The organism is Oscillibacter acetigenes, from assembly GCF_025567605.1.
GTDB lineage: Bacteria > Bacillota > Clostridia > Oscillospirales > Oscillospiraceae > Oscillibacter > Oscillibacter welbionis.
Genome location: NZ_JAOQKG010000001.1, coordinates 215,240 through 271,415, shown reverse-complemented (window position 1 = coordinate 271,415; position 56,176 = coordinate 215,240). Strand labels below are relative to the sequence as shown.

The 56,176-nt window shown below is 54.3% G+C and carries 58 protein-coding genes (1 of these 58 only partly in view); 22 read left to right on the top strand and 36 right to left on the bottom strand.

Going from position 1 to position 56,176, the window contains the following annotated elements:
- The 9 genes from OCV80_RS01395 to OCV80_RS01355 all read left to right on the top strand — a co-directional run.
- Positions 1-230: the 3' portion of a single-stranded DNA-binding protein gene (locus tag OCV80_RS01395; protein ID WP_009259433.1), read on the top strand. It extends 193 nt beyond the left edge of the window; the window shows 230 of its 423 coding nt (coding positions 194-423); the start codon falls outside the window, past its left edge; the stop codon is at positions 228-230.
- A 98-nt stretch (positions 231-328) separates the two neighbouring features.
- Complete coding sequence (locus OCV80_RS01390) at positions 329-1,384, top strand: TRM11 family methyltransferase (protein WP_009259434.1); 1,056 nt, start codon at positions 329-331, stop codon at positions 1,382-1,384.
- A 26-nt stretch (positions 1,385-1,410) separates the two neighbouring features.
- A complete protein-coding gene (locus OCV80_RS01385) occupies positions 1,411-1,683 on the top strand; it encodes a hypothetical protein (RefSeq protein ID WP_009259435.1) in 273 nt (90 codons plus the stop codon).
- Positions 1,684-1,687: 4 nt separating this feature from the next.
- A complete protein-coding gene (locus OCV80_RS01380; protein ID WP_009259436.1) occupies positions 1,688-1,954 on the top strand; it encodes a hypothetical protein in 267 nt (88 codons plus the stop codon).
- Between the two features lie 70 nt (positions 1,955-2,024).
- Positions 2,025-2,717 (top strand): site-specific DNA-methyltransferase, encoded by a 693-nt coding sequence (locus OCV80_RS01375; RefSeq protein WP_195327955.1) that lies wholly within the window; start codon positions 2,025-2,027, stop codon positions 2,715-2,717.
- A gap of 65 nt (positions 2,718-2,782) precedes the next feature.
- The gene (locus OCV80_RS01370) at positions 2,783-4,381 is read left to right on the top strand and encodes a vWA domain-containing protein (RefSeq protein WP_009259438.1); all 1,599 of its coding nucleotides are present in this window, start codon (positions 2,783-2,785) and stop codon (positions 4,379-4,381) included.
- Positions 4,382-4,584: 203 nt separating this feature from the next.
- Positions 4,585-5,901 (top strand): AAA family ATPase, encoded by a 1,317-nt coding sequence (locus tag OCV80_RS01365; protein ID WP_009259439.1) that lies wholly within the window; start codon positions 4,585-4,587, stop codon positions 5,899-5,901.
- A gap of 2 nt (positions 5,902-5,903) precedes the next feature.
- Positions 5,904-6,332, top strand: coding sequence for a hypothetical protein (locus OCV80_RS01360; protein ID WP_009259440.1), 429 nt, complete (start codon positions 5,904-5,906; stop codon positions 6,330-6,332).
- Positions 6,333-6,632: 300 nt separating this feature from the next.
- Entirely contained in the window at positions 6,633-7,727 is a 1,095-nt protein-coding gene (locus OCV80_RS01355; protein ID WP_226923279.1) for a HipA domain-containing protein, read from the top strand.
- 79 nt (positions 7,728-7,806) lie between these two features.
- Here the strand turns inward: OCV80_RS01355 and OCV80_RS01350 are convergent, their stop codons facing one another.
- From OCV80_RS01350 to OCV80_RS01260, 19 genes are all read right to left on the bottom strand, one after another.
- A complete protein-coding gene (locus tag OCV80_RS01350; protein WP_009259442.1) occupies positions 7,807-8,229 on the bottom strand; it encodes a DUF6075 family protein in 423 nt (140 codons plus the stop codon).
- Positions 8,226-8,735, bottom strand: a complete 510-nt coding sequence (locus OCV80_RS01345; RefSeq protein WP_009259443.1) for a hypothetical protein — start codon at positions 8,733-8,735, stop codon at positions 8,226-8,228. The genes OCV80_RS01350 and OCV80_RS01345 overlap by 4 nt, the downstream gene beginning before the upstream one ends.
- Before the next feature lie 320 nt (positions 8,736-9,055).
- The gene (locus tag OCV80_RS01340) at positions 9,056-9,625 is read right to left on the bottom strand and encodes a response regulator transcription factor (RefSeq protein WP_009259444.1); all 570 of its coding nucleotides are present in this window, start codon (positions 9,623-9,625) and stop codon (positions 9,056-9,058) included.
- A 358-nt stretch (positions 9,626-9,983) separates the two neighbouring features.
- Positions 9,984-10,388, bottom strand: a complete 405-nt coding sequence (locus OCV80_RS01335) for a metal-dependent transcriptional regulator (protein WP_009259445.1) — start codon at positions 10,386-10,388, stop codon at positions 9,984-9,986.
- Positions 10,385-12,133, bottom strand: coding sequence for an ABC transporter ATP-binding protein (locus OCV80_RS01330; protein WP_009259446.1), 1,749 nt, complete (start codon positions 12,131-12,133; stop codon positions 10,385-10,387). The genes OCV80_RS01335 and OCV80_RS01330 overlap by 4 nt, the downstream gene beginning before the upstream one ends.
- Before the next feature lies 1 nt (position 12,134).
- Entirely contained in the window at positions 12,135-13,904 is a 1,770-nt protein-coding gene (locus OCV80_RS01325; protein WP_009259447.1) for an ABC transporter ATP-binding protein, read from the bottom strand.
- A 123-nt stretch (positions 13,905-14,027) separates the two neighbouring features.
- Positions 14,028-14,978 carry an AraC family transcriptional regulator gene (locus tag OCV80_RS01320; RefSeq protein ID WP_009259448.1) on the bottom strand — a complete coding sequence of 317 codons (951 nt, stop codon included), beginning with the start codon at positions 14,976-14,978 and terminating at the stop codon, positions 14,028-14,030.
- An 11-nt stretch (positions 14,979-14,989) separates the two neighbouring features.
- Positions 14,990-16,372 carry an ABC transporter ATP-binding protein gene (locus tag OCV80_RS01315; RefSeq protein ID WP_009259449.1) on the bottom strand — a complete coding sequence of 461 codons (1,383 nt, stop codon included), beginning with the start codon at positions 16,370-16,372 and terminating at the stop codon, positions 14,990-14,992.
- Positions 16,373-16,386: 14 nt separating this feature from the next.
- Positions 16,387-17,052: an energy-coupling factor transporter transmembrane component T gene (locus OCV80_RS01310; protein ID WP_034565448.1), complete on the bottom strand. Its 666-nt coding sequence runs from the start codon at positions 17,050-17,052 to the stop codon at positions 16,387-16,389.
- A 1-nt stretch (position 17,053) separates the two neighbouring features.
- The gene (locus OCV80_RS01305; protein ID WP_024723491.1) at positions 17,054-17,659 is read right to left on the bottom strand and encodes an MptD family putative ECF transporter S component; all 606 of its coding nucleotides are present in this window, start codon (positions 17,657-17,659) and stop codon (positions 17,054-17,056) included.
- Between the two features lie 242 nt (positions 17,660-17,901).
- Positions 17,902-18,312, bottom strand: a complete 411-nt coding sequence (locus tag OCV80_RS01300) for a winged helix-turn-helix domain-containing protein (RefSeq protein WP_009259453.1) — start codon at positions 18,310-18,312, stop codon at positions 17,902-17,904.
- Positions 18,313-18,346: 34 nt separating this feature from the next.
- Positions 18,347-18,712: a metal-dependent transcriptional regulator gene (locus OCV80_RS01295; RefSeq protein ID WP_024723492.1), complete on the bottom strand. Its 366-nt coding sequence runs from the start codon at positions 18,710-18,712 to the stop codon at positions 18,347-18,349.
- Between the two features lie 15 nt (positions 18,713-18,727).
- Positions 18,728-20,461, bottom strand: a complete 1,734-nt coding sequence (locus tag OCV80_RS01290; protein WP_009259455.1) for an ABC transporter ATP-binding protein — start codon at positions 20,459-20,461, stop codon at positions 18,728-18,730.
- Entirely contained in the window at positions 20,458-22,275 is a 1,818-nt protein-coding gene (locus tag OCV80_RS01285) for an ABC transporter ATP-binding protein (RefSeq protein WP_009259456.1), read from the bottom strand. The genes OCV80_RS01290 and OCV80_RS01285 overlap by 4 nt, the downstream gene beginning before the upstream one ends.
- 12 nt (positions 22,276-22,287) lie before the next feature.
- Entirely contained in the window at positions 22,288-23,790 is a 1,503-nt protein-coding gene (locus OCV80_RS01280; protein WP_009259457.1) for an ABC transporter ATP-binding protein, read from the bottom strand.
- A gap of 12 nt (positions 23,791-23,802) precedes the next feature.
- Complete coding sequence (locus OCV80_RS01275) at positions 23,803-24,507, bottom strand: energy-coupling factor transporter transmembrane component T family protein (protein ID WP_009259458.1); 705 nt, start codon at positions 24,505-24,507, stop codon at positions 23,803-23,805.
- Positions 24,504-25,124 (bottom strand): MptD family putative ECF transporter S component, encoded by a 621-nt coding sequence (locus tag OCV80_RS01270; protein ID WP_009259459.1) that lies wholly within the window; start codon positions 25,122-25,124, stop codon positions 24,504-24,506. Before OCV80_RS01270 ends, OCV80_RS01275 begins: the two co-directional genes overlap by 4 nt.
- A 130-nt stretch (positions 25,125-25,254) precedes the next feature.
- The gene (locus OCV80_RS01265; protein ID WP_009259460.1) at positions 25,255-26,247 is read right to left on the bottom strand and encodes a helix-turn-helix transcriptional regulator; all 993 of its coding nucleotides are present in this window, start codon (positions 26,245-26,247) and stop codon (positions 25,255-25,257) included.
- A gap of 121 nt (positions 26,248-26,368) precedes the next feature.
- Positions 26,369-26,716 carry a hypothetical protein gene (locus OCV80_RS01260; protein WP_009259461.1) on the bottom strand — a complete coding sequence of 116 codons (348 nt, stop codon included), beginning with the start codon at positions 26,714-26,716 and terminating at the stop codon, positions 26,369-26,371.
- A gap of 187 nt (positions 26,717-26,903) precedes the next feature.
- Here OCV80_RS01260 and OCV80_RS01255 point away from each other — a divergent pair, with 187 nt between their 5' ends.
- Positions 26,904-27,239 carry a helix-turn-helix domain-containing protein gene (locus OCV80_RS01255; RefSeq protein ID WP_009259462.1) on the top strand — a complete coding sequence of 112 codons (336 nt, stop codon included), beginning with the start codon at positions 26,904-26,906 and terminating at the stop codon, positions 27,237-27,239.
- 117 nt (positions 27,240-27,356) lie between these two features.
- On the opposite strand, the gene OCV80_RS01250 is transcribed toward OCV80_RS01255, so the two are convergent.
- The 17 genes from OCV80_RS01250 to OCV80_RS01170 all read right to left on the bottom strand — a co-directional run bounded on the left by OCV80_RS01250 (position 27,357) and on the right by OCV80_RS01170 (position 45,307).
- Entirely contained in the window at positions 27,357-27,665 is a 309-nt protein-coding gene (locus OCV80_RS01250; RefSeq protein WP_009259463.1) for a hypothetical protein, read from the bottom strand.
- A gap of 78 nt (positions 27,666-27,743) precedes the next feature.
- Positions 27,744-28,160, bottom strand: coding sequence for a hypothetical protein (locus OCV80_RS01245; protein ID WP_009259464.1), 417 nt, complete (start codon positions 28,158-28,160; stop codon positions 27,744-27,746).
- A 23-nt stretch (positions 28,161-28,183) separates the two neighbouring features.
- Entirely contained in the window at positions 28,184-29,179 is a 996-nt protein-coding gene (locus OCV80_RS01240) for a DUF6744 family protein (RefSeq protein ID WP_009259465.1), read from the bottom strand.
- 188 nt (positions 29,180-29,367) lie between these two features.
- Positions 29,368-30,747: a hypothetical protein gene (locus tag OCV80_RS01235; RefSeq protein ID WP_198152300.1), complete on the bottom strand. Its 1,380-nt coding sequence runs from the start codon at positions 30,745-30,747 to the stop codon at positions 29,368-29,370.
- Between the two features lie 65 nt (positions 30,748-30,812).
- Positions 30,813-32,681 carry an AAA family ATPase gene (locus tag OCV80_RS01230; RefSeq protein ID WP_009259467.1) on the bottom strand — a complete coding sequence of 623 codons (1,869 nt, stop codon included), beginning with the start codon at positions 32,679-32,681 and terminating at the stop codon, positions 30,813-30,815.
- A 16-nt stretch (positions 32,682-32,697) separates the two neighbouring features.
- On the bottom strand, positions 32,698-33,663 hold the full coding sequence (locus OCV80_RS01225; protein ID WP_009259468.1) for a Rad52/Rad22 family DNA repair protein: 966 nt from the start codon (positions 33,661-33,663) through the stop codon (positions 32,698-32,700).
- Positions 33,664-33,676: 13 nt separating this feature from the next.
- Positions 33,677-34,351, bottom strand: coding sequence for a hypothetical protein (locus OCV80_RS01220; protein WP_009259469.1), 675 nt, complete (start codon positions 34,349-34,351; stop codon positions 33,677-33,679).
- The gene (locus tag OCV80_RS01215; RefSeq protein ID WP_009259470.1) at positions 34,352-34,963 is read right to left on the bottom strand and encodes a hypothetical protein; all 612 of its coding nucleotides are present in this window, start codon (positions 34,961-34,963) and stop codon (positions 34,352-34,354) included.
- A 10-nt stretch (positions 34,964-34,973) separates the two neighbouring features.
- The gene (locus tag OCV80_RS01210) at positions 34,974-35,273 is read right to left on the bottom strand and encodes a hypothetical protein (RefSeq protein WP_009259471.1); all 300 of its coding nucleotides are present in this window, start codon (positions 35,271-35,273) and stop codon (positions 34,974-34,976) included.
- The gene (locus OCV80_RS01205; protein WP_009259472.1) at positions 35,270-35,851 is read right to left on the bottom strand and encodes a hypothetical protein; all 582 of its coding nucleotides are present in this window, start codon (positions 35,849-35,851) and stop codon (positions 35,270-35,272) included. Before OCV80_RS01205 ends, OCV80_RS01210 begins: the two co-directional genes overlap by 4 nt.
- A gap of 13 nt (positions 35,852-35,864) precedes the next feature.
- Positions 35,865-37,292, bottom strand: coding sequence for a DUF6094 domain-containing protein (locus tag OCV80_RS01200; protein ID WP_009259473.1), 1,428 nt, complete (start codon positions 37,290-37,292; stop codon positions 35,865-35,867).
- Between the two features lie 261 nt (positions 37,293-37,553).
- A complete protein-coding gene (locus tag OCV80_RS01195; RefSeq protein WP_009259474.1) occupies positions 37,554-38,273 on the bottom strand; it encodes a hypothetical protein in 720 nt (239 codons plus the stop codon).
- 19 nt (positions 38,274-38,292) lie between these two features.
- Positions 38,293-39,390 carry a DNA polymerase III subunit beta gene (locus OCV80_RS01190; protein WP_009259475.1) on the bottom strand — a complete coding sequence of 366 codons (1,098 nt, stop codon included), beginning with the start codon at positions 39,388-39,390 and terminating at the stop codon, positions 38,293-38,295.
- Positions 39,387-40,172 carry a ThiF family adenylyltransferase gene (locus tag OCV80_RS01185; RefSeq protein ID WP_009259476.1) on the bottom strand — a complete coding sequence of 262 codons (786 nt, stop codon included), beginning with the start codon at positions 40,170-40,172 and terminating at the stop codon, positions 39,387-39,389. The genes OCV80_RS01190 and OCV80_RS01185 overlap by 4 nt, the downstream gene beginning before the upstream one ends.
- Positions 40,169-41,584, bottom strand: a complete 1,416-nt coding sequence (locus tag OCV80_RS01180) for a Mov34/MPN/PAD-1 family protein (RefSeq protein WP_009259477.1) — start codon at positions 41,582-41,584, stop codon at positions 40,169-40,171. The genes OCV80_RS01185 and OCV80_RS01180 overlap by 4 nt, the downstream gene beginning before the upstream one ends.
- Positions 41,585-41,838: 254 nt before the next feature.
- Positions 41,839-43,563 carry an ABC transporter ATP-binding protein gene (locus OCV80_RS01175; RefSeq protein WP_009259478.1) on the bottom strand — a complete coding sequence of 575 codons (1,725 nt, stop codon included), beginning with the start codon at positions 43,561-43,563 and terminating at the stop codon, positions 41,839-41,841.
- Positions 43,556-45,307: an ABC transporter ATP-binding protein gene (locus tag OCV80_RS01170; protein ID WP_009259479.1), complete on the bottom strand. Its 1,752-nt coding sequence runs from the start codon at positions 45,305-45,307 to the stop codon at positions 43,556-43,558. The genes OCV80_RS01175 and OCV80_RS01170 overlap by 8 nt, the downstream gene beginning before the upstream one ends.
- Before the next feature lie 126 nt (positions 45,308-45,433).
- On the opposite strand from OCV80_RS01170, the gene OCV80_RS01165 reads away from it, so the two are divergent.
- From OCV80_RS01165 to OCV80_RS16440, 12 genes are all read left to right on the top strand, one after another.
- Positions 45,434-46,051, top strand: coding sequence for a TetR/AcrR family transcriptional regulator (locus OCV80_RS01165; protein ID WP_009259480.1), 618 nt, complete (start codon positions 45,434-45,436; stop codon positions 46,049-46,051).
- 123 nt (positions 46,052-46,174) lie between these two features.
- Positions 46,175-46,762, top strand: a complete 588-nt coding sequence (locus OCV80_RS01160) for an MptD family putative ECF transporter S component (protein WP_009259481.1) — start codon at positions 46,175-46,177, stop codon at positions 46,760-46,762.
- A 44-nt stretch (positions 46,763-46,806) separates the two neighbouring features.
- Entirely contained in the window at positions 46,807-47,493 is a 687-nt protein-coding gene (locus OCV80_RS01155; protein ID WP_226923284.1) for an energy-coupling factor transporter transmembrane component T, read from the top strand.
- Between the two features lie 12 nt (positions 47,494-47,505).
- On the top strand, positions 47,506-49,008 hold the full coding sequence (locus OCV80_RS01150) for an ABC transporter ATP-binding protein (RefSeq protein WP_009259483.1): 1,503 nt from the start codon (positions 47,506-47,508) through the stop codon (positions 49,006-49,008).
- Positions 48,998-49,375, top strand: a complete 378-nt coding sequence (locus OCV80_RS01145) for a metal-dependent transcriptional regulator (RefSeq protein WP_080907314.1) — start codon at positions 48,998-49,000, stop codon at positions 49,373-49,375. The genes OCV80_RS01150 and OCV80_RS01145 overlap by 11 nt, the downstream gene beginning before the upstream one ends.
- A gap of 34 nt (positions 49,376-49,409) precedes the next feature.
- On the top strand, positions 49,410-49,826 hold the full coding sequence (locus OCV80_RS01140) for a winged helix-turn-helix domain-containing protein (protein ID WP_009259485.1): 417 nt from the start codon (positions 49,410-49,412) through the stop codon (positions 49,824-49,826).
- Positions 49,827-50,059: 233 nt separating this feature from the next.
- Positions 50,060-50,284 carry a DUF6870 family protein gene (locus tag OCV80_RS01135; protein WP_009259486.1) on the top strand — a complete coding sequence of 75 codons (225 nt, stop codon included), beginning with the start codon at positions 50,060-50,062 and terminating at the stop codon, positions 50,282-50,284.
- Positions 50,285-50,409: 125 nt separating this feature from the next.
- Positions 50,410-52,074: a recombinase family protein gene (locus tag OCV80_RS01130; protein ID WP_021633441.1), complete on the top strand. Its 1,665-nt coding sequence runs from the start codon at positions 50,410-50,412 to the stop codon at positions 52,072-52,074.
- Between the two features lie 2 nt (positions 52,075-52,076).
- Positions 52,077-53,771: a recombinase family protein gene (locus OCV80_RS01125; protein ID WP_009259489.1), complete on the top strand. Its 1,695-nt coding sequence runs from the start codon at positions 52,077-52,079 to the stop codon at positions 53,769-53,771.
- Between the two features lies 1 nt (position 53,772).
- Positions 53,773-55,365 carry a recombinase family protein gene (locus OCV80_RS01120; RefSeq protein WP_009259490.1) on the top strand — a complete coding sequence of 531 codons (1,593 nt, stop codon included), beginning with the start codon at positions 53,773-53,775 and terminating at the stop codon, positions 55,363-55,365.
- Entirely contained in the window at positions 55,362-55,748 is a 387-nt protein-coding gene (locus OCV80_RS01115) for a recombinase family protein (RefSeq protein WP_024723497.1), read from the top strand. The genes OCV80_RS01120 and OCV80_RS01115 overlap by 4 nt, the downstream gene beginning before the upstream one ends.
- A gap of 118 nt (positions 55,749-55,866) precedes the next feature.
- Positions 55,867-56,176, top strand: a 310-nt coding sequence (locus tag OCV80_RS16440) for a stage V sporulation T C-terminal domain-containing protein (RefSeq protein ID WP_288183049.1), incomplete at its 3' end; no start/stop codon positions are given.

Genomic DNA, 56,176 nt, shown 5'->3' with positions numbered 1-56,176 from the left:
CCAAGGGGCGCATGATCTCGGTGGACGGCCGGCTTCAGACAAGAGGCTGGAAAGACCGGGAAGGCAACAACCGCGTCAGCATTGAGATTCTTGTGGACAACGCCTACTTTGCCGACAGCAAGAAGGATGATGCCGCCGGCGACTTCCCCGCCGACGACCAGTTTGCGGGCTACGGCGCCTATCAGGGCTCTGTGCCGGGCGGCGGCGATGACTTTGCGCCGGATTTCTAATTCCGGCAAAACAACACGCGGGGGAGGCTTCGTCCTCTCCCGCGCTGTATTTCTTCCCTGCAAAAGCAAATATACCAAGATACAGGAGACGATGATACATGAGCTTTCCGGAACAGGATCGCGCAGTACAGATATTGGAGAAAGAGTTCGGCCCCCGCTGGAAACAGATTGTCCAGGAACTGGGGACCAAAGAGCTTCGCCAGCGTGTGGGTAAGGAACTCACTTCTTTTATGGCTTTCCCGGAACGCGGCAGCGGCGGGAACAACAAGTGGCGTGGAAACTGCTCGCCGGAGGTCGTGCGGGCGATTCTCCGCTATGTGCTTGAGTGCAAGCATTACTACGGGAAGCAGACACAGGACTTTACGCTCCTTGATCCTATGTCCGGCTCTGGGACGAGCCAGGCGGCGGCGCAGAGCCTTGGTGTGCGCTCGCTTCTGTATGACCTCAATCCCGCCCCTGCCTGCGGTATTGGCGGATGGGATGCGCTGCGGGACGAAGTGGACGATTCGGCAGATTTGATTTTTCTCCACCCGCCCTACCATAATCTGATCCCTTACTCCGGAAATATGTGGGGCACGCCGCATAAGGATGACCTTTCCAGGTGTTCCAGCTATCCCGAGTTTGTGGAAAAGCTGAATTACATTGTCCAGAAGCTCTTTATGGCCCTGCGCAGGGACGGCCGGCTTGCCATCCTGGTTGGGGACATCCGCACCAAAGGGAGTTTCTACTCTATGCAGCATGACCTTATGCGCGTGGGACAGATGGAAGCGTTCATCGTAAAAGGGCAATACAACTGCGTCAGCGACACCCGCAGCTACAAAAAGCCATTCATCCCTGTGGTAACGGAGTATTTGCTCCTTTTCCATAAACAGGATGCACTCTTTTTCCCTTTCGCGGTGCGCCGGGAGACCACCGTGGATCTACGGAAGGAGGACATCCCTGGCTTGACTTGGCACCACCTGATTCGGTTGACCATGGAGGAGCTGAGCGGCCGCGCCAAGCTGTCCGACTTGGGAGACCGTCTGGCCGCTCACCCAAAAGCAAAGAAAAACCCGCATTTTCGGGATCGCATACGGGCCACCGCCTATGAGCACCCGGGACAATATATTTCCTGCGGAAACGGCTTCTATGCCCTGAATTATGCCGTGGCCTAAATCAAAAACAGGAGGCAGAGATCTCAATGAAGATCACAAAAGAAGAGAAGATGTATCTTGAACGCTGCGGATATGGCAGAAAAGACTTCGCCCAGATCCAAGAAGCCACCAGAAGAGACAAAACAACTTACGAGATGGACGGCGCCCCTATTACCAGAGATGAGGCCGTCACCCGTTTGGGCCGCCTGGACTACCTATCCGGTATCGCCAGGAGTGCATTTCACTTCACAGCCATGCGTATCACGGAGGACGGGAAAGTAATCCTGTTCGACTCGTCCAGGCTGTTTGGAAAGGAATAGTACAATGGACAATCCATACTTAAAAGCTCAATGCCAAAACATGGTCTCCGCCCTCGCCGCCTTTTCCACAGCCTGCGAACTGGCGGCCTATGAAGATGACGGGTCCCTTTCCAAAGAGGAACTTCGTCAACTGCGGAGAATCCACGCCGCTGCCGCCCGTTTTCAAGCGGAGCTTCAGCGAGAAATGGAGAAGCGCCATGTCCCAACCGCCAAGCGCCTCTCCGCTGGATGCAGGTCACAGAAGGACGGTGAATACGATGCTCTTATCTGAGCCTGGAAAAGTCATCCGCTGCGCAGATCACCTCCAGGTTTTACTGGCGCTGCCCGCGGAGACCATAGATTTGATTCTGGCCGCTCCAGGCAAGCAGGAGTTTTTTCAAAAAGGCCGGCCATCCGATTACCTGTTTCGGAGGACTGCGGTTGAGCTCTTACGGGTTTTGAAGCCGGGCGGGGTGCTGGTCTGGCATGTCCCCAATGAGCGCGGGGAGGCCACCTTTTCCACCGCGCAATTCCGTCAGGTAGTCTACTTTCAATCAATCCAGTTGAGACTGATCGACACCATCCTTGTGGAAAAGGAAAGGAACACGCCGCCCACCCCTGTCCGATATGGAGACGCTTTTGAGTCCATGTATATCCTCGCAAAGGGCAAGCCCAAGACCGTTCATATTTTGAAAGACAAGCCCAACAAGTGGGCAGGTACAAAGACCTGGGGATGCCTCACCAAGCGTGAAGTGAACGGCACGCTCACTCCAAAAGGCCGAAAGACGATTCAGAAATTCGGCGCCCGCACAAATGTCTGGCACTACGGCACTGTTTTACCGATGGAGAGCGAGCTGTTCGGCGGCAAAGCTGTGAGCCTATCAGAACGGCTGGCCGAAGATCACATCCGGACCTGGAGCAACGAGGGTGATCTGGTGCTCGCTCCATTTGACAAGGACGGCACCGTGGCAAAAATAGCGCCGCTGTTGGAGCGGCGCTGGCTGTCGCTCCAAAATGCGGCAGACTGCGATGGCCTGAGAGACAACGCGGGATAAGATTGATCCCGAAGAGGATTTCGATCATAACAGGACTTTGAAAATGACAAAGGAAGGAAAGTAATATGCGTACTTATTTTCGCTCTTTAAGCGATGTGCTGGGCTCTCCCCTGGCACAGACCGCGCAGACATTCTCCCCCCGGCACGCCGGCGGACATCGGGTGCTGAAATCAACCAAACTGGAGGACGCGGCATACCGGGACCTGCGCCGGGGTGATAACGAGCTGGATGCGCTGGAAAAAGCCTGCGGCGAAAAGCTGTCCACCTTTCCCGCTCTGAGCAGGGACATCTATCAGAGCTTTTATTCCCTGAATGTGCGGCGGCAGCCAGAAGATGCCATTTCCGAGCAGGCCCGCCGCTTCAATGCACCGATCCTAAATGAGGTGATGGACGGCGAGGACTATCCCGCCATCAAAGCCGCCTGTGAGGGGCGGCAGCTCCCCGCCTATGAGGCCGCTTCGGAATTTATCAGTCAGGTGGCTGGAAACCTGGATGAGCTGCTGGAAAAAGCCAGTGGAAAAAAAGGGGCGCTGAATACCCTGGAGCGCCTGGAACAAAAAAGGGACAGGAGCATGGAGGAGCTTCAAAAACTGATGAAGCAAATCGCACAGGCCGGCCCTGAGCAGCTTCCCGAACTGGAGAAGCAGGCCGTCAAGGCTGCCAATCAGGCCCAGAGCCAGGTCAACCAGACGGAAGCCGTGGGCCATATGGTCCGCGACCAGATGCTCCAAAATAAAGAGGCCGTCTCCGGCTGTTTTGCACAGGCGGTACGGGCGGCGGCACAGAAAGCCGAAAGCGTTTCGTCGGCGCTTCTGGCCTGGGGCTACGGCCCTGACAGCAATGATCCGGAGCGGAGAGCGGCGGACCTGGAGTTGGCCGCCCGCGTCGGCAAGAGTCCCACGCTCATGGAGGTGGCCCGCTATCTGGGGCGCCTGAAGGAGCTGATGGACGGCAAGCGCAAAAACGGCTATGCCTATGGCCGCGGCGAGAAGTACAGCCTGGAGCTGGGCGGCGACATCAACAGGGCCATTGCCTCGGAGTTCGCCATGCTTGCCGCGCCGGAGACGCTGCCGCTTTTCCTGCGCAAGCTCCAGCGAAAGGCACTCAAGCAGTACCAGCGCCGGGAGCCCATCTGCAAGGGAAGCGGCGACATCATCTGTATGCTGGACGAGTCCAGTTCTGCGGAGAGCCAAGCACCCTGGTGTAAGGCGGTGGCCCTGGCCCTGCTGGACATTGCCATGCGGGACCAGCGCCGGTTTGCCGTGATCCATTTTGCCGGGGTTGGAGATGTTCAGACTGATCTCTTCCTGCCGGGGCAGTACGACCGTGAGGATGTTCTGCGCTGTGCCGAGACCTTCCTAAACGGAAACACCGACTACGAGACGCCGCTGCGGGAGGCCCTGCGCCTCATGGAGCAGGAGGGCTTTGAAAATGCCGACATGGTGTTCGTCACGGACGGTGAATGTGTTTTGCCGGACAGTTTCCTGGAAAAGCTGAAGGCGGAACAGTCCGCCAGAGGCTTCCAGATCACCGGCATCCTGCTGGATCAGGAGGACGCCGGGTTTGAGTTCAGCCTCCGGGAGTTCTGCACCAATGTCTACCGCACCAGCCAGCTCTCCCGCGATCAAATCGCGGAGCAGCTGGTGGTGAGCCGGGTGGCATAGCGGCGAGAAAACATCTTATTACACAGAGAACACGGACGGAGAGTTGCGAACTATCCGTCCGTGTCACTCTGCCGCCAAAGGCGTCTCGCCGCGAATCTCCAGACTTGCCTCATTCACCATCTCGACTTGATTTATCTCTAAAATCTGATTATACTAACAACAAATACAGAACTTAAAATCGCTTTGGAAAAGGAGTGTGCCGCATGGATCACAAGCTCCGGTTATATCATGTTGGTCCTATTCAAGAATGTGATTTGGACCTGAACGACTTCACCGTTTTGACTGGCCCGCAGTCCAGCGGAAAAAGCACCGTTGCAAAAGCCGTCTATTTTTTCAGGACGGTCAAACAGGATATTTTGAATATTATCATGCAGGGAGGCCCGCAAGCAGTATCGGACCGGGATGACGCTTCCTGGTCCATGGTCTTGGAACAGCGCCTGAAGAACAAATTCCTGCAGCTTTTTGGGACCTCCTGGGTCATGCCGCTGGATATGAAGATGGAATACACCTATAAAAAGAATGTCTCTATCCGGGTATCCCTGACTGAAAATTATGATGATCCCCTGAAAAACTATATCGAAATTGAATTTAGCGGCTCTGTGAAAGAGTATTTCACAGAGCTGGGCTGGCGGAATTTTTCCAATATCTCTCCCGGCCAGAGGGACTATGCCGAGAAACAGCTCAGCCAGTTGTTTAATGATCCGTATGAAACCGTCTTTATTCCGGCCGGGCGCAATTTGATTACACTGCTGAGCGCGCAGCTCAACTATATTTTTACTTCGCTGGAGGAGTCCCAACTCCGTAATATCGACTATATCACCAAGCGATACACGGAATTGATCCTAAAGCTCAAGCCGACCTTCGGCTACGGGATGGATGGCGTTATCCGGGAAATTGAGGCTGACCCGATTCGGCTGAAAAAGTACAAGGAGATCAGGCCCGCGGTCAACCTCTTGAGAACAGCCGCGGAGCAGGTGTTGAACGGCAGCTACCGATATACGGAAAATGAGGAGCGTCTATATCTTTCAGACGGCAAATATGTGAAAATCAACCTGGCTTCCTCCGGCCAGCAGGAAGTTGTGTGGCTTTTTAACCTTCTGTTCTATTATCTGATTGAGCAGAGAAAGGTGTTCCTGATCGTGGAAGAGCCGGAGTCCCACCTTTATCCGGCCTCCCAGCAGACAATCTCCCATGTGCTCGCTTTGATGCTTACCAGCGGGAACACAGGCATCGTGACCACACACAGCCCCTATGTGCTCAGCACACTGAACTATCTGATGCTCGCCGGCCAGGTTCCTGTTCAGCGTCAAGAAGAGGTCAAGCCGCGTCTCAACAAGAGGTTTTGGCTTGATGCGGAAAGATCAAACGCCTATTATATTCATGACGGCAAGCTGGAAACGGCTGTGAACGAGGATGATGGGCTGAAGCTGATCAAGAATGAACTGATTGACGGCGCCTCCACTGAGATCAATGCGTTAAGCGATTTCCTTCTCGGATTTTTGTTTTCTGAGGAGGGATAGGTATGTGCTGCAACATCAATGATTTTACGCCGCATCGGGCGGGACAGCACTCCGTATTTACTTCGGCGGAAAATCGCTGTACCCATGTCGGCAAGAACAAAAATAGGCACATGATCCGGCAGTTCAAGGTGGATGGAGAGGTGGTCGCAGCGGGGGATATGTCTCCGCGCTGTGATTATCTCCTTTTGAACGATGATGCAAAGACTTCCTACTACATCGAATTGAAGGGCTCCGATCTGGTCAAGGCCATTGAGCAGATTGAGACTACCGTCGCCATGATTGCCCCCTCCATTCCGGAATATGCAGTCCTGCGCCGTATCGTTTTCAGAACGGGTACCCATGGAATACAAACCAGGCCCGTACTCTCCTGGAAAAGGAAGCATGGAAATACCGTCGTCATCAAAGAGCGGCTTTTAGAGGAAACGATCTGATTCATCTTGCGAAGGATCGGCGCACCGGGGAGTTCAAATTGCCGCCCGGTGCCGGTCCTGCTGTTTTCTCAAAAATAAAAAGCCCCTTGGAGGCGCATCGCATACTCAACGGCAAGTTGCAAGTTCCTTTTTTCTTACTATAATCAAGCAGAAAGAGGTGAAACCAAAATGGCAGACAGTCGCTATGTTCTTATGCACAAAAATACACCTGTGGCCGACCTCCAATTGGATACGGACACCGGTGTGATCCGGTCTGTCGGCCATGTTTATAACGCGCTCCATGTTCCGGTAGGTATCCCTGTGAAAAAGGGAGTCATTGACAGGAGCGCCCTCAATACATGGTGGACCGGCCGGGCCATTCCAGCCAGCCGTGACCGCATCCGGGATGCCCTGCGAGAGTTGGAGTTGGCCTCCACACAACTGCTCCTGGACAAATGCCTGGGGCTAAGCCTGTCCGACCAATATTGGATCTGCCCGACATCCAGCGGCGTGCGCTGGGAGGAGGTAAACTTCTTTCAAAACGCCTTTTCCGATGATGTGGGCAATATCCTGCTCGGCCGCGGCTCATCCAGCGGCCGGGTAAGCCTGATGTCCCCGGACAACACCTCGGACGGTTGGCTGAAGAAAAAGTGGGCCATTCTGGATGAGCGCCGGTGCCTGATGAAGGGCGGAAGCGGCGCCACCCAGCAGGAGCCCTACAATGAGGTGCTGGCCAGTTCCGTGATGGAGCGTCTGGGTATCCCCCATGTGACCTATACGCTGACGGTCCAGGAGGACTACCCGTACAGCGTATGTGAGGACTTTATCACCCCGGAAACCGAGTTGATCCCAGCGTGGTATATCATGCAGACGGTAAAGCGGCCCAATCATGTCTCGGTCTATCAGCATTATATGGACTGCTGTGAAGCCCTTGGTATTCCCGGCGTCCGGGAGGCCGTGGACCGGATGATCGTACTGGACTACCTGATCGTCAACGAGGACCGGCACCAAAATAACTTCGGCGTGGTACGCAACGCTGAGACGCTGGAGTATTTGGGCGCCGCCCCGATCTACGACAGCGGCACATCCCTGTGGTTTGACAAGCCCACCGGCATGGTGGGAAGCGGGCGGGTCACCTGCAAGCCGTTCAAGGACCGCCATGAGGAGCAGATCAAGCTGGTATCTTCCTTTGACTGGCTGGACCTGTCCAGGCTGGACAGTATCGAGGAGGAATGGATGGAGCTGACCAAGGGCTCCCTGTTCCTGGATGAAGCCCGCCGCATTGCTGTGGCCCGTGCCCTGCGTTGGCGCATTGAAACGCTCAAGGAGATCTCCCGCTGCGGCGTCTATGCCGTTCCGGGAACAGGCCATGATGTGACGGAGGATATTCGTTACAGCGGCCAAAGCGAACAATAATATCGGATCAAAGAACACAGGCCGGCAGCTTTGCGCTGTCGGCCTGTAAAACACAGTATGGGTTATTTACAAAAATCATTTAGCCTGGTCCCATACATGGGAGTGATGAGGCAGCGTCCGCATATTCTGGGAAACGGAGCCGCACCGCCTCAAAGAAGCAGGACTGAAACCCACAGCAGAATATCTCATCCGGCAGGAATGCCGCAGAGACCCGTTCATCCTCCGGTTGCTCCTGCCCATAGCCGTTCCACAGGTTAAATGCCAGCCTGGTGATTCTTTTGCTCGTACCAGTCTGCCAGCCGTCAGCCAGCGCCTCCGGGCAGATACACCACTCCCGCCAGTCAAATAAACGATGGAAGTGGCTCCTGGTATCTGGGCACAGCCCGCACAGATAGAGGAAAGAACGAAAATAGTTGTCTGGAGTACGCCCGGATGCTGCGGCCCGCTCCAATTTCTCACGGAAAAACGCTTCGTGCGCATCGTCATAAAAATGTACCGTCATGTATTCCTTCGATCTCCTTTCACCTGCCCTATGTAAGAGTAGATGGACACAAGCGCATCCAGGCCATCGTCTCTGCGCTTGAGCAGTGTCCGCGGCGCCAGATGCATTTCCCGCTGTAATTCTCCCCAAGTTTTCCCCTCAAAATAATATTTTCGGATCACTTCGGCCTGTTTTTCTTCTAATTGTGAGACATAGAACTCCAGCTTGGAGATCTGTTGTTCAACGGTATAAAGCTCCTGGGCGATCTCCATAATGGTTTCTTGGTTGAGTCGGTCTTTCTTGTCCCGGAACTGTGTGGCGATACGCATGGTCTTATCTGAGATAAATCCCGCCGGTCGAATGCCGTCGCTCACCGGCCGTGAAAGCGCCATGCTGTCGATCACCTCGCTGTCTGAAATCTTGGCGGGGTGTTCCTGCTCATAGCGAAGCAAGATGACTTTCTTCTTCAGCTCCGGATATTGCTTCAAGTCATCAATTACCTGTTCTCTTATTTTCGTTTGCTCCATGATGATCCCCCCGCCTTTCTTTCTGAAATAAAATTTTTCAGCACAAGGAGACATCATGCGAGGAATTCTTATCCAAGGCAAGAAAATTGGCACCGGAGAATAGGATAGCGGTAGACCAAGCTGTTGCCCTGCCATGGTGGAAAAGTGGAGGCGCAGACCTATTCATATTCCCCCATCTCATTCCATGCTTTGAAAGCAAATTTCGTCGCGATGTGGGTTCTTGTGCCGTTATCCACAGAATAGCGGTGCATCATGGTTTCCTTACGCTCCCAAAGTGGACTTAAAAGAGAATTTGCGGCGGAATATGTGTTATTTCGACATTATGGAGCGAAACAGTACCCGACTCCCTTGACTGTCTTGATATAATCGGTATCTTTAGGAGACAGGCCCATCTTCTTTCGTATAGAACAGATCAGGTCGTTAACGCTCTTACTGCCGTAGAGACTGCTCTCCCTCCAGACCCGTTCATAGATCAGTTCCCTGGAAAAGACGATAGAGGGATTGCTGGCCAGGAAATAGAGGAGCTTGAACTCCAGAGCTGTAAAGGAGAGCTGACTTCCGCGCATTGTGACCCTTTGGCGCAAGGGGTCCATCATCAGATCTTTATAAATGATACGGCCAGGCGGTGCGGCCTCCGTAGGGTATTCATCGGCCGACGGACGGCGAAGCAGGGCACAGACAGCGGCAGAGCACTCCTTGGGACTGTTTTCCGCAAGGCACATATCAAACCCTCGGTTCATAAAAGCCGCCCGAACATCAGATTTACCGATTGGGAACATAAGTAGAAGCGTATTCTTTGCGTGCCGAAGATCCAGCAGCAAACCAATCAGACGGGCAGCATCCTCGGTATCCGCGTCCAGAGCCACTACATCAAAGGTGCGGATCATCATTTGGCTGACCGCGTTTTGGATTGTCAAGGCGATGCAAGGATCAACCCCGTTTTTCCTCAATAAGGCTCGGATGCTCTCCGCCTGTGCTTGGCTTTCCTCAATTAGTAGAATACGCTTTCCTGAAATGACGCTGCTCGTAATTTCATCTCCTTTTTATGGAAAATGGATGTATTATACTCTCCTGAATTATGTTTAATTTCTGATAAATTTCTGTACTTGCGTCACGAGCAAAATGCCGGGAATAATGCCGGAGCACGGTTGAACAGCTTCAATTAAGGAACACCCCCTGCCAAAGCAGGGGGTGTTCCTTTCCAGCTTCTTTTAAGTGTGCTTATTCAGGAGCCGAAAGAATGAGGCGTTACGCCTGCCTCATACCTTTAGCCGCCTCTTTCAGCCGCTCAAAAGACTCCGCGCTGATGATGTGCTCAATCCTGCAGGCGTCGGCTTCCGCCACCTTGGGGTCAACCCCTGCGGCAATCAGCTTCTCTGTAAAAAAACAATGGCGCTCGTAGATGCTCTCCGCGACCTCCCGGCCCACATCCGTCAGGCATAGGGAGAAATCCTCATCCATGGTGAGAAAACCGCCGTCCTTTAGCAACGCCACCGCATGGCACACGCTGGGCTTGGAAACTCCCAGGTGTCGGGCCACATCCACGGAGCGCACCGTGCCCTTTTTCATATGAAGGATCAGGATGGCTTCCAGATAGTCCTCGCCTGAAGCGTGTAAGGATGCGGGATGCTGTCGCTTGCTGTTCTCCCTCATGCCAGTCTCCAGCCCTCGGCCTGTTCCCGGATCTCAATGAATCGCCGGTAAAGCCCGCCCTGGGCCATGAGCTCGTCGTGGGTACCCCGCTGAACGATGCGGCCGTCCTCCACCACCAGGATCTGGTCCGCGCTCTGGATGGTGGCCAGCCGATGGGCGATGGTAAGGATGGTTTTCCCCTTTGTCAAAGCGGACAGAGCCTGCTGAATCAGGTGCTCATTCTCCGGGTCTACGCTGGCGGTCGCTTCATCAAGGATGACGATAGGCGCGTTTTTGAGCATGGCGCGGGCGATGGAAATGCGCTGTTTCTCCCCGCCGGAGAGGGTGGAGCCGCCCTCTCCAATCACGGTATCATAGCCGTTCGGCAGGGCAGAGATGAAATCGTGGCAGCAGGCGGCCTTGGCAGCGGCCACCACCTGTTCATGGGTGGCGTCCGGGCAGCCGAACTTGATGTTGTTCTCCACCGTGTCATGGAACAGATACACCGTTTGGAACACCATGGAGATGTTTCTCAGCAAGCTCTCGCAGGTAAACTCCCGCACATCGTGTCCGCCCACGGAGACAGAGCCGGCATTCACATCATAAAACCGGGCAACCAAATTGCAGATGGTACTCTTTCCGGAGCCGGAGGGGCCAACGATGGCGGTAGTGGTCCCCTGGGGGGCGGTAAAGGATACATCGTGGAGCACCTCGCGGCCGCCGTAGCCGAAGGACACATGGCTCAGGGCCACATCGAAGCGCTCCGGCACGACCTCCTTTCCTCCCTTGTCAATGAAATCGGTTTGCTCCAGCTCCTCCAGACGGTCCAGCACCGAGTCCGTCACCGACAGGATGTGGGCCGCATCGTTGATGGCCTCCACACTGCCGAAGATGGTAAAGGAGAACAGGGCGATCATCAGGAAATACTGGAGGGGAAGGGCGCCGGCCAGGGCCTGCCAGCCGGCGGTGAGCACCAGCCCCACGGAAGCCGCCCGCAGAGCAAACAGGTGCAGACAGTTCCAGGGGACAAAGCCGAACTCATTTTTGATGCGGATGGCCTTGTTTGCCCGGCAGGCCTCCCGAAACCGCTGGACAGAAACGCCATCCTGGCCGAAGGACTTGACCACCGGCAGACCGTGAATGTACTCAATGGCCGCCCCGGACAGCGCCTCCTGAGCCCGGTGGCTCACCGGGGCGGTGCGGGCGCTCTGGCGGCCGATCCCCCGCAGAGCAAAGGCGGACACCAGCACACCGATCAGCGCCGCCAGCGCGGCAGGCGGGCAGAAAAACGCCACACACAGCAGGATCACGGCCACTTGGATATAGCCGTTCACCACCGCATCCACCATTTTCATGCTCTGGAGCTCCAGGGTGCTCAGTTCGGTGGTGAGGGCTGCCAAAATGTCTCCCAGGTCGTTTTTGGCGAAGTACCCCAGGGACACCCGCTTGAGCACATTCCCCAGCTCCATCCGCTGCTCTGCCGCCCGTTCCGTGCCGATACTCTCCTGAAGCCGGTTTTTCCAGTAGGTGAAGAAAAACCGCAGAAGAATCAGCACCACGATCCCGCCCAGGCACAGCCAGGGAAGGTGCGGAGACAGGCGCTCCTCTCCCCAGGCGTCCACAATCAGCTGTCCCAGCGCCCAAGCCGCCAGCACCACCGGCCCGGCGGTGCACCAGGTGGCGAAGAAGGAGCACACGAAGCCCAGCACCATTCGTTTCCGGTAGGCTCCGGCCCACCGCATGATCCGTCCTACACTGTGAAACATCTCACTGTCCCTCCTTTGCGCCCGATGTAACTGCCCAGCCTTGGGCTCCGATGTGGGCCTGCCACAGCTTCTGGTAAAGCAGGCAGCGGCGGAGCAGCTCCGCCTGGGTGCCCTGGTCCACGATATGCCCCTTTTCCAGCACCACGATCTGATCCGCGTTCTGGATGGTGCTCAGGCGGTGGGCGATGACCAGCAGGGTCTTCCCTTTGGAGAGGGCCATGATCGAGCTCTGGATTTTGTCCTCATTTTCCGGATCGGTAAACGCGGTGGCTTCGTCCAAAATCACAATGGGGGCGTCCTTCAAAATGGCGCGGGCGATGGCGATACGCTGGCGCTCCCCGCCGGAGAGCTGTCTGCCCGCCTCTCCCGCCGGGGTGTCCCAGCCCCGGTCCAGTCGGGCCAGAAACTCCTCACACTGGGCCGCCCTGGCCGCCGCCAGCACCTCCTCGTCCGAGGCGTCCGGCTTTCCCAGGCGGATGTTCTCCTTGAGAGAGCAGTCAAAGAGGAAGTTGTCCTGGGTGACGAAGCTGATGGCCTGGGAGAGCTGTTTCAGAGGCATTTCCCGGATGTCCCGCCCACCCAGGGTGATGGAGCCGGCCGTCACATCCCAGAAGCGGGCAGCCAGCCGGGCGATGGTGGACTTGCCGCCTCCTGAGGGCCCTACCAGGGCGGTGAAGCTCCCCTGGGGGATGTGCAGCTCCAGGTCATGGAGCACCTCCGCGCCCCCCGTCCCGCCATAGGAAAAGGCCACATTCCGAAACCGGATGCCGCTGCCGTCCAGATCCGCCTCCTGCTTCGCCTGAGAGAGCTGGGGCAGGTCCAGCAGCTCCCGGGTGTCCTTCACCGCAAACTGCATACTCTTCATGGAGTTGATGAATGCGGTAGCTCTCATGAGCGGGGAGACGATGCCCAGGGCCATCATCAGGCAGAGCGTCACCTGAGCTGGGTCCAGCACCCCGGTCTGGTAAAGATAGATGCCCACCGGGAGGGTCCCCAGCAGGGTGGTGGGCAGGATGGACAGGCACAGATTCATGGAGGCCCAGGTGCAGCGGAACCAGTTCAGGGTAAAGTCCCGGAAAGAGCTCACAGCCTGGGCGAACTTGGCGTAGGATCGCTCCCCCTGGCTGAAGGCCTTGACCACCTGGATGCCCTCCACATATTCCACGATGACGCTGTTGACATGGTTGTTGGCCGCCATATAGGCGGCATAGTTCTTGTTGTAGGACCGCATCCCCGCCGCCATGGGGACCAGGGCCACTGGGATGGTCACCAGCAAGGCCAGGCCCATCCGCCAGTCGATGGCGAACATGGCGATGACGACCGCCAGGGGCAGAAGCAGGTTAGAGCTCAGCTCTGGGATCATGTGGGCCAGGGGCGGCTCCACATCCTCGATGCGGTCCACGATGGTGCTCTTCATGGCCCCGATGGGCCGGGATTCCACCTCGCCCAGGGGCGCCCTCATGAGCTGATCTGCCACCTGGAGGCGAAGGCCCTCCAGAATGGTATAGGCGGATACATGGGCCAGCATGGTGGACAGGGCATAGCCCGCCACCTTGACGGCGTAGCCTGCCAGGCACACCCCACACCACAGCAGGATGCCCTCCAGGCCCGCCCGACGCTCCACAAACAGCCGCAGGATTTGATAGACTCCCAGATACGGCACAAAGCCTCCTGCCACGCTGACCACCGCCAGGGCCACCGAGGCGGCCATTTTGCCCCGGCAGGGTCCGGCATAGGAGAGCAGGATGCTCAGCCAGGTCCGTTCTTTCATCGGCAAGACTCCTCTCAAAAGAAATGACTGCGATTTGCTTTCGCTAACCGCAGCCATTGTAACTGATAAAAAAGCTCTTTTCCGCTCCGCTCCGCCGATCCTGTCCCGTTTGGACAGAAGAATTTATTGTCCCTCCCGGCGGTATTCCAGGGGCGTTTTACCCTTTACCGCCTTGAACGCGGCGGCAAATTTGCTGGCGCTGTCATACCCTACCCGGCCGGCGATCTCCGCCACGCCGGCATGGGGCTCCTGCCGGAGCAGGAGGGCCGCCCGGTCCATGCGCAGGCACCGCATATAGGTGTTGATGGGCTGGCCGTAGACCGATTTGAAGCACTCTTTCAAGGCCGTGGTCGGGATGGAAAAGCGCCGGGACAGCTCAGTGATGGTGTAGTGACGCTCCAGATCCCCGGTCAGCAGGCGGTGAATCGCTTTCATTTTCTCCACCTGCGTCTTGTAGAAGTAGGGCTTCTCCGACTCCGCGGGCAGTTCCAGGGCATCCAGATAGAGGAGCAGTTCCAGCGTCTTGATGCGGAAATAGGGGAGCTTGATCTGTTCCGGTACGGCATAGAGCTCCTGGAAGATATGATCCAGCGAAGGGGCCCCGTGGAGTACCTTGGGGTGGGGGCCGGAGCAGTATTTGTCTCGGAGGCGGTACAGGTCCACCGGAAAGTCCCGCACCCATTCGGCCAGGGCCTGGGCTGCCCGAGGCAGCTCCAGCCCCACCGTGATCCCGTGATAGTGGGAAAGTGGAAAGACAAAGTGCCCCCGGTGCTCCAGCCGCCGGTCCAGCTTCAGGTCCCCCGCTTCCACATAGGAATAAGCATCCGGTCCCGCCGGGTACTCCATCCGTCCCTGGCGGCAATAGTCGATGCACAGCAGATCTCCGGTAATGGTCAGGTCGGAGTCGTAATCCTCCATGTGGAAGTCGTTATACATCAAAGTGATCCCGGGGTACAGGTCGTACTGGGTCATGCTCCCATCCCCGGTGCCGCCCATCATCTGAAAGACCCGGCAATGATCATTTTCCACCACCACTTTTGGAAAGCCATTTCCCGCTATCATCTGCTCCAGCATAGTTCCCCTCCTTACAGATGCAGGACCCGGTCACAAGCCTGCTGCAAAAACTCCTGGTCATGTGTTACCACCAGCACGATGCGGCCCTGTCGGGCCAGATCCCGGATCACGCCGGACACCTCCACCATCCGGGCATAATCCAGGCCGCTGGTGGGCTCGTCAAAAATCAGCACCGGCTTTTCCGACAGCAGCGCGGTGGCCACCGCCAGCCGCTGTTTCTGTCCGCCAGAGAGCGCCATGGGGTGCCGCTCCCGAAAGGACAGCAGTTGAAGGCGATCCAGCACCTCGGCGATTTTTTCGTCCGGTGCATCCGGGGCGGATATTCGACACTCACCCCACACGCTGTCCGAAAAGAGCTGGTGGTTTACATCCTGCATCACGCAGAAGGCTGCCCGCTGCCGCTCCTTGCGTCCCAGGGGGCGGCCGTGAAGCCGGACAGTCCCTGCCTGCTCCCGCAGCAGCCCGCACAGACAGCGGGAGAGCGTGGTCTTACCCACGCCGTTGGGCCCGGTGACAGCCACTACCTCACCCGGCCGGACGGAAAAGGACAGCTCACGGAACACCGCCTCTCTTTTCTGAAAGGCGCAGGTCAGCCCCTCCACAGAGAGGCCTTCCCCGGACCCGGCCGGCTTCGCCGGTGGCAGGGTACAGGGGGCCGATGACAGCGTGCGCAGGCCCAGCCTCTCCCGTTCCTCATCAGTCAGCCGCTGAAACTCCTCACGGGTGAAGCGCCGGGACAGGCTCCCCTGCCTGATATACCATGCCTGGTCGATCAGGTCGGTAAGAAAGTAGAGTCGGTGTTCGGCAATGACCACCGTGCGCCCCTGCCGCTTCAGACCGGCGATCTCGTCGTGAAGGCGGGCGATGGCCTCCTGATCCAGATTGGCGGTTGGCTCGTCCAGCACAAAGATGTCCGGGCCCATGGCGTAGACCGAGCCAAAGGCCAGCAGCTGCTTTTGTCCACCAGAGAGCGAGAAGATGCTCTGCCCGCAGAGGCTCTCCAGCCCAAGGGCCTCCACGGTCTCCGCCACCCGGGCATGGATCTCTTCCGGCGGGCATCCTGCGTTCTCCAGCCCAAAGGCCAGCTCGCTGTCCGTGTCCAGATTGAAAAACTGGGACTTGGGATTCTGGAATACCGATCCCACCTTTCGGGCCAGCTGGTGCATGGGCGTCTTGGCGGGGTCCAGGCCGTCCACCTCCACCCGTCCCTCCAGGCGGCAGCCGGGGGTAAAGGCCGGGATCAGGCCGTTGATGAGCTTGGTCACCGTAGTCTTTCCACAGCCGGAGGCACCGCACAGCAGGACACATTCGCCCGGCCGGATGGCGGCGTTCAGGCCGGCCAGGGTCTCCCGGGAGCCGTCATAACCAAAGGAAACATACTCAAATGAGATCATTCCGAGGGTCCTCCTTATTGTACCACAAATGACAGCGCCAGCAACACAAGGCCCGCCGCCATCCCGGCCAGGTCCACCGGGGACAGCCGCAGGAAGACGGCGCTTGTCTTAGGCGCGGGGTCCTCAATTCCCCGGGTCACCGCCGCTGCGGAGAGCTCCTCCGCCGTCTCGGTGGCGGACACCATCAGAGGTATCACCGTGCCCTCCAGTCGGGCCAGCCCCCGGACATCCCGCAACTTCATGGCGTCCCGGATATAGCCCATCTCCTCCCGGATAGCGGGGAAGTATCGCAGAGTCACCGAGACGGCCACGATCAGCCGCTGGGGAACACGGAGCTGGCGCAGTCCCACGATGAAATACCGCAGAGGCGTACATTTCAGCATCAGCGATCCGGTCATCAGGCACGGAAACATCCGGCGGGCGTAGGTGGCAAAAATGGTAAAGCTGGTGGCGATAATCTTGGGAGAGGCGGGCAGGATGTACTGCTGAAAGAGCAGTAGGGCACAATAGCCCACCGCCCATTTGACCGCCATGGAATACTTCCCGTGGGCAGCCATCAGGAGCAGCAGCAGGCCGACCAGTGCCAGCTCCAGCCACAGGGTATGGGGGCGGAAGGCGATGATATTGGCGGCCACCAGAAGCCACAGGCCGGCCCGTGGGTCAAAGATGCGCCGCTCCATCTCAGACAAGGCCTGCCTTTTCAAAGTGCTTGCGGAACATGGCCCGGGCGATAAAGCCGCCAATGATCGCGCCCACAACAGGGGCCAGGAACAGCACCACCAGCATGGAGCTGGACGACAGTGCCGCCAGGGTGTTCACATAGTCTGCGGGCATCCCCTGTTCCGTGATCTGCCGCAGGAAGTCCTCCCGCATCAGCCAGATGGGCAGCGGAGAGCCCACCATGCCCAGGGAGAACAGGACGAAGGACACAAGGTTTCCCCGGATGCTGGTATAATGGGTACAGCCACGGACCAGTTCCCCCAGGCCGCAGGCAATGACAAAGGAGACCAGGATTACCGGGGTGAACTGGCCGGTGACGAAGTAGATCAGCCCGGTGATAAGGCCCATCAGCAGGACTGAACCCACCTTCTGCACCTTGGCGCACATCATCAGGTGTGGGATGCCGGTGAACAGGGCGATAAAGCCCGGCATCAAAATCCATAGCAGCGGGTGTAGCCCGCCCAGGAGCATAAAGGCAAAGTTTATGGCAAAGTAGATGGCGGAGAAGATTCCCACGGTGATGACATCCCTGCCGCCCATTCCGCGGCGGCTGTTTGATCCAGACATAGCACACACTCCTTCTTGGTTAGATAATGCTAACCGTTTGAATAAAGAATTGGACGCCATGCGTCCCTCAACATTGCATTATTTTAGCGAAAAGAAATCGTTCTGTCCGCTCCATATAGACGATTATGCTCTGTTTGGACAGACTTTTGTGAAAGCGGCGGGCTATTGTGATCTTGACTCAGATAGAAAAACGCAGTTACCCATAGAGGATAACTGCGTTTTTTCGGAAAAGGCTTCTCAGGTTATGGAGGCAGCTCGAACTTATAGCCGCTGTGGGGTACCGTGCGGATGGGGTTGCCCGGCCCCATCTTCCGGCGGAGCTGGCTGATGATGTTGGCCACGGCCGCGCCGCAATGCTCCGGGAACTCGTGCCATACGGCCTCGTAGATCTGTTCCTGCGTGAAGACCCAGCCAGGGCGCCGGGCCAGGTAGGCCAGCGTAAAGAACTCCAGATGCGTGAGGTGCAGGGAGCGGCCCCGCCACTTTACCGTCTGCTTGCGCAGGTGCAGCTCCAGGCCGGGAAAGGTGAGGGTGTGCTTCGTGGCGGGCGGCTCCACGATTTCAATTCCAGGCGCTTCCGCCAGGAAGTCCTTGAGCTTGTCCAGGAGCTGTTCCTCTCCATCTGTAATGGATAAAATCAGCAGCTTCCCCATGCGGGGACCACCTCTTCTTCTGATTTTCCACCGTTCATTCCGGCTCCACCGCCCCTTTTAACAATTCAAAGGACCGCTGGCTGATGGTGTGCTCCATCCGGCAGGCCTCCCGTTCCGCGGTCTGGGGATCGACCCCGGCTGCGACAAGCTGGCGAGTAAAGAAGCAGTGTTTCTCATAGGTCTGCTCGGCTACCTCCCGGCCCACATCCGTCAGGAACAAGAAAGAATTTTCGTCCATGGTGAGAAAACCACCCGCTTTCAAAGTGGAGACCGCATGACACACGCTGGGTTTTGATACATCAAGGTGCCGAGCCACATCCACGGAGCGCACCATGCCTTTTTCCTTTTGGAGCACCAGCACGGCCTCCAGATAGTCCTCACCGGATGCTCGTAATTTTATCGAAACCACCACCCCTTAAACTACCCAGTCAAGACTTTCCTGCTGGATATGATATAACTTTTCGTACAGTCCCTTATGGGCAATTAGTTCGTCGTGCGTTCCTCGCTCTACAAGTTTCCCGTTTTCCAGTACAAAGATTTGGTCGGCATCCACTACGGTACGCAGACGGTGAGCAATCATAATGACGGTTTTCCCCTCGACCAATCGGGCGATAGCCCGCTGGATCAGCACCTCATTTTCAGGATCAAGGGATGCGGTCGCCTCGTCCAGCAAAATAATAGGGGCGTCTTTCAGAAGAGCGCGGGCAATCGAAATACGCTGGCGCTCTCCGCCAGAAAGGGTGCTTCCATTTTCACCGAGAACGGTTTGGTATCCATCCGAAAGCCGCATTACAAATTCGTCACAGTAGGCCGCTTTTGCAGCGGCCATAACCTGCTCCTCTGTTGCGGCCATGTTGCCGACGCGAATATTGTTATATACCGTATCGTTGAAAAGAGTAACATCCTGGAATACAAAAGATATGCTTTTCATCAAATGCTCAGGCTCGATGTTTTTTATATTTTCTCCACCGATAGTAATTGAGCCCTTCTGAACATCCCAAAAGCGGGCAATCAGCTTGGAGATGGTACTTTTTCCGCTGCCGGACGGGCCAACCAGTGCGGTGATACTCCCCGACGGGATTTTCAGCGAGACATCCTTGATAACATCTTCCTTAGCATACGCAAAGGTAACATTCTTTAATTCAATATCGTATGTGTGAACATCCTGCTCGTTTCCCTCCATCGCGGGAGTCGTTAGAAGCATACGCATCCGTTTTGTGACTGTCCCTAAATGGAAGAGGGAGGTGAGTTGAGAAAGAATGGCAAGGATAGGGCCATAGAGTTGAGTGGAGAACATCAAAAGAACAAGCAATGGGAGTAATTCGATTTGTCCGCCCGTAATAAGCACTGTACCCACGAAAATGGCGATGCCCAAACTGGCCTGCAAAATTAAGGCGGCGGATTGTACCAACACACCAGAAACGAGTTCCGCTTGAATTGCGACCTTTTTCATGGCTAAAAGTGCGCGATTCAAAGTAGAAAACCTTTCACCGCTCAACCCGCAGGACTTGATGATCTTGATACCCTCCAAATACTCCTGAATTTGACTTGACGCTTCCAGCTTAATACCTACCTGCCGGTCAAACATGCGTATCTGCAAGTTGCGCCCGGCCCAAATAATCAGGAATGTAATAGGCATGGTAGCAAACAATGCCAGAGCCATTCTCCAGTCGAAAAAGGCCAGACAAACACAGGTAAGAGTAACAGAGATCACATTGGCAATCAATGGTGGAATGGTGCTGCTCAGCATGGACTCCATGCTCGCACAGTCGGCCATCATATTGGTGGTTATATCAGACAGGTCCCTCGAATTAAAGAAACTCATAGGGAGCTTACGCAAATGTTCTGCGATTCGCAGTCGTGTATTGCTGGCCTCCTTATAGGACGCCAAATAGGTTTTTCGGTAATCATTTCTTGCTGCAAGGAAGACCAGAAGTGAAGCTATGATGCCGACAATCAGTAATCCCCACATATTCCCCCAGGAAATGTCTTTCCCATAAAAGGGATTTAGTAATTGCCAAAACAGCAAAGTTGTTACGCCGGCAGGAAGTAGAAGTGCAATATTGGTCAGGGTGCAGGCGACGATGGCTTTTTTCAAATCAGAGTAGCCTTTCTCGGACAACAGCAATTTTTCTTTCAGAAATTTCATTCGATTGCACCCCCTTTTCCTGCGCGGATCTTCCAGCTGATAGACTCCATGTAACTATTCCACATTTGTGTGTACTTCCCTTGCCGTTCCATCAAGGTATCGTGAGTCCCTTGCTCAATCAGCTGTCCGTGCTCCATCACAAGTATCTGATCTGCATTTCGGATCGTTGATAACCGATGGGCAATCATGATAACCGTTTTATTTTGTATTAGTTTTTCAAATGCTTTTTGAATCAGATACTCGTTTTCTGGGTCACTGAAAGCAGTTGCCTCATCTAACACAATAATGGGAGCGTCCTTGATAATCGCCCTGGCAATCGCGATGCGTTGCCGCTCACCACCGGAGAGCCGAATGCCAGACGCACCAATCATAGTATGGTAACCGTCTGGCAGTTTTTCTATAAAGTCGTGACATTGTGCTGCCTTTGCTGCCTCAATCACCTGCGCTTCTGAGGCGGTCGGATTACCCATCCGAATATTATCCAAAATGCTCTGCTTGAACAAGAAAGTATCTTGAAAGACGAAACTGACCTGCCGCATAAGCTCCGCCTGTGGTATTTTGCGGATGTCTACTCCGCCAATACGAATACATCCTTCTGTCACATCCCAGAAGCGAGAAATCAGATTGGCAATCGTGCTCTTTCCGCCACCAGAAGGACCAACAATGGCCGTTACTTCGCCCTGTCTGGCTATGAAAGATACATCGTTGAGGGCTTTAACCGAAGTGCCCGTATCGTAAGAGAATGAAACATGGTCGAACTCAATGCTATGCCCCTGCTCTCTGGCCCCCACATCTTGATTTTGCAGAACGGGGATGCTCAATACCTCTTCCATGCGTTCCACATTTCCGTCAATTTGTGTGAAAGACTCTGAAATATACATGATCTTATTAAGTACGCCCGAAATAGCGGGAGCCAAGACAAGATAAAAAATAAAGGTCAAGGAATAAGTACGATAGTCCTCGGCTCCCATGCCAATAAATATCCCTACCGGAATCAAGAGCAGGTAAATATTATGGATGATTGTCGTAAACCCCGGCATACAATTTTGCCAGCCCATAGCGTACTCCAGCACAAAAGAAGTATAATCAGTGATGGATTTGCTTAGACGGCGAAAAGAATCTGCGGTTTGATTAAATGCTTTGATTTCCGGCATACCACGGACATATTCTACCGAAGCATTGTTCATATCTTCCTGCGCGGTCTGATAGTGGTGCATTTTTTCTTTGGCACTCCCATTAAAACCAAGGAATTGCACCACAAAGGCCAAGATAATTCCAAAAAGAGAAACGATACCATACCGCCAGTCAATGGCCAGCAGAAGAATTACCAGGGCGAGTGGGGCCACCAGAGAAGCAACAAAATCCGGGAACTGATGCGCGATAAATTTTTCAATGCTCTCAATGTTCTCGTCCATAATCTTCCTCATCCGACCGCTGCCAATGGTCAGATGATACCCTAAAGGGATTTCCGTAATATGGTTCGCAAAGGCCAGCTTCAGCTCATAAAGCGTTCCGAAAGCCGCCAGATGGGAACACATCAACGCGCAGAAATAAAGGATTACATTTCCGGCAATCCCCCCGAGAGCCATCCAGCCATATCGGAGAACAACGCTCATATTTGCGTTCGCCATATCGGGAAAAACTCCGATTAGTTCCCGCATTATAAAATAGATAGAAAGATACGGTAGGAAAGAGCACACTGCGGCTGCTGCGGCAAGAATGCCTGAGATAAAAACAAGGCCCTTATGTTGTGATGCCAATTCCAGACACCGAGCCATACCGGTTTTTTTCTTGCGCGTTTCTTCCTGTGCCATAAAAGCACCTCCTTATGTGCCAGAATAACAAACGCCTCTTTGGCCACAGCTCTGATACCCAATTTTGTCCAAAAGAATATCTACGGAGTGGATAGGAAAGTCGTCCGTGATTGCGCCGTTTTCCAGGCGGATAGCCCGGTCACAACAAGAGAGCGCACATTCTGCGTCGTGGGTGATTACCAGAATGGTACGCCCCATTCCGGCCAGCTTGCGGATGATTTGGCTCACATTGCGCATATTGGCGCCATCCAGTCCGCTGGTAGGCTCATCAAGAATAATAATAGGCGCGTCGTGCATCAAGGCTACCCCCAAAGCCAGTCGTTGTTTCTGCCCACCGGATAGGGTGGCCGGGTGCTGCTCGGCATACTCCTCCAGTTCCAGGGCTTTGAGAATTGTCCGGGCTCGTGCGTTGCGCTTCTCATCCGTAGGTGCCCCAGTGGTCAATTCATCAACAAGGTCTTCTCCAAATAACTGACTGTCTAAATCCTGTGGAATGTACCATACTTTGCCCATCCGCTCTCTTGGCCGGGTCTTATGACCAAACAGGAATACCTCACCGGAGTTTTCCTTCAAAAGGCCGGCAAAGATGCGCCCAAATGTACTTTTCCCTGTGCCGTTCGGCCCGATGATACCGACGATTTCTCCTCTGTGGCAGACAAAATCCAAGTGTTCAGCCACCACCGTGCCATCAAAGGCTTTATGGAGCCCCTGCGTCTCCAGCACTACTTCGTCTGTGGCGGCCGATGGCATCTGCTGAAACGCCATTTGATAGAGGTCCGGCGTCCGCAAGCCAAGCGTATGCACTTCTGCCGATGGGAGGCTCTTCATTTCTTCCCTTGAGAACTCTCGCACAATCGCACCGTGCTGAATACAGAAAAATCGGTCCGCAACATCCATGAGATAGTACAAGCGGTGCTCTGCGATTACAATGGTTTTTCCCTGTGCCTTCAGATTGCGGATAATATCCCCGAAGCGGTAGGTGGATTCGATGTCCAGATTTGCGGAAGGCTCGTCCATGACATAGATCTCCGGCTCAATGGCCTGAGCGGAGGCGATGGCTACCTTTTGCCGCATTCCATAGGACAGTGTGTGCAGGCTGTGATCCAAAAGGTCCTCAATTTTATTGTACTGGGCTGCCTGGAGTACATGGGACTGGATTTCCTCATGGGTATATCCGTAATTTTCACAGCCGAAAGCGATTTCTCCGGCTACCTCATTGGCAAAAAATTGACTCCGGGGGTCTTGGAACACATTACCTACCAGCTTCCCGCGTTCCCAGGAGTGGATTTCCTCCAAAGGTTTATCCCCTACACGGATTTGCCCGCTCAGCTCCCCCTCATAGAAATAGGGGATCAACCCATTGATTACACGGGTCAAAGAGCTTTTTCCGCTTCCGGATGGGCCAGTCAGTACGATTACTTCCCCAGCGCGAATGTCCAGTGTAACATGACTGATCTGATCGCCCCGACCACTATAAGAAAATGTAAGATCCCGAATTGCGATTTCTTTTCCCATTGTGATACCCCTTTACAGCAGAACGCAGCATACGATTCCAGCTGCAGTGCTGACCAACATGAGGAACGCGTCCAGCGGTGAGATGCGGCTGACATAGTAACTTTGCTTTTTGTAAGGACTCTCAATGCCGCGGACAATAGCCGAGGCGGAGAGCTCATCCGCAATTTTTAGAGAGCGGAATACCATAGGCACGATTGCATATTCCAGCGTATTCAATGGGTGCCGCAGGACCGTAGGTACCGACCGAAGAAAGCCTCGGATTTTCATAGCCTCCCGAACTTCTCCGAACTCCAGGATGATCGTCGGAGCAAAGCGTAGCATGACGACCAGGACCAGCATAGCCTTGGCTGGGATAGGCAGTTTCCGCAGACTGGCCGTGAGCTTGCCGGAGGGAATACGGAAAAGCAGATATGCTGGCATAGCGGGAAGGAGCAGCTTGTAGATCATGCTCAGCAAAAGCGGAGATGGAAATGATATGCTGTATTTTGTCTCCAAATATAGGCCAACAACGGTTACCAAATAGACTGTATAACAGCCGATCCCCTGCTTATATAGCCCAAAATAACAGAGAATCAAGAGTAGCCAGAAAGTGAACACCGCATGGCCAATCAGGTCTGTGGTTAGAAAACTGACCAGGCAGGAGCAGACGGTCAAAAATAAGACCGTCCGCCCATCTACCTGCTCGATTCGCTTTTGTGTCGTACCTGTTCTGTTCATCCCACAATACCGGCTTTTTGGAAGTGCTTCCGCAATAGGCGCTGACCAAACAATGTCCCGAGGAAAGTAAGTACAGCGGTAATTGCCGCTCCCAGCAGCATCAGGGCCGGGGAAGTTACCATAGCCATCTGCATTTCTAAGGTTTCAGAGGTAAATCCACTCTCCAGAGCCATTGCCGTATAGCTGTCCCATGCCCACCAGAGGGGAACAGCACAGCCGACAAAGTTACCCACGCAGTTAATCGTCCAGCCGATACGAGTTCGGAGCGGGTTGCGGTAGGTGTCTTTACCAAGCATGGAGAGTTCTGCAATAAGTCCTACCGCCAGGAAATACGGGAAGAGGAACATGTAGCCCATGACGCCTTGGATCAGGCCGTAGATACCCGCCCAGGCAAAAAGAAGACCATGCTTATTGACGCGGTTAGCAGCCACCAGGAAAAAGACTGCGCAGATGAAACCGTCAATTCCGGCTGAGCCATACAGATATACGAGTGGGAAAGGGAGTGTAAGCGAACTCATTACCATCATGATGATAAAACAAATCACCATCATAGCGGCTATTGTCATGATATCGCGTATGCTAAACTTTTTCTTTGCGCTTGGAACTGATTTCTCCATATTGAACGACCCTCCTGTAAAAATATAAATCCGTTGGTTAGCTGCGTCTAACCAACGGATTTATTATACAAGAACCGATTTTTGTTCTCTACTCCATTTCATAAATGCAGGGTCGAAAATAGCCCGAAAACTAAATGGCTTTTTGCGCAGTCCGGTAATCCTTGGGAAGCACCCCGAACACATCCCGGAAAGCGCGGGCAAACTTGCTGGCGTTGCTGTATCCCAGTGAGAGTGCGATTTGATTGATGGACTCATTACTCTCTCGAAGTTGAACTGCGGCACTATTCATCCGGTAATGTTTCAAATAAGCATATGGGCTACGCCCATATATTTGCTTGAAAATGGTCTGGAATGTAACGGTACTGATTGCCTCACCTCGTAGGAATTGCTCCAGCGGAGTACTGCGGCTTAAATCCTTAAGCATAGCTTTACGAACTCGCTTCACAATTTCAATATGTTCTCGGGCATAATAAGTGGCGGCTACACGATCTTCCTTGCGCAGTTTTGTGGCGTGGTAGAGCAGTTCCAATACTTTGATGCGAAAGTATTGGGAAGTTTCATGCTCTTTGGCCGCATACAACTCCTCAAACACATGACACATGGAGGGAGGTGTTTTACAAATATACCATTGATGGGCTGTGTCTAAGTCCTCCTCCAAAACAGAAATATCAATCTGGAAGAGGGCGAGCTGAGATCTGGTCACTTCCGTCATTGAATTTTTATCGAGCACCAAGCTCAGTCCACTACAATAGTCAAATGGGAATGAGTACCGAGCCGGCATATTCAGCATACCGTTTACACAAAATTCATCCTGCTGCAGGTGAAACACTTTGTCACCCTCAAACTCAAATTCAACCCGGCCTTCTTGATAATGCCGAATTTCCAACACATTTCGCATTTCATTCGGCTCATCAAAAATATCTGAACAGTTGAAATCCATGAAAATCAGGTCGATACCCGGAAATATGGAGTAATCATATAAAATCCCAGTACCATTACACTGATAGGAAATGACGGAACAACCCGGCTTACGGCTTATCAATTTTGCGTTTTTATCATACCAGTCAGGATGGTAGCCATTTAGAGTCGGGTCCAAATTCTGATAAATACTTCTTTGCGTCATAACTCTGTTTCACCTCTATAAGCAGAAGGGTTAGCTTTCGCTAATCATCAATGTACGCTATTTCACAAGTTCCGTCAAGATACATTCAGATTAAAACTTGGGCCGCAAAATGACCGCAAACTTAATATACAACTCTGTTTATCATATAGAGCCCTAGCCGCAGGAAGGCCATACTCTGAGGCGGCCGTGCTGGGACATCGCCGACGCGCTCATTCGAGAAACGATCCGGTGCCATACGGAAAGCATGGGCAATCTCACGCCGCACGCACGCCAGCACATTTTCCCGCTTTTGTCCGAAGTGGATCGCCGTTAGCTCCCAGATCGAGTTTTGAAACGGGGTCCCGCATTGTAACTGAGTCAAAGCAAAGAGCAAGTATTGATAGGCCTTGCTGGAGGGGCGTATTCCCATTTCCCTCAAGTACGAAGCGGCCCGGTCAGCCGCAACCTCAGAACGCTGCTTCATGGTCATGCTCCCTTTCCTATTTCGCTCGGCAGTATCAACTCTACCGATTACAGCGGAATGATATAAATAAAATTATACAAGTATAAGCGGTAAATAACAAGTGACAGCGGCCTAATACCAAAATATAATCACGCTGCCAGCGAACATTGTTTTTGAATAATCGGGTATCATCAACATAAAGAGGTGATACCTGTTGGAGGAAAGCTATATCGCAAAGCGTATTACTCAACTCCGGATGGCTCGGAATATCTCAGAATATCAGATGTCGCTGGAGCTGGGCCACAGCAAAAGCTATATCCAGAGCATTACCTCCGGAAAGTCCAAGCCATCAACACAGGAGCTATTTAATATCGCGGATTATTTCAATATGAGCCTGTCTGAGTTCTTTGACGAGGAGAATGTTGAGTCTCCCACCGTGCAAAAAGCCATTGACGCCATCCGGAAGTTGAGCGAACAGGATGCGGCCCTGGCACTGGCCATGATCCAGCGCCTTTCCCTTCCTCTGCGGGAGGGTGGAGCGGAGCAGTAAGCCGTCTCTCAATAAAAGTGCCCGAGGGGTACGCTATGCGGCGTATCCCCTCGGGCTTTTTTCATTGGCCGCGCCTGCGGCCGGAGCGTTGATTGGCTCTTTACTTAATTTGGTGTGTTACATATTGGGTGGCGGCGTCCCGCGCTCTACGGTCTCGCCCGAAAAACAATGTCCACAATACTCCCAGATACCGGAGACATCCAGACAACGCTTGAATGTGGCGTAGGTGGATCTCCATGCCCCAGTTGTAGGGTCCTGGCGCATACCATAGGGGTCCCCCATTTGCGCGCAGGCGCTGCTCATGCAGATGGGCGGCAGGCAGTTCATCGCCGCATCCACCACGGCCTCCTCTACATAGTCTCCAGGCTTTGCGGCGGCATAGTCGAAATCGTCCGAGGTAAAAACTTCTTTCCCTTGGTAGGTCATATCAAGGTGCTCCTCTCCGGTTTGTTTTTTATGCGGCGTCCCGAACTTGTTCCGCCAGAAAAGCGGGGACGCGGTTTATCAGGTTTCCTCATAGGGCGGATGGCGGTAGATCTCCATGTTGCGTGCTTCGATGTTATACACAAAATTGACTTCACGCCATCGTCCCTGAAAGAAGGGGATGCCCTCCCAACGCCCGCTACTGTCCACGGCAATAATACCCCAGCAGCTGTATTCTGGTCCGCACTCCCACCAGGCGGGAGTGCCGTCCATCTCCTGAAGCTGCGCCAGGGAGAGCGGAAGGTTTACACGGCTTTCGTCCTCATCGGAATCATAGTCTGTCCAAAGGCAGCAATGGGCACAGGCTTTCATTCCCCATCCCAGGCAGAGCGGATAGGGATTGCGTGTTTCCGAACGGTAACACGGCGGGTGCTTATCTGGATGCTTGACTGCTTGGGGGGCTTCGATGCTCGGCCTATCCTTCTTTTCCTTGTTCATCTTGCTCCTCCATTCCAGGTATTTTAAGCGGCCTTTTGATGGACGCGGAGCCCTGCCGCTCTGATCCGAAGCTCGTCCGACAGGTAGCGGAGAGAGGTAAACTCCTCGTCCAGGTCGGTAAGCTCGCGCTTTAGAATATTCTCATAATTCCGCTTCTTCTCCTCCAGGCCCTGGATGCGCATGACCCAGCGATCCATGATCTTGGGGCTCTGGCTTCCGCTCTGGATCAGGTGGGTGACGCGCTCCTCATACTCGGCAATCTCCCTGCGGACAGACCGATAGAAGGCGGCAGTCATCTTCTTGCGCTGTTTGGCGTCGTCTACAACATAAATGCTGTTGACCTCCAGCGGATCACGGTCGGGACGCTTGAGCTGGTTATGCTCCTCCAGCATCTCCACAAAGTCCTCAAACACCTGCAATCTGGCGGCAAAGTCCCGGGGAACGAAAAAGAAATGCCCCCGGCCTATTTTGACGGCCTGCATAGAGTCCACATAGTTCTCCAGTAGGGTTTCAATCTGCCGCCGGCCGGCGCAGTTCTGGTAGAGTTCAAAAAGCCTCTGCGCCTCCATACAGTACGGAAGCGGGTCGATGAACGGATCGGAGACAAGATTATCATAGGAAAACAGCTTGCTGGTCTTATTGAAGGTGATGTTGGCCAGCTTGCGGTATTCATTGGTGTCCTCATGCACGGTCTCCTTGACCAGCTCACGGGAGATCACAGAGGCGTTTCCACCTTTGTTATCCCGGCAGTACACCTTGAAGATCTGTGGGCCGCTGTCGGTTTTCACTACCCGGCGCTCGTAAATATCGCCGGTGGCGGAACGAAAAGCGTCCCCCATGGCAGTCCGATTGCTCCTGCCCTTGGGAAATCCTACGGCGTCACACAGGCTTTCCAACTCGTCCCGGTCGATCAGGATGCTGGAAAGTGAATAGTACAGCACCTTTCCCAAAACATCTCCGCCGTCCTGAGAAACGGCGGCAAAGTCTTCAAAGCGGATGGTTTTCTCATTGTTCAACATTGTTTTTTACCTCCGAAATCAAATCTTTGGTTGCCTTTTGATGGCAGGCCGCACACTCAAAGTACCGGCTTGCCTGTTCGTATTCCGTGTCCACATAAATCGTCCGGTATGTGGAAAACTCTGCCGGAGCTCCACACCAGCAGCATAAACGGTTGGTTGGCAAAGCGTTCTCCTTTCGCTGGCGGGCCCTATGCCGCTGTGGGCATGGCCCACGGCTTGTTCTGATAGACCGTCACCGTCTGATACCCCATCTGCTGATAGGCCCAGAATCGGTGCAGGCCGTCGATCACCACGCCGTTGACGCTGACAAGGGGCGGAAAGTCCACTTTGCCTGCCCACAGGAGCTTCAGATAGTATTGCGCTTTCTTCATGTCCGCAGGTTTCCCGGCAGTCAGCTGGTCTATCGGAACTGTTAATTCCTCCCACTCGCAGGTGTGGATAAAGCCGCGGTCCTGCTCGGGATATTCCTGTTTCCACAGGCTTTCCAGGCGCATGGTGATAAAGTTTGAAGTCATATCCAAAATGTTCACACCCTTTGAGGCCGCTTCATTGCGGGCCTTGTAGAAGTCGTCCACGCCCTTGAAGGTCATGTTCCAGTTCATCAGGCGTACCCGGAGATTGGGTATGCTCTGTACCGTTTCCAGGATTTTTCCCAGGGCGTTTCGCACCCGCCAGTTGACCAGCTTATCCATGTCCAGGGCAACCACGACCTCTTCCAGATTCTCCATGGACTGGAGCGCATCCTTGAGGCCGGCGATGGCCGTCACGCCAGCAAAGCAGAGAAAGAGCGCGTCGTGATCCAGGAAGCTGGCCACATCGCCTTTTAAGCCTCCCTCTGTGAGATAGGCGGTCCTGGCATGGATATTCCCGGTGACATGGATATAGGAGTAGCTGCGGGTCCCATGAGCCTTGCCGCGGCTGGAGAGCCACCGGTATTTTCGATCCGGCTTGGTCTCATCATCCAGCCGGATCTGGAGACCCTGGATATAGCCGTTCCTGTCGCGGCACGGCACCAGAAGCCCCGAATGGCCGAGGATGTTCCAGTATCCCCGGTCAACATAGAAGCCCGGGACGCCCTCCAGATTGTGAAAGTCGGAAAGGATGCCCGCCAGAAAACGCCGGGCGGAGCTGGACATGGGCAGAGTGCGGTACATGTTTTGCTCAATACGCTCCTCACTCAATCCCCGAGCCAAAAGATCGGCTTTGTGCTTGGGGGAGAGCTCCAGGTGCATGAGCATATCATAGTAGACATTGTGCCGGACGGCCAGGGAGCTGGGCTCCCGTTCCGCCGGTTTTTGTGACAGGGGCTGCTGGGGAAACCGGTAAAGAACGCTGTCCTCCGATAACGCCCGAAACGCCTGCCGGTTTGAAACCCCCTCCATCTTGGCATAGAGGGACACGCTGTTGCCCTTTTCTCCGCAGAGCACACAGCGGAAAATATTTCTGGTGGTGTTGAGAAAGAGATGGTGTTTCCCTGGCCCGTGGTCGCCGCAGAATGGGCAGGAGGCTTCCACCTCCTCCCATTCCAGCGTGCGGTCATTCAGGACAAGCCCACATCTTCTCGCCACATTCAGGATCGGAAATTCCTGATAAGAATGGCCGGAACGGTGCTTGCCCATAGGCGCTCACCGTTTTATGCGGCTTTCGGGACACCCGTATTGTCGGCCACCTGGACCTGCAGCGCGGTGCCCTTGATCACTTTGGCGATAAACACCTGCCCCGTGGGGCGAACATTGTCGATGACGGGAACGGACTCCACATCGTCGATAAAAGTCGGGTACTCGACGCCCAGCAGACGCTTGATCAGCTCCGCAACTTCCAGTCCAGCCCGAATTCGCTCGGAGTGAGACAGACAAATGTAGTCGCGGCCCTCATAGGTGAAGCGGAATACATCCTTGACTTCGCCGGTGCTCTTCACCACATCATAGAGGGTGATCGACACCCGGTTCATCCTGAGCTTAGAGAAGTTGATCTCCACCCGCTTTGAGATATAGAAGGCCAGGGCGGAAAGAAGCTCCTTCTTTTGCTGGATGGAGGCCTGCATCTGCTTGATGTCCTGCTCCTGCTTCCCCGCAGCCTCCGGAGAGGCCTGGACCAGCTTCGACAGCACCTCAATTTTGGCATTGAGCCCGGCAAACTCCGTGCGGGCCCTGTTCAGTTCCTCGATTTCCTCCTGGCTGAGCATACCGCATTCCCGGTCCAGCTCGGTGCTCTGGATCTCGCTGTGCAGGCGCTCAAGCTCTTGCTGGTGGAAATTTCGCCGTTCCTCCGCCTGTTCAAGCGCCTGTTTACGTTGGCCGCTGAGTTCCTCAAGCTCGGCTTCTCCGGCGGCAATATCGTCCTCCCGAAACTGCTCAAAAACGGTCCGCGCCTTGGCGTCCAACTCCTGGACTTCTTTGCACTGGGCGGTGAGCTGGCAGCCTTCGGCCTGGATGCGGCGCAGGGAGGCGGCAAATTCCCCCTTCACCTGCGGCAATGTCTGCTCCGTGATGGTCTGGCGGCACATGGGGCACTGCACCCCCGCCGTCAGGCCGTCGTGGATATGCTTGGTTCGCTTGAACTCCATACTGAGCCTGTGGATACGCTCCTGCGCCTGGGCCAGTGCGGCGGCATACTTGCTCTGGTAGGCGTCCGCCTTGCGGCGGGCCAGCTTCTCAGCTGCGGCGTGAATTTGAAGATCCAGGTTTGCCGTATCGGCAATCACTGGATTCTCCCGCTGTAATTCTTCATAACGGGCGTATAAGTCGGCCAGACGGTCGATCATACTGTTTCCGTCAAAACCTGTGGTGCGCTTACGCTCCAGTTCACCGATTCGCTCCTGAAGCTGTGTATGCCTTACCTGAGCTTCCATGAGCTCCTGTGCCTGCTCCTTCTGTTGAGAGGCGTGCAGGTCAATCTGCCCCTGGATATAGACCATATCCTTTTCTATGTCGGTCACTTGTTCGCGCAGCTGCTTGGAGTAAGCCTCCGCGGATAGAAACTCCTGCTTTTCCAGCAGTGCCCGCGTCTGGTCGCTGAGCTGAGCGAGAACTTCCGCCTTGGGCACCTCCGGCAGATACCGCTCCAAAAGGTTGCGGCCCTTACTGCCCAAAACATTGATAAAGTATTGCGGGTTGAACATCGACAGGAAAAGATCGCGCTCTCCAAACATGGTGGTGAGATCCCCCTGGCCGATGCGGACACCATCCAGCGTGATGTCCATTTTGTCATCCTTGCGATGGCGGGCGAGGGTCCGAAGTTTGCCGGACTCATCCTCAAACTCCAGCTCTACCAGCAAATCACGGGTATCCTGATGATAGAGGTAGTCAATCTTCGCGCCGGCATAGAAGCCTACGCCGGTGATGGCAAAGGCGATGGCGTCGGCAATGCTGCTTTTCCCCACGCCCATATGGCCGGAGATCACATTCATGCCGCCAAACTGAAAGGTCTTCTGGTCCGCATATCCCTTAAACCCGCTGATTGTAAGCCGGGTCACGCGGAATTGCTTGATCGGTTGGATCATTTGATTGCCTCCTTACTTATGCGGCCTGTTCTGAGCCCAGGTCGAGGATCTGGTATGCCTCCAAAATATAGAAGGTGACGCCGTTGCTGTGCTGCGTGGAAAAATTCGCGTTTGTCAGGATCAGTCCCGGCGCAAGCCGGCTGTCGGCGCCCCGGGTATATGCCTGAAAGACCTGTCCCGCGCTGTCCCTGACCTGGACGCTGGTGCGGCTGTTTCCGCTCATCGTCGGCTTGAGGACAGCGCCGGTCACCAGATAGCACCCGGCCGGGATGCCGGAAGCGGAGGTCTGGCCTTGGGAAGGCTGTCCCTGCATCTGAGGGGCTTGCTGGGGCGGGCGCCCGGGCTGTGCCTGCGGCGGCTGCGGCGGAGGGGTTGCGCCCTGCCTCTGAGGGGCAGGCTGTCCGCCCTGCTGGCGGGGACGGCCATTGGGATCGGCAGATTGGCTCCGGGTGTGATGGCCCTGTTTGTCCTGTTCGCCGGGGTGGTCCTTTTTCTGCTGGAGTGACTGCACCCACTGATCATGGACGGCGTCCAAGGTGGGGCGTTCGTCGTTGCAGATCACATACCCTTTTCCCCTCTGCTCAATGGAGACCCATTTTTGCGTCATGCCGTAGAGATACCGGCCGATGCCCCACTCAACCGCGGCCCGCTTCATACTGTCGCTGAGGCCGCCCTTGACCGATTCAATATCGCTGTCATCGGCCCCGTCCCATTTGGTGATCCACGCCTCCTGGGACGGAAAATAGATGGAAATGCCGCACAGCTGGGCGCTCTCGCCTTTCCACGGCACAAAATCATTGTGCCAGCCGTCGATGCCCACTGTGCTGTCCAGCCGGGTTTGGATGGCTCGGTTGGTCACATAGGGCACTGCCAGGCCGCTGGTCTTTGCTGAATTGGTCGCGGAGATCCGCCACTCAATGTCGGCGCTCTGAAAGGGGGCGGAAAGGGCCGCCCGAAGTTCTTCCGCTGATTTGTTCCACATGATATTCGCTCCTTTAGGCCCGTTGAATAAACTCGCCGAGCGTTTCCTTTTTGGGGATGAGAATGTCCGAATAGTAGTATTCGGGGTCTTTGTCCTTCAGATGCTCCATGAGTTCCCGATATTCCAGTCCTAACTTGTTGTTGGAGCTGCTGTAATAGTGCATGTTGTTCGGAATACTCAGGAGAAACGCTGGAAGGTTGTGTGCCTTGTGCGGCTTTTTATAGATTGGCAGCGTGTTGGCTCCCACGCAAAGGCTCCCGCTTTCGCGGCTCACATTGGAAAATGGATAGTAGTACATGGGTGTCTCCGGGGTCGGGATTTCATCCGCCACCACCCCAATCCGGCAATGGGATGCTTTCCCCTCTTGATTGAGCGAAAAGCCAAATACCAGACGAGGGATCGGGAAGTGGGGATAGGGCGTATCGTAGACCGAAACATCGGCGTACAGCCTGGGGTGCCAGAGAACGAAGCGTTTTACCGTCTCGCTTTGATAGAGCGAGATAGTATTCAGCGGCAGGAAACCGCTGTGATAGCCCTCGTCTGCTGTCCGCAGGCTGTCTTTGAAGCACCGAAGCAGATCTTCCTCGGTGATGCTTTTCCGGGAGAAGACACCTTGCGCGTCCTCTTCCACGGTGATTTTGCCCTCATTGGGCGAAATGCGGATCATAATGTCGTTGCTGGCCTCCATTTATGCCGCCTCCTTTTGCTTCAGCGCAGGCTGAGAAGGCAGGGCAATTACTTTGCCCGCCGGCTTCTTCAGCTCCTGTTCTAATTCCCTGATTCCGCTCTGGCAGGCGTCCAGGATGTCGCACAGAGCCTTCGGAATCTCATCAAAGGAGTAGAACTCCTCGAACAGAAAGAGCAGGAGTTTGGGGCTTTTCCGCGCCTCCGAGCCGTCTACCCAAAGGTAATCAAAGTTATAGTTGCTGAGGCGCATAGCACTGTGGACCGCGTCCTCCAGCTCCCGCGCATAGGGGTTTTCAATTCGGGTTATCCCTCTTCGGGATTCATATTCCCGGCACAAAGCATGAAACCTGTCCAGCAGCGGGTCGCGCAGAACATAGACCTCACGATCCGGTTCATACGCATGATGGGAGACCTGCTTTCCGCACTGCTCATAGCACTTGGTATTCTGAAATACGCTCTCACAGGCAAACCGTTCCACCATGCACTGATTATCCCAGGTGATCTCCGTGCAATCTCCAAGCATATCCATGAGCCTGTTCAATTTCCCGTGGCTCTCCAGCACTTTTGCCATGTTTAAGATCCTCATGGCTGCGTTCAAAGTATCTTCGTCCATGTCCGGCCTCCTATAAAAACGCTCTGGTTTTCACACAAGACGGCAAAATGTCGGAAATCCGCCTGTTGATGTGGCGCATCGTATTACAAAGATTTTCCCGCCAGTAATAATAGTCGAGGATTGTGAACGGGTCCTCTTCGTCGAACTGATCAAAGTCGATTTGCTCCAGCCGGATGGGCTCCTCACCCTCCAGTTGCGGAAGAACTGTGTCCAGCAGGTAGGGGTTTAGCTCCTCGTCGAAGTGCGGCTCATGTTCCTCCGTCTGTCTGAGCTGTTTATGGAGTTCGCCAAGGTCTAACACTTTCCTCATCGCGCTGCTTCCTCCACTGGCTGAAGCTCAGCCACACAGAGAGCATAAGCCTCCGGATTGGAGAGGATCTGCCGCTCCTGCTGCTCATTGATGTAGTTGGAGCCAAAGCCTAAATAGTACAGACCCGCAGCGGCGGTAATATCGTCGGAAAAGAAACGCTGGGCAACATCCATCTGCTTATGCAGTTCAGGATCAGAAGAACGAAACGCCATGACGGTCAAAGTCGTTTCTTCATCAGGATGGAACTGACCAACTTTTCTGCCCAGAGCTCGAATGGCCTGAGTGCGGCTCCTGATCTCCTCCTCTTGATTTTCCCTGGCATGGAAATAGCAGAGCAGAAACTGTTCGGCTTCTGCACCGCCCAAAGCGACGCCGAAGGGCAGGTGAAGCGGCTCTCCATAGGGGGCTACCGCGGGAGAGAAACGGGAGCAGACACCTCCCAGAAGCGGCTTCATGCGTTCCGCCGCCTGCGACCAAACCGCCGCCCGCAGCGGGACGGCTGATGGGTTGCCTTGCACGATTTTCTGTGCATCAGGGGAAAGAGGCACAACAATGGTAAAATAGTTTTTTTCGTTCATATCACTTTCTCCTTTAAGTCAGCGAGCGGAAACCGCTCGGCGTCAGGATATTGAAGATCATCCGGTTGGAAATCGTCTCCCGTATCTCGGTGGAAATCAGGCGCCCATGGGGCCCCCTGTTTTCATCCGTGACGGTGTGCTTCTCTTTGATGATCCGGCCCTTGACGATATGCGGATAGTCGCACTCCATCAGTCCGTTGATCAGGCCGGAGCCGCCGATCAGCCCCACCTGTCCGATAGACAGGGGCAGGGGCGGACGCTTGATCTCGCTGTCCAGCCGGCTTTTGGCAAACAGCCGGTCAAAGCCGGTGGAGTTTGCCAGCTGGCGGGCCAGCTCGTCTTCATTGAACACAGCCCCCCGGAATGTCTCCACCTTTTTGGAGACTGCCGGGAGCTCATAGCAGGCCTTGGGCAGAAGGTCGGCGGTAGGTAAGGTCTCCGGGTGCTCCGCGGCGGAGCACAGCGCCTCCGCATCCTGTTCCGCCTCCGTCCGTCTGCGGCGCACGCCTGTGACGACCACCTGCTTAAACTGCTTGAACTCCCTGTCCAGGAAGCGGTGAATACGCACCTGTTCAAAGTTGTCACAGATGATGCCGCACAGATCTGCCGTCAGGCGGTAATAGGGGACAATGTAGATCAGAAGCCCGCCCATCATAAGAAGGGGGATGCTCTCAATCAGAAACCGCTTTTCGTCTCTGCTCCGTCCTCCATTCTCAGACAGGACAGACAGATAGGGCGGATTCAGGAAAACGGCATGAAAAGCTCCTGGGCTGATATTGGAGCCGAAGAAGCTGCCGAAGCCGACACGGTACAACTGCTGCTGTGCCTGTTCCGCCCGGTGGTCATCCAGTTCAATGCCGTAGCATTGGCTGTCCGTCCCCAGGGCGAGCCGGAGCAGGGCGTCCCCTGTTCCACAGCATGGGTCAATCAGGTTGGCCGTGTTCTCTGCGGGAAAGACAATGCTGTTGGCGATATACCCCACATGAGTGAGGTCCGTGGGGTAATGCCCCAGCCGGACATTGTTCATCAGGCGCCCGATGATTGAGGCGTCTGTGGTCTGATGGTCTGGAAGCGCGTCCGCAAACCGCTTCAGCACTTCGGTCAGTTTGGAGTAGTCCGCGGTCATCAGCGGAAAGGCTGCCAGTTGCTCCGCCAGCTTTTGCGCGGCAGGGGCCAGCGGATTCTCCAGCTCCATCAGGAAAGGCCGGGTCGCACGGATCTGTTCGACCAGATAAGTGCGCTGCCGCTCCAGCAGGCGGTACAGTTCAAATGCCTCCGCCTTTTTCTGGCCGGCCAAAAGCCCGGCAACCTGAGCCCGATAGGCTTGCAGGCCCTCCGAAATCAAAGTAATGGTACCGGCAAGCTCGCCAAGCTGTTCCAGGGCATAAAACCGCTGGGAAGGGGGCTGGCTTTGAGGCTGTGCCTCGTTTACCTGCTCCATGTTTGATCACCTCCGTGATTTAGCCAGAGGGGGACCGCGCTCCGCACAGTCCCCCTCTGCTTTCAGTGCCTACGCGGCACGGTTTGTAATAACAGGGTTTGCCGTTTTGCACGGCTCTTTCGGCCCATATCGGCCGACACAGCGTTTCAGGCGAAAAACGCCTGACTGGTCTATGTAGCCTTGGGCGCACAGCTCCCGGACCCGGGTTATCCCCATGGCGGTCACCTCCCGGCGCTGCCGGATGATGATGTTCTCCATAGGTCACGCAGCCTTGGGGAGGGTAGACGCGCTATCCTCCCGCGGAGTCAGCACAGTCTCCTCCTGCTTTGTGATACGCAGGGTGTATCCGCAGTCTTTCAGGAGACGGTACATGGCCTTGAGCCGCTTGAACTCGAAATCCTCTTCCAGGTCCAGATCCATTGGCTGGGTAACGGGCTGAGACTGAAAATCGCCGGCCCGCTCCGGCTTCGGCTGTTCCTGCTCCGTATCGGTGCTTTCCGGTGCCGGGGCCGCAACCTGGACATACGGGGCGTCTACCGGAATACGGTGGATCACGGACAACCACAAGCGGCGAAAAAAGCCCGCCACCAGGGTGCCGACGATCCCGCGCTTTTTCTCCGGAAGCGTGATAACATCATCGGCCTTGAGGGTACCGATGTTGTGCTTTGCCATGGTCAGCTTGGGGACCTCCACATACTCCGCCTCCAGATAGCAGGACACAGTTGCGGAGCCGGACAGGACGATCTCAGCGGCGCACACACGCTCAGCGGCCATGGTTTCTCCATTCATCGTGGCGCACTCAATATCCATCTCCGCCACATGGCGGACGGAAACTGTGCCGGCTTTCAAAATGCCCTTGCCGGAAATGCTCCGGGCGTGCAGCGTTCCGTCCACGATCAGCGTGCCGTCATTGACGATGTTCTGGCAGTACAGGGTCTCGTAATGCAGGGTTTTCCCTTTGGGAATATACAGGTTTTTCATTGTGATCGCTCCTTTTTTATTATGCGACTTCTTTCAGCCGGACCGGTAGGACCATGGCCAGGTCGTCTTTGCCATCCGTCAGGATCATGGGAGAGTGCGGGTGCCCCATTTTCATGGTGACCGTATGCACTTTCTTTGCCTTGAACTGCTCCAGCCCCTCCAGCAGGTATTTCGGATTGAGGCCCCGCGCCTCAACGGGAGGCAGGCCGACCTTGGAGAGATAGGTGCCTCCTGGTGTTTCAAGAGAGAGTGTGCCCCCGTCAAACCGGATCGGCTTTCGGGTTTTTGCGGTGATAAAGCCGTTGAGATACCTGACTTCATCCAAAAGCTGATCCACATCAACGGGATATTCCGTACTGAACGATGTGGGAATCGCCCTTTCGACATCGAAGCCGTCATAGCCGGGTATCCGGGTGAGCACACGCAGCGTTTCGCTTTCAACCGCCGCCCACTCCTCTCCAACGGAGATCGTGCAGTCCTGATCCTTGAACATCGTAAGCTCTGCCATGACCTCCGGCGGAATGTAAAAAGGTTTTTCCACATTGACGGCGGGATCGGTGCTCATTGCCAGGCGGTAGCCGTCCACAGCGATGATCTTGTCCTTCAGAAATTCAATACAGCACTGATTTGGTCTGGCGTCATTCGAGGAAACGGCGTATTTCACCCGCTTGAACCGCTCCAGCAGTCTTTTCGGATTGACAGGGTAATGGCGGTCCAAAGGCTTCTCCTTGAGCTCGGGGAAATCGGAAGTGCGCTCCGTACTGCGTTTCAGGCTCCGTTTCCCGTCGCTGATAGAAATTTGGCCCCTCGGATCAGGGTTTGTCTCTGTGGGTTCAATCGTGTAAGTGAGCTCCAGTTCTCCGGAAAAGTATTTGCAGGCGGAGAGGATTTTCCGGGTCCCCACAAACACAAAGGAGAAAGAGTCCCCGACTGCGGGAATTGTACTCATACACCACTGGTCTAAATTGGTGCAGGTCAGGACACAGTGCCCATCCTCAAAGCGGACCTGTGCTTCCTCCAAAATAGGAAGGCGGGAACGCTTGGCGGCAAAGCGCAGCACATTACCCAATGCTTCGTGGAAGTGTGCGGCGTCAACATAGGCATGGAAGGTACTCATGCGGCTTTCCTCCTCGTTGGCTGTTTTTGAAAAGATCGGATGTTCACCGATTTGGTAGAGAAGGTGGTCTGCTGTACGGTGTTGCAGCCGATGACCAGAATGTTGTAGATCATAGTGACCACGGCAGTGGCGGCCATCAGGTTTGCCACGATGGTCTGCGGGGCGGAGACCGACGCCTCCGCACAGGAGACCTCCGTGGGGAACAGATCTTCCGGGGTGCTTACCTCCGGGTAAAGCATCCCCACAGGCTTGTAGACGGTTTTACCGGCTCTGCGGATGCCGCAGACAATTTGGCCGGTGTATTCTCCATTCCCGGAGTCAATGTAGACCAGGTCCCGCGCTCTGAGGAATACCTCGTGACAAAGTTTACGAGACTTGTTGTTATCCACGGCTCCGATCAAAATGACCAGTTCCGAGTTGGTGACCCATCTGCCCGTGTTTGGCTCAGACCCATACACATAGTGGCGAAATACTTCGGGCCTAAGCAGTTCTTCCAGTTGTCCGGCATCCTCGATAAAACGGGGAATATACGAGGTTTCAAGGCCGAACACATCGGAATATCGCTCTGCGATTACCCTGGCCTTGTTTTCGCCAAGGTCAGCCTCTGTGAAATTCTGGCGCACCAGATTTTTAGGCTCCACTTTATCACCGTCGCAGATGATAAATTTCACCGGACGCTCCAACGCATATAAGAGCCGGTAAAGGTGCGGCGCAATGTGGGCTCCGGTCCCGCCGGCGCCCAGCATGACGATCTTTACAGGCCGTTTTTTTGAGAAGTTCATGCGGCCACCCCAAAAGCGCCCTCTGCATCCGTGCAGATCTGTGTCAGCCATTCCGGGGGAAAGTGCCCTACCGGGGGCATCTCCAGGACCTGCTCGGGGGCAATCTCCAGGAAGCGCCCGCCGTTGCTGATGCGCACCGTGATCTCCGGGAAGTAACGGTCCAGCCGGCCGACTACCATATAGACCCGGGTTGCCCTTTCGTCATGGTCATCCGTCTTGGAAAATACCGCGGGCATCCGGTTGTGGGAGTGCAGGTCAGCGTAGTGGATATAGCGGTCGCTGGTCATCAGCTCTTCATCGTCCAGAAGGGCGTCAACAGAAACTCCGCTCACGATCTGCTTCGGGACGCGGATAAAGTACCGCTGCTCCTGCTTATCCCAGTAGAAATGCACCAGGGCCTCCGCCGGTTGCCGCCCCTTTCCCTTGCGCATCATCGTGCGGAACAGGCCTATGGCCTGCTCCATCAGCGAATAGGGAATGCGGGGCAGGGACGGGTGGAAACCCGGCCGGATCTCATCCAGCACGGTGATGTTTTCAGCGGGGGTGACAAACTCCCCCGCGCCTGTAATACGGCGCTCATAGACCTTTCCATCCCGCCCGGGGATAAAGGTGATGGTTTTAGGCGAGGCCTGGGCCTCCGACAGATACAAAAAAGCGCCCTTATATGCACTGGCATCTCCCTTTTTCTGCATACTGATTGAGGGTTTGACCAGGCACTTGGGGTGCTTGTCGGTTGCCTTCTTCAAAGCGTTGATAAATTCCTTGGAGGTTTCGATCTCGCGCTTGATTTGGCCGATTTTGGTTTTCTTGGGGAGAACGATCTCCTTGACGATCTTGCCGTAAACGACTTTCCAGCTCAGGCTCTGCGCTTCGTCAAACTCCGGAAAGTCCGTCAGCTTGGAGAGGCGGAGTTCATCGAATGTCTGCTCGGTGTCTTCGATGGGCGCTTCCGATCCATTGTAGGAGAACACCGGAAGCTGGGCGAAGATGGGTTCGGCCACTTTTGGGGCGGTCTTTTCTTCTTGACGCTCCATAGCGGCAAGAAGGGGATTGTCCTCCGCTTCCTCCGGCTTATCAGAGGCATGGTCCTCCTCACTTTTCGGCGCGGGAGGTGATTTTGGCTGTGGATCTTGAGGGGCCGGAGATTTGGAAATCTCATGGGACTCATCCTCTTCCACGGTCTCGTGATTCTGGTCGGTTTCGTCTTTCTCTTCCGGGATTGAGTCATCTGCCTGCACAGCGCCGGCGCCTTCTGCCGGAGGCTGTTCTGTCGCTTCTCCGCCCGCGAGCAGATCAGCAAATGGGTTTTGGGTGTTGCTGCCGGTCAATTCAGTGAAGCCACTCAGGTCGAATGGGTTGTCACCGCTTGCGTCGGCTGTCCCTCCGGGGAAAGTAAACAGGTTTTCATTCATGGTCGTTTGCTCCTTTCTGTGTTTAGTGCACAAAAAAGCCGCAGCCGCCCCTTGAATGGGGTAACTGCGGTTTTTGTGCGTGGTCGGTCCGGTATTTAGGTTCTGGCAAGTCTCCGCTTGGGGCGCATTGGCCCCTCACGGGTAAAAATCTGACCTACAAAATCTGACCTAAATACAAGTAGAGCATACCACCTTTTTCATCTCTTGAACAGTTGCGCTTTTTGCCAGGATGTGCCACAAATAAACCAACGGAGCTATAATTGCCATCCCGTGGCGGCGGTTCGCAGGGTTAAAAACCTTTGGTAAATTCCCTCCTTTTGCAGCAACTCATGATGTGTTCCCCTCTGAACAATCCGTCCCTGGTCTATTACAATAATCTGGTCGGCGTTTCGGACGGTGCTCAGGCGGTGGGCAATCGAGATCAAGGTCTTATCCTTTGTCAACTCCTGGATGGCAGATAAAAGCGCCTGTTCATTCTCCGGGTCCACGCTGGAGGTCGCTTCGTCCAGAATGATGATGGGAGCATCTTTCAAAATGGCCCTGGCGATGGAAATACGCTGCTTTTCTCCGCCGGAGAGGGTGGAGCCGCCCTCTCCGATGATTGTGTCGTACCCATCAGGGAGAGATAGAATGAAGTCATGGCAGCAGGCCCGTTTTGCGGCCGCTATCACCTGCTCACGGGTGGCTTCCGGCCGGCCAAACCGGATGTTGTTTTCCACAGAGTCGTGAAAAAGGTACACATTCTGAAAGACCATGCTGATGTATTCCAGCACACTGTCCGCAGTATAATCCCTCACATTTTTCCCGCCAATCCGAACGGTCCCTTCCTGCACATCCCAAAAGCGGGCAATCAGATTGCAGAGTGTAGTCTTGCCGCTGCCGGAGGGCCCTACAATCGCGCAGGTGGTGTGCTCCGGGATTTCCAGTGAAATATCATGGATCACCTGGCGGCCCCCATAGCCAAATGAGATATGCTCCAGAGAAATATCATAGTGGGACACAACCAGTTTCTCCGAGCTGGTATCCATCTTTGGAATGTCGGTGACCTCCTCCAGCCGGTCCAGTTCCGTATTGATCTTTTTACTCAGAAAGGCGCTGTTGCCCATCGTCTCCAAATCGGAATAGACTGTGAAAGCGCAGAACAGGAAAGTCAGGCAATAAGGCCGGCTGATCTGCCCCGCCAGATACAGCAGAGCCGCCGCCGCAATCAGCACACAGCTCATGAGCTTAAAGGTCAGCCCATAGAAACGGAGGACGCCAGCTGTAGCCTTTTCCTGGCCGTAGTCCGCATCCCATTTTTTCTGGAACGCAGCGCGGACTTCCACCTGTCCCTCCTCGCCTTTGGAAAAAGAACGCAGCACCGAAATGCCCCGTATGTATTCCATCACCTTACCGACCAGATGCTCCTGGGCCTCCTGGTAAATGGGGGCATATTGGGCGGCGCGAAGCCGCACCCAACGCAGGACCAGCATCCCAAGTGCCAGCCCCACAAGGCTCAATCCCGCAATCACCGGGCTGAAAAAGAACATCATCACGGACATCAGTACAGCCATAGCCACACCGCTGGTCATCTGCTCAATCGCCAGCATGGAGTACCCCTCCAGATCAGCAATCGTGGTGGTGAGCATGGCCTGAATGGTGCCCAGATTTTGTTCTGAGAAATATCCCATGGGCGCCTGCTTCAGCCGTTCCCCAATCTCCAGACGGTAATCCCGGAAAATGTCATAGCCGGACCCGCTCATGGTACGGTCATACATCCACTGGAAAAAGAAGCGGCCCAGCACACTGCCCAGAATTACGCCAAAAGCCTGCCCGATGATGGCCGGGGAGAGTCCATCCAGATGGAGCAGAATCCAGAATACACCGAACATCATAAAACCGTTGAAGAAGGATTTCAGAATGTTGCAGACGATGCCTGCCACAATTTTTCTCCGGCTGTTTCCCGCAATCTTAAAGACACGGCAAATCATTTCAAACATCTTCTGCGCCTCCTTCCGTAGAGCCTGTGTAGTCCTGCCACATCTTTCGGTAAAGGGGGCAGCTCTGCAGAAGCTCCTCCTGGATGCCCCGGCCCACAATCTCACCGTTGGCAACAACCAATATCTGGTCGGCATTGCGGATTGTATTCAGCCGGTGGGCCACGACAATCAGAGACTTTCCCACCACCAGCTTGCTGATAGCCTGCTGGATCAGCGCCTCGTTCTCAGGGTCTGCATAAGCGGTCGCCTCGTCCAAAATAATGACGGACGCCTGCTTGAGCATGGCCCGCGCAATGGTGATGCGCTGCCGCTCTCCGCCGGAGAGGCGGGCCCCGGCATCGCCGGCCATGGTATCATAACCCTGCTCTAACTGCATGATAAAGTCGTGGCAGTTGGCGGCCTTGGCCGCAGCCTCTACTTCCTCGTCGCTGGCATCTGGATTTCCCATGCGGATGTTTTCCCGAATGGATTTGTCAAAGAGAAAATTGTCCTGGGCTACATAGCTGATTTCACCCATGAGCTGTCCAAATGGGATGCTACGAATATCCTGCCCGCCAAAGTGGACCGTACCGGAGGTTACATCCCAAAAACCGGCCATCAGCTTGGCAATCGTAGACTTCCCGGAGCCGGATGGACCAACTATGGCGGTCATGGTACCGGGCTGTGTCTGGAATGAGATACCGTGGAGAATTTCGGCTTCGTTATAAGCAAAATGGACATCCTCAAATTGATAACACCGCTCCCCAAGCTCTGCGGGCTCTGTGGGGCGGACAAGTTCCGGTGTTTTCAAAAAGGCGGTGACCTGTTCCAGATTGCCCTTAATCATGCTGACCTGCTCCATGGCTTCGGATACCTTCATCAGAGGCGCAATGAACCCCAGAGGCACCACCAAGGCCACCAGAAAGACATGGAGGGAAAGACTTCCCTCCATGTAGAGCCACGCTCCCACTGGAAGGGTCCCCAGAAGCGTAGAAGGGAGGACCGCCCGGGCCGCCGCGTTCCAAAGCCAGCACTGGCTCCACCATGCCATGGTGGAATCGTGGAAATAGCGGACAGAATCAGCATACTTTCCATAGGAAGCTGCGGACCGGTTGAACGCCTTAATGACCTGAATGCCGTTGACATACTCCACCAGAGCACTGTTCATCTCGTTGGCAGAGCGCATATAGTTCTCCATGCGGGGCCCATATCCCCGCATCATGGCGGCAAAAAAGAGGGTGCCCAGCGGAATTGTCACCAGTGCGGCCAGCCCCATCCGCCAGTCCAGCAGAAAAATCAGAAGAATACTGCATAGGGGCGCGGCGATGTTAGAGGGCAGTTCCGGCATGAAATGGGCCATGGAGTCCTCCAGCTTCGCCACATTGTCCACAATCAGATTTTTGAAAGCTCCTGTGGGCGTTTCCAGCATGACGCCCATGGGGATCTTCGCCATCCGACCTGTAATGGCCTCCCGGATATTTTTCAGTATGGTAAAGGAAATTTTGTGGGACATCAGGGAGGACCGCCAGGTAAGCAGCATTTTTATGATCTGGCAAACTGCGGCGCCTCCGCAGAGAAACAATACCAGCTTGGGCGTTGCAGTCCCCCGGTACAAGGCGTCCGCGAGGACAGCCACCATTAAAAACGGGCCTATGCCAAACAGTTCTCCCAAGACAGCCAGGAAGATGGAGAGGAGCATTTTACCGTTGTTTTCTCCCACGAAAGCAAAGAGCTGCCGAATCGTTCCCGGTTCTTTCGACTTCATAACCAGCCTCCTTTCAGGCCACAAAAAATGCAAGGAGGGTATTGCAATTTCAAGGGTCCTGTGCTAAAATTTGAATTACGATGTAATATTACAGTGTAATTTTAGTATAGGACGGAGGGACAGCGAATGTCAAGAGACTTTCAGCAGACACACGAAAATCTTTTGTTCTGCGCCCAAAAACACTTTCTGGAATACGGTTTTGAGCGGGCCAGCATCCGGGAGATCTGCAAGGACGCCCATGTGACCAATGGAGCTTTTTATAACCACTTTGACGATAAGGAAGCCCTGTTCGGCGCGCTGGTGGAGTCTGTTGTCCAGGAGGTCAAGGCCATCTATGAGGCGTCAGTAAATGAGCACATGGAACTGGCAAAGACGGATGACTTGAAATCCCTCTGGAAACTGTCGGAGGAAACGCTGTCGGTCATTATCGAATACATCTATGAGCATTTTGATGTATTCCGGCTGCTTCTCATGCGGGCGGAGGGCACGCGGTATTCCTCCTTTTTGGATGATGTTGTCTGTCTGGAAACCCGGGTCACGCTGAAGTTCTTTGCGGAATTGAAATCTCGGGGCTTCCAGGTCCGCGAATTGGCGGAAGAGGAGTGGCATATTCTGCTCCATGCGTATTTTGCATCTCTGGCTGAAGTGGTCATGCACAACTTCCCCAAGGAGGCCGCGCTGAAATATGTTCATACGCTTGTCTCTTTTTTCAACTCCGGATGGCAGACAGTTTTGGGGATCTGATCCCCAAAATTTTTGCGCAATAGTTAGCATCTACTAACCAAATGATGTGGAGGTGAAACCGCAGCGTCCCCTTTGCACGGGGTTTTGCAACACTTAATTCTTTTCAGAAAGGACATATTAAAAATGGAAAACACAAAGAAGCTCACAGGTAAAGACCTAATCAATGTCGGCATTTACACAGCCATGACCCTCGTTATTTTCTTTGTTGTCGGCCTGCTTACTGCGCTGCCGGTGGTTTACCCGTTCCTGTTCATAATTTGGCCTATCGTCTGCGGCATTCCTATGATGCTCTACTATACCAAGATTCAGAAGTTTGGTATGCTGACCATCACAGGTATCATCGGCGGCATCTTTTTCTATCTGATCGGCTATGGCTGGATCGGCCTGCTCGGCTGGGTACTCGGTGGCATTCTAAGCGATGTCGTGCTCAAAATCGGCGGCTATCAGAAATTCAAGGCCACTGTTCTGAGCTATGCCTGCTTTTGCCTTGGCATCATGGGCTGCCCCGCCAATCTCTGGTTTGCCGGCGAAGCGTATTGGGAAAACATCCACACCTCCATGGGCGATCAGTACGCAAACACTTTACAATCCCTGATGCCCTCCTGGATGCTGTATGTGGGCTTTGCGCTGCTGTTTGTGGGCGGTATTTTGGGTGCGCTGCTGGGTCATAAAATGCTGAAAAAACACTTTGAGAGAGCTGGAATTGTGTAATGGAGCAGTTTCAAGCGGTTGTTGAAAACAGAACAGGCTTTTGCTTGGACCCACGAACCAAGCTGCTGCTGATGGCCGTTGTCGCTACCGCGGAATTTCTATACAGCCACACCGCCTTTATGATCGCGGTGGCGATGATTCCCTTCGTCCTGTTGTTGACTAACCGGCAGTATAAGACGGCAACGGTGTTCTTCTGCCTGTTCGCGGCGGGGCTGTTTGTACAGGCCATCCAGAACTCCGTCCAGTTTCCCATGATCGTCAATATGCTGGTAGTCCTGTTGGTGGGACTGGTCCTGCGGCTCTTTCCGGCCTTTGTGATGGGGGCCTACATCATCAAATCCACCACGGCCAGCGAGTGCATTACCGCGCTGGGCCGGATGCACATTGGGCGGCAGATCACCATTCCGCTCTCCGTCCTGTTTCGCTTTATCCCTACCATGCAGGAGGAGTCGGCCGCCATCAAGGACGCCATGCGGATGCGGGAGGTCCAGTTCGGGACAAAGAAATTCTGGCAAAACCCCGCCGCCCTGATTGAATACCGTTTTATTCCCCTGATGATCTCGGTGGTCAAAATCGGGGATGATCTCTCCGCGGCGGCCCTGACCCGCGGCTTGGATAACCCGGTCCGGCGCACCAATATCACAAAGGTCGGTTTTACTGGCTGGGATCTGCTGGCGGTGCTGATTGCCGGAGCCGCACTGCTCTCCACATACTTTTTCAGTCCGTGGTAAGGAGGTGATACCGTGATCGAATTGAAAGATGTTTCCTTTACTTATGAGAGCGGAGAAACCCAAAATAACCTGAACCATATCAATCTGACAATCCAGGATGGCGAAACCATCCTGCTCTGCGGAGAGTCCGGCTGCGGCAAGACGACGCTGACCCGGCTGGTCAACGGTCTGATCCCGCATTATTACGGCGGGAAGCTGACCGGGCAAGTCCTTTTAGACGGGAAAGAGTTAAAAGACTATCCTCTTTATCAAATCGGGCAACGGGTGGGGTCTGTATTCCAAAACCCAAGGACTCAATTCTACAATGTAGATACGACCAGCCAGATCGTTTTTGGTTGTGAAAACATGGCCCTGCCAGTCCCGGAGATGCGGGAGCGCCTGGAAGAGACTGCCCACAGCCTCAAGCTGGAAAAGCTGCTGAATCGGAGCTTGTTTGCTCTGTCCGGCGGAGAAAAACAGAAAATCGCCTGTGCCTCTGCCGACGCAATCCACCCGGACATCTTTGTACTGGACGAGCCATCCTCCAACCTGGATATTGCCACTATCGAAGATTTGATTGGTGTGATTCGGCACTGGCAGTCCGAGAAAAAGACTGTGATTGTCGCGGAACACCGGCTTTATTATCTCGTTCCCTACGCAGATCGAATTCTTTATATGAAGCACGGAAGTATTGTACGGGAATTTACCGGGACGGAGTTTCAAAAATTATCGCCCGATGAATTGCAGGGGATGGGGCTGCGGGCACTGGACCCATTCCACCTGCCCCCAGAGGCCGCCCCCAAACCGGCCGCTCCGAAATTACATATCAAGGGGTTCCAGTTCTCCTATGAAAAGCACGGCCCCCTCAATGTGGATATTCCAGACCTGACCCTGCCTCAAGGCGAGATCATTGGCATCATCGGAAACAACGGCGCGGGAAAATCTACCTTTGCCCGGTGTCTGTGCGGTCTGGATAAAAAAGCAAAAGGTGTGCTTGAAATGGATGGGACCCCCTATGACGCGAAGCAACGCAGGCATATCTCCTATATGGTAATGCAGGATGTAAACCACCAGCTATTTACGGAAGATGTGCTGGACGAATTGCTGCTCAGTATGGGCGGTGAGGACGAGAAAGCTGACACGGCCCGCGCCAAGGAGATACTGAACAGCCTGGACCTGTTGGACAAAGTAAAGCTGCACCCCATGTCCCTGTCCGGCGGTGAAAAACAGAGGGTGGCGATTGGCAGTGCAATAGCCTCGGACAAAAAGATCCTGATATTTGACGAGCCTACCAGTGGATTGGATTACCGGCATATGCTGGAGGTGTCGGACAACTTAAACCGCTTGAAAGAGATGGGAAAGAGCCTGTTTCTGATCACGCATGACCCGGAACTCATTTATAAATGCTGCACCTACCTGTTGTTCATTCAGGGGAGCAAGGTGCTGTGGCATCGGCCAATGGATGGGGAAGCTGTGAAGCTCTTGCGGGCTTTCTTCTCCCACGAGCAAGAAACAGGTGCGGTCAATGCCTCCTGATAAAAAACTGCACGCTTCCGGCGAGGATTATTTGGAGGCCGTGCTGGTGCTCCAAAAGGAAAAAGGAATGGTACGCTCCGTGGGTGTGGCCCGGTATATGGAGGTGTCCAAGCCCAGCGTGTGCCATGCGGTGGCAACACTAAAGGACGGTGGCTTCCTCACCATGGACGAGGACTTTTCCCTGCGCTTGACCGATATAGGCCGAGAGGTGGCTGAGCAGACCTATGAGAAGCACTGTTTTTTCACCCGCCGGCTTATCGCGGCTGGTGTCGATCCCCAGACTGCGGAACGGGAGGCTTGCCGGATGGAGCACACCATCAGCCAGCGGTCCTTTGAATTGTTAAAAGGGGCGGTGGAGCCGGAATGACCGGTAAGCAGTCAGAAGAAAGGGAGGACCCCGCGTGGGGAAATTGCTGATTTTATCCGTCACCAATGGCGAGGAACAAATTCTGGATAGGATCAAGGACTTCCTGGCGGAAGAGCCTGGAATCGAGGTCGTGGAGCCGCCCGCCGCAAAGCACACCCTCACCATTCCCGGCCTGGAGCTGCACCTGCGCAAGCAGACGGTAAAGTGGCAGGGCCAGCCTCTCCACCTTACGCACCTGGAGTTCTTCACGCTGGCTTATCTGGCCCGGCACCCCGGCTGGATTTTTACACAGGAGCAGATTTACGAGGCCGTATGGCACGAGTTCCCGGAGGACTGCGGCGCGGCCGTGGTCAACATCATCAGCCAGCTCCGCCGGAAGATGGGACCGGGAAACCCGATCCGTACCGTCCCCCACAGCGGCTACAAGTTCGAGCTGCCTTCTGCGGATTAGGTGCGCGGGAAAGAGTAAGTTCAACAATCTATGCAGATTGATTGCCATTTACCTGAAAGAAAATGAGCAGAGGGTACGGGCTTGTAAGTATCATTTATTTCTGTTATCATGTCAGTGTGAACAAATAGGGATCGCCGTAATTCCGGCGGTCCCTATTCCTATGTCCACGGGCTATCGTTTCGTTAGAATAATTGCCCAAAACTTGGAAATAATGATTGCAAGGCGGTGAGGTCATGGCAGAAAAACATCAGGTTGATAAAAGCATCGACGAACTGGTTGATATTCGTGATGTAAAGCTGGATAGCAGCTTGGGACAAGCGGAACGCATCCAGTCATTTCTTCAGCAAATCAAAAATCCCTACTGCTTCAGAGTGGGAGATGTTGTTGTCAATGTGGCCTATACAGAGGGTGGTCCAACCCTAAACGACTGCTTTGCTGATATGCTGTCGCTCCTGTGAGGATTTACCTGAAAATGCGGCTGGACTTTTTTGACCCGCTGTGGTAAACTGAGCATGGACAAAATCAGTGAAACTCCAGTCGTCATGATGGCCTGGCCGTCAATATCTCGACAGGAGCGGTAGCTATGCTAAATGCAGATATGATTTATGAAGCCGCCGACTACCTTAGACTTTCTAAGGAAGATGGCGACTTTTCTTTATCCAATGATAAGCTGGAGAGCGACAGTATTTCCAGCCAACGGGCTATAATCGAACGATTTGTCGCTCAAAATCCGAATATCAAGCTGGTAGCGGAGTTTTGTGATGACGGTTATACCGGAACAAATTTTGATCGTCCGGACTTCCAGAGAATGATGGAAGCTGTTAAGGCCGGTAAAATCAACTGTGTTATCGTGAAAGACCTTTCTCGGTTTGGTCGTGACTACATTGACGCAGGAAAATACATTGAGAAGATTTTTCCTCAGCTCGGTGTACGCTTTATCGCAGTCAACGACAACTACGACAGCTTAAATCATTCCACCGGGGACAGCCTTGTTCTGCCCGTAAAAAATTTCCTGAATGACTCATACAGCAGAGACATCTCCATCAAGGTGCGGAGTAGTTTTGAAAGCCGTCGCCAAGACGGCGAGTTCATTGCCAATTATACAGCTTACGGTTATCTGCGCGACCCGGAAAATAAAAATAAGCTGGTTATAGACGAGGTGGCCGGTGAATATGTGCGCGAGATCTTTCAGTGGAAGATTGAGGGCATGAGCCCTGTCACCATTGCTGAGAAGCTGAACGGCCGCGGGGTCCTGCCACCGTCAGAGTATAAACGCTCCATTGGGATCAAATACAAAACCGCCTTTCAGACCAGTAGCCGGAGCAAATGGAGTCCGAAAGCGGTGATCCGTATTCTGACCAACGAGCTCTACACGGGTGTTCTGATCCAAGGCCGCCGCACAACTCCAAACTATAAAGTAAAAAAAGTTATCATCAAGGACAAGAGTGAGTGGAGCCGTATCGAGAACGCTCATGAGGCGATTATCCCAGCCCGGGAGTTCCAATTAGTGCAGCGGCTGATGCAGGAGGATGGCCGTCGGGCACCAGGCTCCGATACGGTATATCCTCTGTCCGGGCGTGTCTTCTGCGGGACTTGCGGCGCACTGGCAAAGCGGAAATCCGTCTCTTATAACGGGAAAAAATATGCCTACTACGCCTGTCCCACAGCGAAAAAAACGGGAGGATGTGAGGGGCGGAACATTTCGGAGCGAGAGCTGGAAACGGCTGTCCTTACTACACTTCAATCTGAGATCAAACTGATTTTGGATGTAGACCGGGCTCTGGGGCAGGTTGAAGCATTGGCCTGGGAGCGTCGGGAGATTATGCGTCTGGAAGCGGCTATTTCTGCACAGGAAGCTGAAATTGCCAAATATAGAACGCTGAAAACCAGCGTTTACGAGGATCTTCGAGACGGGCTGATCACCCAAGATGAGTTTCTACACATGAAGCAGGACTTTTCTGAAAGGATTTCTTTCATCGAAGATGATATTTCGGGTTTGAAAACAGAGCTGGATGCCGTCCGAGCTGGTCTTGTCAACCAGACGGGGTGGCTGGCTCAATTCCGTCAATATCGAAATCTTGCCAAGCTCACTCGCACGGTGGTCGTCAATCTGATTGACAAAATCCACATTTATCCCGATAAAAAGATTACCGTCACCTTGCTTTGCAAGGACCAACTGACCGATGTGATTGCGTTCCTGCGGGAACAGGTGCAGACACAGCACGCCGCTGAAAAGGAGGCGGGTTGAGCATGGCCAGGAAGAAAAGAGTCCACGCATCCCCCATGCGCCCGGAGATCCAAGGGGCTTTATGGGTCGCCGGGCTTTATGGCCGCCTATCCGTGCTGGACAACGGCAAAGTGGATGGGGAGCCGATTGAAAGCCAGATCGCCATCATAGAGCAGTATGTCGCCGGTCATCCGGAATTGAAGATCGTAGAGCGGTATATCGACAACGGTTATACTGGGACAAATTTTGATCGTCCGAACTGGGAGCGAATGATGGCGGATGTTAAGTCCGGGCGGATTAACTGCATTATCGTCAAGGACCTTTCCCGCTTGGGCCGCAACTATATTGAGACGGGCCGTTTTTTGGAACGGATTTGTCCAAAGCTGGGTATCCGCTTCATCTCGGTGAACGATAACTATGATACGGCGGAGATCAAATCACAGGACGAATTTGCCGCGTCTCTGAAAAATATCGTAAATGACTACTATGCAAAAGATATTTCCCTGAAATCTGGCAGCGCCTTAAAAGCCAAACGGCAAAGAGGAGAATATATCGGTAGCTATGCCCCTCACGGCTATCTGAAAGACCCCTCAAACAAAAACCACCTGATTATCAACCCTGAAACCGCGCCGGTCATCCAGCAGATTTATCAATGGCGCGCCGAAGGGCTCGGATACGGGACAATCACACGAATGCTCAATGAGCGTGGTATTCCATCGCCGGGCCGCTATCGGTTTGAACACGGGATTGTTACCAATAACAACAAAAAAGGCAGCTCTCTTCTGTGGAATCGCCATGCACTCACCGATATTCTCCGCAACATTGTCTATATCGGACACTTGGCTCAAGGAAAATGTACGGCAAGTCTGGCCCGCGGCATACCCGTCCATCGCACACCGGAGTCTGAATGGGATATTGCCTACCATACGCATGATCCGATTATTACCGAGGAGCTTTTCAATCAGGTACAAGAAATCAACCGTTCGCGGGCAGATGCCTATAATGCCAATTATGGAGCCTGCAGCCACCTCCCCAAGGGTGATAACCCCTATCGGGAAAGACTGGTCTGTGCGGACTGCGGGACACAAATGAAGCTATATCGCAATCTAAGCAAAAACCATAAAAAGGCCTACTTCACTTATATCTGCCCCACCTACGAGGAACATCAGGAACTGCGATGCACCAAAAAGACGATACGCAGTAACGCTTTAGATGCCATGGTGTTAAAGACACTGAAAATACAGATGGAGCTCTTTTGCGATGCGCAACAAGTGCTGGAGCGGCTATCAAAGAAACAACCGAAGTTCCCTGCCCATACCGAAGAAAATGAATTGCAGCAGCTCGAACAGCAAGTTAAGCGGAAACAAGGGTATGCGACATCGCTTTATGCCGATTATCGGACGGGGCTTCTGACGCGGGAGGAATACACATTTGCCCGTGGCAAATACCAGGAAGAAGTAGCTGCCTTACAGGGGCGGATCAGCCAGCTCCAAGAGCGGCTTACCCTTACAAGCCAAGTGTCGGATTGTGCTAAAAGCTGGATGGCTCTGATTGAACAATACAAAAGTGCTGAAATCGTGTCCAGAGAATTGGTCACAGCATTTATCAGTGAGATCCGGCTGTCCGCTGACGGCTCCATCAAAGTCTCGTTCTTGTTCCAGGATGAATTATCTCGCATCCGGGCGCACTGCAAGGCTGTGGAAAGCGAGGTGGCATAGCATGACGGATACGCCTGCCGCTTACCTGCGGACTTCCCTGGAGGACTTTAACCGTGCTCATGGCCTTGCCGACCAAAGCCAGTCTATTAGCAACCAGCGGAAGGTAATTTTAGAATATGTTCAGCATAATCCAGAGTTTTCTGAAGTTCAAATCAGAGAGTTCATCGACGATGGGCTGACAGGTACCAACACGGACCGGCCGCAGTTTCAGGCGATGATCGAAGCTGCACGGCGCGGTGAGGTCAAGTGTATCATCGTCAAAGACCTTTCTCGATTTGGCAGAAACTATCTGGATGTGGGCGACTATCTGGAGCACATCTTCCCCTTTTTGGGGGTCAGGGTCATCGCGGTCAACGATGGCTATGACAGCAAACAGTATGAGGGCAAAACCGGCGGGATGGATATTGCCTTTCGCAATTTCATGTACGAAAATTACAGCCGAGATCTTTCCATCAAGGTCCGTTCCGCAATGCACTCCCGCATGAAAAAGGGGCGGTTTGTCAATCATGTTCCCTACGGTTATCAAAAAGCCCCGGGTGACAAGCATTTAATGGTGCCTGATCCAAACACAGCCCCCATTGTCCGCGAGATTTTCCAATCAATCATCAGGGGCAAAAGCACCTCTCAAATCGCAAAGGAATTGAACACCCGCGGTGTGCTTACGCCACTGGCCTATAAACAGCACCGTTTGAAGCCAGCGTGCCAAAATCGGGAGTTGATGTGGTCGCATATCACTGTGCTGAACATCTTAAAAAACGATAAATATACCGGGGTGATGACCAATCACACACGAGAGAGCCGGTATATGCGCGACAAAAACCAGCGCCGGGTCCCCCGCGAAGAATGGATCATCACCGAAAATACGCACGAAGCCCTTGTAACGAAAGAAGAATTTGACGCCGCCCACGCCATGATAAGGGAGGTAAAAAGACCCGAGCGAAAATCTCCCCCCGCCTGTGATACAGTGTTCTATTGCGGGCATTGTGGCAGGAAATTGAGGAAGTCTCATGGCCTTGATACCTATTTCGCGTGTGACACCCAGTTATACCAGGAAAACGCCACCTGCTCAAATATCCGATGGAGCAAAACAGATTTAGAGGCCGTCATGCTGCCGGTCTATAAGGCCCAGTTGTATTTGCTCGGAGAGCGGGCAAAAGAGCTGGCGCTTCAAGGCGACGGCCACCCAAATGAAAACTGGCCAGAGATGGTAGGAAAAATTGATCGTGAGATTGCCGCTTGCCAAGCGCAAAAAGTCCAATACTACGAAGCATACCGCAACGGCGACTTAGATCGGGGGGCTTTTGTAGAACAAAAGGCCGCCCTGGCCATAAGAATTGAACACCTCCAAGGCGAGCGCACGGAAATTGAACTGAAGCGCCAGGCACAACGGACACAGATTGAGGCGCGAGAGTCTGCCAAGCGGGAGCTGTCCCAATACCTTTATGCCACACATCTGGATGGGGCGCTCCTGACGGAGAGTATGTACCAAGCGATTGACCGCGTAAAAGTTTTTAGCAATGAGCGTATTGAAATCCGATGGAAGTTTGAAGACCTGTTTGCGGGACAAGGTTACCGAGAAAGGAAAGCTGTATGAGGGTCGCATTATATATACGAATTGCAAACGACAACACCGGGGATGCGATTTCGTATCAAGAGCAGGAATTGAGGCGCTGGTCAAACGAGCACGGGCATGAGGTTGTAGAGGTTTTCAAGGATAATGCCCCAGGAGTTCTTGCGGAATGTTTTGAACTTCAAAGGCTGCTCGCCCAGCTGGATGCTCACACCTTTGATGGCGTTGTCGTTCGTGGATTGAATAGGCTGGCGAGGAGCTATTACGATTTCCCACAGCTTGCTGATAAGTTTCAGAAAGCCGGAGTTAAAATCATCGTCCCCTATGATACCGACGATGCCTTTGCGGAGTGTGAGACGGGTTTCCATATTTTGAATGCGCTAAAGGCAACCTGGGAACGCGCATGAAGGTAGCGCAAAAATCAAGCAGGAAGCAGCGGTGCAGCGCACCAAAAATTTTATGTTTTACTTGACACATTAGGACGACCTGGGCCGGGTGGTAATCCCCAAGGAGATCCGGCGCACCATGCGGATCCGGGAGGGCGATCCATTGGAAATCTACACCAGCCGCGAGGGTGAGGTCATCTTCAAGAAATACTCGCTGCTGGGCGGTGTGGAGGACTTCGCCGCGGAGCTCTGCGAGACCATGAGCCGGTCCACCGGCAGCGTCTGCGCCGTCACGGACCGGGACACGGTCATCGCCGTGGCGGGCGGCAGCAAGCGGGAGCTTATGGGCAAGCGGATCACCCCGGAGCTGGAGCAGATCATGGAGAGTCGGAAAATCTACCAGTACACCGGCGAGGGCCAGCCCCTCCAGGTGACGGAGGGCATCGACA

Excerpts from the sequence above, each read along its gene's own strand:
- OCV80_RS01280 (WP_009259457.1), bottom strand. The coding sequence starts at position 23,790 with ATGGGAAAAGAAATCGCAATTCGGGATCTTACATTTTCTTATAGTGGT.
- OCV80_RS01135 (WP_009259486.1), top strand. The coding sequence starts at position 50,060 with ATGGCAGAAAAACATCAGGTTGATAAAAGCATCGACGAACTGGTTGAT.
- OCV80_RS01360 (WP_009259440.1), top strand. The coding sequence starts at position 5,904 with ATGTGCTGCAACATCAATGATTTTACGCCGCATCGGGCGGGACAGCAC.
- OCV80_RS01320 (WP_009259448.1), bottom strand. The coding sequence starts at position 14,978 with ATGCTGGAGCAGATGATAGCGGGAAATGGCTTTCCAAAAGTGGTGGTG.
- OCV80_RS01185 (WP_009259476.1), bottom strand. The coding sequence starts at position 40,172 with ATGAACTTCTCAAAAAAACGGCCTGTAAAGATCGTCATGCTGGGCGCC.
- OCV80_RS01315 (WP_009259449.1), bottom strand. The coding sequence starts at position 16,372 with ATGATCTCATTTGAGTATGTTTCCTTTGGTTATGACGGCTCCCGGGAG.
- OCV80_RS01335 (WP_009259445.1), bottom strand. The coding sequence starts at position 10,388 with ATGAGGGAGAACAGCAAGCGACAGCATCCCGCATCCTTACACGCTTCA.
- OCV80_RS01175 (WP_009259478.1), bottom strand. The coding sequence starts at position 43,563 with ATGTTTGAAATGATTTGCCGTGTCTTTAAGATTGCGGGAAACAGCCGG.
- OCV80_RS01240 (WP_009259465.1), bottom strand. The coding sequence starts at position 29,179 with ATGTTGAACAATGAGAAAACCATCCGCTTTGAAGACTTTGCCGCCGTT.
- OCV80_RS01245 (WP_009259464.1), bottom strand. The coding sequence starts at position 28,160 with ATGAACAAGGAAAAGAAGGATAGGCCGAGCATCGAAGCCCCCCAAGCA.
- OCV80_RS01215 (WP_009259470.1), bottom strand. The coding sequence starts at position 34,963 with ATGGACGAAGATACTTTGAACGCAGCCATGAGGATCTTAAACATGGCA.
- OCV80_RS01270 (WP_009259459.1), bottom strand. The coding sequence starts at position 25,124 with ATGGAGAAATCAGTTCCAAGCGCAAAGAAAAAGTTTAGCATACGCGAT.
- OCV80_RS01200 (WP_009259473.1), bottom strand. The coding sequence starts at position 37,292 with ATGGAGCAGGTAAACGAGGCACAGCCTCAAAGCCAGCCCCCTTCCCAG.
- OCV80_RS01285 (WP_009259456.1), bottom strand. The coding sequence starts at position 22,275 with ATGGCACAGGAAGAAACGCGCAAGAAAAAAACCGGTATGGCTCGGTGT.
- OCV80_RS01345 (WP_009259443.1), bottom strand. The coding sequence starts at position 8,735 with ATGGAGCAAACGAAAATAAGAGAACAGGTAATTGATGACTTGAAGCAA.
- OCV80_RS01310 (WP_034565448.1), bottom strand. The coding sequence starts at position 17,052 with ATGGAGCGGCGCATCTTTGACCCACGGGCCGGCCTGTGGCTTCTGGTG.
- OCV80_RS01220 (WP_009259469.1), bottom strand. The coding sequence starts at position 34,351 with ATGGAGGCCAGCAACGACATTATGATCCGCATTTCGCCCAATGAGGGC.
- OCV80_RS01365 (WP_009259439.1), top strand. The coding sequence starts at position 4,585 with ATGGATCACAAGCTCCGGTTATATCATGTTGGTCCTATTCAAGAATGT.
- OCV80_RS01330 (WP_009259446.1), bottom strand. The coding sequence starts at position 12,133 with ATGTTTCACAGTGTAGGACGGATCATGCGGTGGGCCGGAGCCTACCGG.
- OCV80_RS01380 (WP_009259436.1), top strand. The coding sequence starts at position 1,688 with ATGGACAATCCATACTTAAAAGCTCAATGCCAAAACATGGTCTCCGCC.
- OCV80_RS01265 (WP_009259460.1), bottom strand. The coding sequence starts at position 26,247 with ATGACGCAAAGAAGTATTTATCAGAATTTGGACCCGACTCTAAATGGC.
- OCV80_RS01340 (WP_009259444.1), bottom strand. The coding sequence starts at position 9,625 with ATGATGATCCGCACCTTTGATGTAGTGGCTCTGGACGCGGATACCGAG.
- OCV80_RS01125 (WP_009259489.1), top strand. The coding sequence starts at position 52,077 with ATGGCCAGGAAGAAAAGAGTCCACGCATCCCCCATGCGCCCGGAGATC.
- OCV80_RS01305 (WP_024723491.1), bottom strand. The coding sequence starts at position 17,659 with ATGTCTGGATCAAACAGCCGCCGCGGAATGGGCGGCAGGGATGTCATC.
- OCV80_RS01120 (WP_009259490.1), top strand. The coding sequence starts at position 53,773 with ATGACGGATACGCCTGCCGCTTACCTGCGGACTTCCCTGGAGGACTTT.
- OCV80_RS01180 (WP_009259477.1), bottom strand. The coding sequence starts at position 41,584 with ATGAATGAAAACCTGTTTACTTTCCCCGGAGGGACAGCCGACGCAAGC.
- OCV80_RS01275 (WP_009259458.1), bottom strand. The coding sequence starts at position 24,507 with ATGAACAGAACAGGTACGACACAAAAGCGAATCGAGCAGGTAGATGGG.
- OCV80_RS01250 (WP_009259463.1), bottom strand. The coding sequence starts at position 27,665 with ATGACCTACCAAGGGAAAGAAGTTTTTACCTCGGACGATTTCGACTAT.
- OCV80_RS01385 (WP_009259435.1), top strand. The coding sequence starts at position 1,411 with ATGAAGATCACAAAAGAAGAGAAGATGTATCTTGAACGCTGCGGATAT.
- OCV80_RS01300 (WP_009259453.1), bottom strand. The coding sequence starts at position 18,312 with ATGGGGAAGCTGCTGATTTTATCCATTACAGATGGAGAGGAACAGCTC.
- OCV80_RS01260 (WP_009259461.1), bottom strand. The coding sequence starts at position 26,716 with ATGACCATGAAGCAGCGTTCTGAGGTTGCGGCTGACCGGGCCGCTTCG.
- OCV80_RS01195 (WP_009259474.1), bottom strand. The coding sequence starts at position 38,273 with ATGAAAAACCTGTATATTCCCAAAGGGAAAACCCTGCATTACGAGACC.
- OCV80_RS01115 (WP_024723497.1), top strand. The coding sequence starts at position 55,362 with ATGAGGGTCGCATTATATATACGAATTGCAAACGACAACACCGGGGAT.
- OCV80_RS01170 (WP_009259479.1), bottom strand. The coding sequence starts at position 45,307 with ATGAAGTCGAAAGAACCGGGAACGATTCGGCAGCTCTTTGCTTTCGTG.
- OCV80_RS01350 (WP_009259442.1), bottom strand. The coding sequence starts at position 8,229 with ATGACGGTACATTTTTATGACGATGCGCACGAAGCGTTTTTCCGTGAG.
- OCV80_RS01325 (WP_009259447.1), bottom strand. The coding sequence starts at position 13,904 with ATGAAAGAACGGACCTGGCTGAGCATCCTGCTCTCCTATGCCGGACCC.
- OCV80_RS01165 (WP_009259480.1), top strand. The coding sequence starts at position 45,434 with ATGTCAAGAGACTTTCAGCAGACACACGAAAATCTTTTGTTCTGCGCC.
- OCV80_RS01370 (WP_009259438.1), top strand. The coding sequence starts at position 2,783 with ATGCGTACTTATTTTCGCTCTTTAAGCGATGTGCTGGGCTCTCCCCTG.
- OCV80_RS01145 (WP_080907314.1), top strand. The coding sequence starts at position 48,998 with ATGCCTCCTGATAAAAAACTGCACGCTTCCGGCGAGGATTATTTGGAG.
- OCV80_RS01290 (WP_009259455.1), bottom strand. The coding sequence starts at position 20,461 with ATGAAATTTCTGAAAGAAAAATTGCTGTTGTCCGAGAAAGGCTACTCT.
- OCV80_RS01160 (WP_009259481.1), top strand. The coding sequence starts at position 46,175 with ATGGAAAACACAAAGAAGCTCACAGGTAAAGACCTAATCAATGTCGGC.
- OCV80_RS01225 (WP_009259468.1), bottom strand. The coding sequence starts at position 33,663 with ATGTGGAACAAATCAGCGGAAGAACTTCGGGCGGCCCTTTCCGCCCCC.
- OCV80_RS01210 (WP_009259471.1), bottom strand. The coding sequence starts at position 35,273 with ATGAGGAAAGTGTTAGACCTTGGCGAACTCCATAAACAGCTCAGACAG.
- OCV80_RS01190 (WP_009259475.1), bottom strand. The coding sequence starts at position 39,390 with ATGAGTACCTTCCATGCCTATGTTGACGCCGCACACTTCCACGAAGCA.
- OCV80_RS01130 (WP_021633441.1), top strand. The coding sequence starts at position 50,410 with ATGCTAAATGCAGATATGATTTATGAAGCCGCCGACTACCTTAGACTT.
- OCV80_RS01230 (WP_009259467.1), bottom strand. The coding sequence starts at position 32,681 with ATGATCCAACCGATCAAGCAATTCCGCGTGACCCGGCTTACAATCAGC.
- OCV80_RS01205 (WP_009259472.1), bottom strand. The coding sequence starts at position 35,851 with ATGAACGAAAAAAACTATTTTACCATTGTTGTGCCTCTTTCCCCTGAT.
- OCV80_RS01390 (WP_009259434.1), top strand. The coding sequence starts at position 329 with ATGAGCTTTCCGGAACAGGATCGCGCAGTACAGATATTGGAGAAAGAG.